Origin of the sequence: Nitrospirillum guaranorum (assembly GCF_034653275.1) — a bacterium.
GTDB lineage: Bacteria > Pseudomonadota > Alphaproteobacteria > Azospirillales > Azospirillaceae > Nitrospirillum.
The window spans coordinates 1,540,980-1,598,650 of sequence record NZ_JAYEES010000003.1; the positions used below are offsets into that span (position 1 = coordinate 1,540,980).

41 protein-coding genes and 1 pseudogene (2 of these 42 cut by a window edge) are annotated in these 57,671 nt (G+C 67.9%); 26 read left to right on the top strand and 16 right to left on the bottom strand.

Annotated features, from left to right (window positions below):
• Window positions 1-867: the final stretch of an efflux RND transporter permease subunit gene (locus UAJ10_RS16070; protein ID WP_322916238.1), read on the top strand. It extends 2,271 nt beyond the left edge of the window; the window shows 867 of its 3,138 coding nt (coding positions 2,272-3,138); the start codon falls outside the window, past its left edge; the stop codon is at window positions 865-867.
• Window positions 868-882: 15 nt separating this feature from the next.
• Here UAJ10_RS16070 and UAJ10_RS16075 read toward each other — a convergent pair whose 3' ends face one another.
• A complete protein-coding gene (locus UAJ10_RS16075; protein WP_322916239.1) occupies window positions 883-1,221 on the bottom strand; it encodes a DUF1491 family protein in 339 nt (112 codons plus the stop codon).
• 139 nt (window positions 1,222-1,360) lie between these two features.
• Between UAJ10_RS16075 and surE the strand changes: the two genes are divergently transcribed.
• Together surE and UAJ10_RS16085 are read left to right on the top strand one after the other, a co-directional pair.
• Window positions 1,361-2,128 carry a 5'/3'-nucleotidase SurE gene (gene surE / locus UAJ10_RS16080; protein ID WP_322916240.1) on the top strand — a complete coding sequence of 256 codons (768 nt, stop codon included), beginning with the start codon at window positions 1,361-1,363 and terminating at the stop codon, window positions 2,126-2,128.
• A gap of 139 nt (window positions 2,129-2,267) precedes the next feature.
• The gene (locus UAJ10_RS16085) at window positions 2,268-2,462 is read left to right on the top strand and encodes a hypothetical protein (RefSeq protein WP_088871714.1); all 195 of its coding nucleotides are present in this window, start codon (window positions 2,268-2,270) and stop codon (window positions 2,460-2,462) included.
• Window positions 2,463-2,592: 130 nt separating this feature from the next.
• Here UAJ10_RS16085 and UAJ10_RS16095 read toward each other — a convergent pair.
• From UAJ10_RS16095 to UAJ10_RS16105, 3 genes and pseudogenes are all read right to left on the bottom strand, one after another.
• Window positions 2,593-4,256, bottom strand: a pseudogene (locus UAJ10_RS16095) (diguanylate cyclase).
• Complete coding sequence (locus tag UAJ10_RS16100; RefSeq protein WP_322916242.1) at window positions 4,232-4,624, bottom strand: response regulator; 393 nt, start codon at window positions 4,622-4,624, stop codon at window positions 4,232-4,234. Before UAJ10_RS16100 ends, UAJ10_RS16095 begins: the two are co-directional and overlap by 25 nt.
• 187 nt (window positions 4,625-4,811) lie before the next feature.
• Complete coding sequence (locus tag UAJ10_RS16105) at window positions 4,812-6,947, bottom strand: ATP-binding protein (protein ID WP_322916243.1); 2,136 nt, start codon at window positions 6,945-6,947, stop codon at window positions 4,812-4,814.
• 544 nt (window positions 6,948-7,491) lie between these two features.
• Here UAJ10_RS16105 and fusA point away from each other — a divergent pair.
• The gene (gene fusA, locus UAJ10_RS16110) at window positions 7,492-9,633 is read left to right on the top strand and encodes an elongation factor G (protein WP_322916244.1); all 2,142 of its coding nucleotides are present in this window, start codon (window positions 7,492-7,494) and stop codon (window positions 9,631-9,633) included.
• Between the two features lie 135 nt (window positions 9,634-9,768).
• Here fusA and UAJ10_RS16115 read toward each other — a convergent pair whose 3' ends face one another.
• A complete protein-coding gene (locus tag UAJ10_RS16115; protein WP_322916245.1) occupies window positions 9,769-19,731 on the bottom strand; it encodes a hypothetical protein in 9,963 nt (3,320 codons plus the stop codon).
• Window positions 19,732-20,294: 563 nt separating this feature from the next.
• Here UAJ10_RS16115 and UAJ10_RS16120 point away from each other — a divergent pair.
• The 4 genes from UAJ10_RS16120 to UAJ10_RS16135 all read left to right on the top strand — a co-directional run bounded on the left by UAJ10_RS16120 (window position 20,295) and on the right by UAJ10_RS16135 (window position 24,523).
• Complete coding sequence (locus UAJ10_RS16120; protein WP_322916246.1) at window positions 20,295-22,292, top strand: cache domain-containing protein; 1,998 nt, start codon at window positions 20,295-20,297, stop codon at window positions 22,290-22,292.
• Window positions 22,293-22,451: 159 nt separating this feature from the next.
• The gene (gene argC, locus UAJ10_RS16125) at window positions 22,452-23,495 is read left to right on the top strand and encodes an N-acetyl-gamma-glutamyl-phosphate reductase (protein WP_322916247.1); all 1,044 of its coding nucleotides are present in this window, start codon (window positions 22,452-22,454) and stop codon (window positions 23,493-23,495) included.
• Between the two features lie 91 nt (window positions 23,496-23,586).
• On the top strand, window positions 23,587-24,138 hold the full coding sequence (locus UAJ10_RS16130; protein WP_322916248.1) for a gamma carbonic anhydrase family protein: 552 nt from the start codon (window positions 23,587-23,589) through the stop codon (window positions 24,136-24,138).
• Window positions 24,139-24,298: 160 nt separating this feature from the next.
• Window positions 24,299-24,523: a hypothetical protein gene (locus UAJ10_RS16135; protein WP_322916249.1), complete on the top strand. Its 225-nt coding sequence runs from the start codon at window positions 24,299-24,301 to the stop codon at window positions 24,521-24,523.
• A gap of 65 nt (window positions 24,524-24,588) precedes the next feature.
• Here UAJ10_RS16135 and UAJ10_RS16140 read toward each other — a convergent pair whose 3' ends face one another.
• Complete coding sequence (locus UAJ10_RS16140; RefSeq protein ID WP_322916250.1) at window positions 24,589-25,512, bottom strand: LysR family transcriptional regulator; 924 nt, start codon at window positions 25,510-25,512, stop codon at window positions 24,589-24,591.
• 267 nt (window positions 25,513-25,779) lie between these two features.
• Here UAJ10_RS16140 and UAJ10_RS16145 point away from each other — a divergent pair, with 267 nt between their 5' ends.
• The gene (locus UAJ10_RS16145) at window positions 25,780-26,598 is read left to right on the top strand and encodes an alpha/beta fold hydrolase (protein ID WP_322916251.1); all 819 of its coding nucleotides are present in this window, start codon (window positions 25,780-25,782) and stop codon (window positions 26,596-26,598) included.
• Between the two features lie 262 nt (window positions 26,599-26,860).
• Here UAJ10_RS16145 and UAJ10_RS16150 read toward each other — a convergent pair whose 3' ends face one another.
• The 4 genes from UAJ10_RS16150 to UAJ10_RS16165 all read right to left on the bottom strand — a co-directional run bounded on the left by UAJ10_RS16150 (window position 26,861) and on the right by UAJ10_RS16165 (window position 31,428).
• Window positions 26,861-27,631 (bottom strand): Hpt domain-containing protein, encoded by a 771-nt coding sequence (locus UAJ10_RS16150; protein WP_322916252.1) that lies wholly within the window; start codon window positions 27,629-27,631, stop codon window positions 26,861-26,863.
• A gap of 153 nt (window positions 27,632-27,784) precedes the next feature.
• Entirely contained in the window at window positions 27,785-29,002 is a 1,218-nt protein-coding gene (gene hemA / locus UAJ10_RS16155) for a 5-aminolevulinate synthase (protein WP_145609167.1), read from the bottom strand.
• Window positions 29,003-29,371: 369 nt separating this feature from the next.
• A complete protein-coding gene (gene pdxR, locus UAJ10_RS16160) occupies window positions 29,372-30,907 on the bottom strand; it encodes a MocR-like pyridoxine biosynthesis transcription factor PdxR (RefSeq protein ID WP_322916253.1) in 1,536 nt (511 codons plus the stop codon).
• Window positions 30,908-31,161: 254 nt separating this feature from the next.
• Window positions 31,162-31,428, bottom strand: coding sequence for a hypothetical protein (locus UAJ10_RS16165; RefSeq protein ID WP_322916254.1), 267 nt, complete (start codon window positions 31,426-31,428; stop codon window positions 31,162-31,164).
• 325 nt (window positions 31,429-31,753) lie between these two features.
• Between UAJ10_RS16165 and UAJ10_RS16170 the strand changes: the two genes are divergently transcribed.
• The 4 genes from UAJ10_RS16170 to UAJ10_RS16185 all read left to right on the top strand — a co-directional run bounded on the left by UAJ10_RS16170 (window position 31,754) and on the right by UAJ10_RS16185 (window position 35,805).
• Complete coding sequence (locus tag UAJ10_RS16170; RefSeq protein ID WP_145609170.1) at window positions 31,754-32,470, top strand: response regulator; 717 nt, start codon at window positions 31,754-31,756, stop codon at window positions 32,468-32,470.
• The gene (locus UAJ10_RS16175) at window positions 32,467-33,786 is read left to right on the top strand and encodes an ATP-binding protein (RefSeq protein WP_322916255.1); all 1,320 of its coding nucleotides are present in this window, start codon (window positions 32,467-32,469) and stop codon (window positions 33,784-33,786) included. The genes UAJ10_RS16170 and UAJ10_RS16175 overlap by 4 nt, the downstream gene beginning before the upstream one ends.
• A 235-nt stretch (window positions 33,787-34,021) precedes the next feature.
• The gene (locus tag UAJ10_RS16180) at window positions 34,022-35,200 is read left to right on the top strand and encodes a M20 aminoacylase family protein (protein WP_322916256.1); all 1,179 of its coding nucleotides are present in this window, start codon (window positions 34,022-34,024) and stop codon (window positions 35,198-35,200) included.
• A 110-nt stretch (window positions 35,201-35,310) separates the two neighbouring features.
• Entirely contained in the window at window positions 35,311-35,805 is a 495-nt protein-coding gene (locus UAJ10_RS16185) for a hypothetical protein (RefSeq protein ID WP_322916257.1), read from the top strand.
• A 120-nt stretch (window positions 35,806-35,925) separates the two neighbouring features.
• On the opposite strand, the gene UAJ10_RS16190 is transcribed toward UAJ10_RS16185, so the two are convergent.
• Both UAJ10_RS16190 and UAJ10_RS16195 read right to left on the bottom strand, forming a co-directional pair.
• Window positions 35,926-37,902: a polysaccharide biosynthesis protein gene (locus tag UAJ10_RS16190; RefSeq protein ID WP_416235372.1), complete on the bottom strand. Its 1,977-nt coding sequence runs from the start codon at window positions 37,900-37,902 to the stop codon at window positions 35,926-35,928.
• Window positions 37,903-38,281: 379 nt separating this feature from the next.
• The gene (locus tag UAJ10_RS16195; RefSeq protein WP_322916259.1) at window positions 38,282-38,629 is read right to left on the bottom strand and encodes a hypothetical protein; all 348 of its coding nucleotides are present in this window, start codon (window positions 38,627-38,629) and stop codon (window positions 38,282-38,284) included.
• Window positions 38,630-39,028: 399 nt separating this feature from the next.
• Here UAJ10_RS16195 and UAJ10_RS16200 point away from each other — a divergent pair, with 399 nt between their 5' ends.
• Window positions 39,029-39,832 carry a BglII/BstYI family type II restriction endonuclease gene (locus UAJ10_RS16200; protein WP_004274424.1) on the top strand — a complete coding sequence of 268 codons (804 nt, stop codon included), beginning with the start codon at window positions 39,029-39,031 and terminating at the stop codon, window positions 39,830-39,832.
• 118 nt (window positions 39,833-39,950) lie between these two features.
• Here UAJ10_RS16200 and UAJ10_RS16205 read toward each other — a convergent pair whose 3' ends face one another.
• Window positions 39,951-41,246 (bottom strand): NAD(P)/FAD-dependent oxidoreductase, encoded by a 1,296-nt coding sequence (locus UAJ10_RS16205; RefSeq protein ID WP_322916260.1) that lies wholly within the window; start codon window positions 41,244-41,246, stop codon window positions 39,951-39,953.
• A gap of 1 nt (window position 41,247) precedes the next feature.
• Window positions 41,248-41,976, bottom strand: a complete 729-nt coding sequence (locus tag UAJ10_RS16210; RefSeq protein WP_322916261.1) for a phosphatase PAP2 family protein — start codon at window positions 41,974-41,976, stop codon at window positions 41,248-41,250.
• A gap of 229 nt (window positions 41,977-42,205) precedes the next feature.
• Here UAJ10_RS16210 and UAJ10_RS16215 point away from each other — a divergent pair, with 229 nt between their 5' ends.
• A complete protein-coding gene (locus UAJ10_RS16215; RefSeq protein WP_322916262.1) occupies window positions 42,206-43,546 on the top strand; it encodes a glutamine synthetase family protein in 1,341 nt (446 codons plus the stop codon).
• A 98-nt stretch (window positions 43,547-43,644) separates the two neighbouring features.
• Here UAJ10_RS16215 and UAJ10_RS16220 read toward each other — a convergent pair whose 3' ends face one another.
• Both UAJ10_RS16220 and UAJ10_RS16225 read right to left on the bottom strand, forming a co-directional pair.
• On the bottom strand, window positions 43,645-45,330 hold the full coding sequence (locus UAJ10_RS16220; RefSeq protein WP_322916263.1) for a methyl-accepting chemotaxis protein: 1,686 nt from the start codon (window positions 45,328-45,330) through the stop codon (window positions 43,645-43,647).
• Window positions 45,331-45,469: 139 nt separating this feature from the next.
• Window positions 45,470-45,955: a GNAT family N-acetyltransferase gene (locus tag UAJ10_RS16225; protein ID WP_322916264.1), complete on the bottom strand. Its 486-nt coding sequence runs from the start codon at window positions 45,953-45,955 to the stop codon at window positions 45,470-45,472.
• A gap of 271 nt (window positions 45,956-46,226) precedes the next feature.
• On the opposite strand from UAJ10_RS16225, the gene UAJ10_RS16230 reads away from it, so the two are divergent.
• The 11 genes from UAJ10_RS16230 to UAJ10_RS16280 all read left to right on the top strand — a co-directional run.
• Entirely contained in the window at window positions 46,227-46,508 is a 282-nt protein-coding gene (locus UAJ10_RS16230) for a hypothetical protein (RefSeq protein ID WP_322916265.1), read from the top strand.
• 14 nt (window positions 46,509-46,522) lie between these two features.
• A complete protein-coding gene (locus tag UAJ10_RS16235) occupies window positions 46,523-47,710 on the top strand; it encodes a glutathionylspermidine synthase family protein (RefSeq protein WP_322916266.1) in 1,188 nt (395 codons plus the stop codon).
• Between the two features lie 155 nt (window positions 47,711-47,865).
• A complete protein-coding gene (locus tag UAJ10_RS16240) occupies window positions 47,866-49,689 on the top strand; it encodes a monovalent cation:proton antiporter-2 (CPA2) family protein (RefSeq protein WP_322916267.1) in 1,824 nt (607 codons plus the stop codon).
• Between the two features lie 218 nt (window positions 49,690-49,907).
• A complete protein-coding gene (locus UAJ10_RS16245) occupies window positions 49,908-50,990 on the top strand; it encodes a polyamine ABC transporter substrate-binding protein (RefSeq protein ID WP_322916268.1) in 1,083 nt (360 codons plus the stop codon).
• 286 nt (window positions 50,991-51,276) lie between these two features.
• On the top strand, window positions 51,277-52,470 hold the full coding sequence (locus tag UAJ10_RS16250; protein ID WP_416235373.1) for an ABC transporter ATP-binding protein: 1,194 nt from the start codon (window positions 51,277-51,279) through the stop codon (window positions 52,468-52,470).
• A 100-nt stretch (window positions 52,471-52,570) separates the two neighbouring features.
• Window positions 52,571-53,482: an ABC transporter permease subunit gene (locus UAJ10_RS16255; protein ID WP_322917339.1), complete on the top strand. Its 912-nt coding sequence runs from the start codon at window positions 52,571-52,573 to the stop codon at window positions 53,480-53,482.
• Complete coding sequence (locus UAJ10_RS16260; RefSeq protein WP_322916269.1) at window positions 53,479-54,309, top strand: ABC transporter permease subunit; 831 nt, start codon at window positions 53,479-53,481, stop codon at window positions 54,307-54,309. The genes UAJ10_RS16255 and UAJ10_RS16260 overlap by 4 nt, the downstream gene beginning before the upstream one ends.
• 126 nt (window positions 54,310-54,435) lie before the next feature.
• Window positions 54,436-55,464, top strand: a complete 1,029-nt coding sequence (locus UAJ10_RS16265) for an agmatine deiminase family protein (RefSeq protein WP_322916270.1) — start codon at window positions 54,436-54,438, stop codon at window positions 55,462-55,464.
• A 115-nt stretch (window positions 55,465-55,579) separates the two neighbouring features.
• On the top strand, window positions 55,580-56,440 hold the full coding sequence (gene motA / locus UAJ10_RS16270) for a flagellar motor stator protein MotA (RefSeq protein WP_322916271.1): 861 nt from the start codon (window positions 55,580-55,582) through the stop codon (window positions 56,438-56,440).
• Between the two features lie 31 nt (window positions 56,441-56,471).
• Window positions 56,472-56,783 carry a PadR family transcriptional regulator gene (locus UAJ10_RS16275; RefSeq protein WP_322916272.1) on the top strand — a complete coding sequence of 104 codons (312 nt, stop codon included), beginning with the start codon at window positions 56,472-56,474 and terminating at the stop codon, window positions 56,781-56,783.
• On the top strand, window positions 56,780-57,671 hold the 5' portion of the coding sequence (locus UAJ10_RS16280; RefSeq protein WP_322916273.1) for a MotA/TolQ/ExbB proton channel family protein. 38 nt of this gene lie beyond the right edge of the window; only the first 892 of its 930 coding nucleotides appear in the window; it begins with the start codon at window positions 56,780-56,782; its stop codon lies off the right edge, out of view. Before UAJ10_RS16275 ends, UAJ10_RS16280 begins: the two co-directional genes overlap by 4 nt.

Below are 57,671 nucleotides of genomic sequence, written 5' to 3' on the forward strand. Positions count from 1 at the left end.
GCGCAGAAGTCGGCGGACGTGCTGAACCGCATCTACATCCGCTCCGACAGCGGCAAGCTGATCCCCCTGGGCGCCGTGGCCCGCATCGACCGCACGTCAGGGCCCATCAGCGTGAACCACCAGGGGCAGCTGCCCGCCGTCACCCTGTCGTTCAACCTGACGCCGGGCGTCTCGCTGGGCGACGCCGTCACCGCCATCGAGGGCGTGCAGCGCGACATCGGCATGCCGGACAGCATTTCCGGCAGCTTCCAGGGCACCGCCCAGGTGTTCCAGCAGGCGCTGGCCAACCAGGGCCTGCTGCTGCTGACGGCGGTGCTGGTCATCTACGTCGTGCTGGGGGTGCTGTATGAAAGCTTCATCCACCCGCTGACCATCCTGTCCGGCCTGCCCTCGGCGGCGGTGGGGGCGGTGGGCTCGCTCATGCTGTTCGGCTTCGACCTCAGCGTCATCGCCATCATCGGCGTGCTGATGCTGATCGGCATCGTGAAGAAGAACGCCATCATGATGATCGACTTCGCGCTGGAGGCCCGGCGCGATGGCGCGACGCCGCGCGACGCCATCTACCGCGCCTGCCTGCTGCGCTTCCGCCCCATCATGATGACCACCATGGCGGCCCTGATGGGCACGCTGCCCATCGCCCTGGCGTCGGGCGCCAGCGCCGAGCTGCGCCAGCCGCTGGGCGTGGCCGTGGTGGGCGGCCTGGTGGTGTCGCAGTTGCTGACGCTCTATATCACCCCGGTGCTGTACCTCTACATGGAGGACTTCAGCCGCTGGATCGACCGGCAGCTGCACCGCCAGAAGACCCGCCGCGCCGCCCGCCGCCTGGTGCCCGCCAACACCGACGGCCGCGCCAACGCGGCGGAGTAGGGGTGGCGGAGTCGGTCAGATCACCTTCCCTTCGAAAGGATGGCTGCCGTCGCGGCTTTCCACCTCGATCACCCAGAGGTCGGGATCGCGCCGCGTGGCGCGCTCGATGAAGGCGTCGGCCTCGGATTCCGGCACCTGGGCGCCATTCAGGCCGGGAAACCAGCCCAGCTTGCCGTCCATGTCGCGGCTCTGGGTGTAGACCTTGGCGCCCTGGAAGGGGATGACGACCTTCAACAGGATCAGGCCGCTTTCCGTCTCGCCCTTGCGCAGGACGTAGACGGGGATGCTGTCGGCGGCGCAGCGGCGTAGGTGCAGCTGGACCCAGAGGGCGGTGGACAGCCGGTCGTCGGACATGGTCCCGGGGTTCCTGAAGAATTGGACGGGAAAAGCGGTCAAAGCGGAGCATGCGCGACATTGCGGCTTGCCATCCGCGCCGCCGCCCGGAAAGGTGCGCCCGTATCTATAGGGTTCCACCGCTGCCGAGGCCAGAGTCATGACGCCACCCGTTCCGCCCGCCCGCCGCCTGGGCCGCGTGCTGCTCACCAATGACGACGGCATCAACGCCCCCGGCCTGGCCTTGCTGGCCGAGCTGGTGGCCGATGTGGCGGAGGAGGTGTGGGTGGTGGCCCCGGAAAAGGACCAGAGCGGCATGTCGCGCGCCGTCACCCTGACCACGCCCCTGCGGGTGGAGGAGCGGGGGGAGCGCCGCTACGCCCTGACCGGCACGCCCAGCGACTGCGCTATCTTCGGCCTGCGCCACCTGTTGAAGGACACGCCGCCGGACATCGTGCTGTCCGGCATCAACCGGGGCGCAAATGTGGGGGATGAGGTGCCCTATTCCGGCACCGTGGCGGCGGCGCTGACCGCCCGCCTGCTGGGCGTCCCCGCCATCGCCTTCAGCCAAGCTTTCACTAGGGGTGGTCATGTGCGGTGGGAGACGGCGCGGGCCGTCTTCGCCCGGTCGCTGGACCATGCGCTGGACCTGCGCGTCGCCACCAACGCCGTGCTGAACGTGAACTTCCCCGACGTGGACGCGGCCGACGTGGGTGACGTGGTACTGACGCGGCAGAGCCGGGGCACCCTGGACCGCATCGACGTGGAGCCGCGCGCGGACATGCGCGGCGGCACCTACTACTGGATGGCCTTCCGCCGCCACATGCCCATCCTGGGCCCGGACACGGACGCCGGCGCGCTGAAGCACGGCCTGGTGTCGGTCACGCCCCTGGGCTTCGACATGACCGCCCCGGAAGGCATCGCCTGACCAATCCGCCCCAGACGGCATAGCCTGACAGAGACCACCTGGCCCACGCTTTGCTTCCGTATAAAGGGAAGGGGGCCGGCGGCCGGCCCCCAGGATTCCCGGATCGGACGGGAAGCCAGGCCAGCCAAGGGGGTTCGCCATGTCGGGCGTGTCGTTGTTCCAGGGAAAGATTTACCGGGTGGGCAGAAGCGTGCTGGTGCTGGGCTTGGCGCTGGGCGCCCTCAGCGGTTGCGTGGTGGTCGATGCCGCCGGCACCGCCGTGGGTACGGCCGCCGACGTGGCCGGTACCGCGGTCAGCACCACGGCCAAGGTCGTCACCGCGCCTGTGCGCTGACCCGTTGGCATTCATGCCAATGGTAGCCCGCGACTGCGGGCGCCGGAGCGTTTCGGGGAAACGGTGGACTGAAACGCGAGGAAGGCAAGCGGCCGGATGGCCGCGCCCGCCGCTTGAGGGGCCTATAAAACTATCCCCGTTCAATCCTGTTGCGGCCGGCGTTCTTCGCGCGATACAGCGCGGCATCGGCCATCAGGTTCAGGGCCTTTGCGTCCAGCCCGGGTTTCAGCCCCACGACGCCGCCGGAGAAGGTCACCTGGAACTGGGTGTCGCCGTGCACGTAGGGGATTTCGCTGAACTGCTGGCGCAGCATGTCCAGCCGGTCCGCCGCGTCCTCCGCCCGGGTTTGGGGCATCAGCACGGCGAACTCCTCCCCCCATAGCGCCCGATCATGTCGCTGCGCCGCAGCCGCTGCTGCAACAGGCGTGACAGGCCCTTGATGACCCGGTCGCCGGCCCCGTGGCCATAGCGGTCGTTGACCTTCTTGAAGTGGTCGATGTCCAGCATGGCGAAGGACAGGTCGGTGCCGTCGCGCTGGGCGCGGGCCACCTCGGTCGCCAATAAATCCTGGATCATCGGATGGTTGTAGGCGCCGGTCAGGCCGTCGCGCACCATCAGGGCCTTCAGCTGCCGGGCGCGGCGGGCGCGGGCGCGCACGGTTTCAGCCAGGTCGCCCAGGTCGATGGGCTTGGTCAGATAGGCGTCGACGCCCGTGCGCACGGCGGAGCGGTGCGTCTCCGCGTCCAGGTCCGCCGTCAGGAAGACGATGGGCAGGGCCAGCAGGCCGTCGTACTGGCGCAACACCGCGGCCAGTTCGAAGCCCGTGCACTGGGGCATGATCAGGTCGGTGACCATCAGGTCGGCGTTGTGGTCGTACAGGGCCTCGACCGCCTGCAGGGGATCGGTCACCAGTCGCGTCTGCATGCCGGCGGATTGCAGCGCCATTTCATAATAGGCGCCCAGGGTGGCGTCGTCGTCCACGATCAGGATGCGCAGCGGCTGGTCGGGATCACGCTCCGTCAGGCGGTCCAGGTGGTCCACCAGGGCGTTGGCGTCGGGCGGCTTCACCACATAAGCGTCACAGCCGGCCCGCGCCGCGGCCAGGCGGGCGGCGAAACCGGTGGCGGACGACAGCGCCACCATGGGGATTTTGCGCCCCTTGGCGTCCGTCATCTGGGGGGTGCCCGCCACCATGCCGAGCGGGTTCACGTCCAGGATGATGGCTTCCGGTGCCGCCCTGGACACGGCGGCGGCCAGGGCCGGGGTGTCGGGGAAGACGCTCAGTTCGTAGCCGTAGGCGGCCAGGATGTCGGCCAGGTCGTCCGCCCCCGCGCCGTCGGCCTGCATCAGGTAGATGGACCGATAGGGCCCCTCGCTGGCCTGGGTGGGCGCCAAGGGCAGGATGTCCAACTGGGGGGCCGGCTGGGCGGCACCGAACACGGCCTGTTCCAGCCCGTCGACGGCGGCCCGCAGGACAGAAGGGGCGATGGCCCCGGTCTGGTTGACCACGCCCTCCAGCGCGCGGGCGGCGACGCTCAGGTCCGGCAGGCCGAAGGTGGCGCCGGAGCCGACGAGGGAGTGGGCGTGGCGCGCCAGGTCGGCGCGGGCGGCGCTGGCGTCGTCGCCGTCCAGGCCTTCCAGCGCCTCGGCCGCCTGCCGGATTTGCGCCAGGCGATCCGGCAGGCCGGCCATAAAGTCCTGGCGGATTTTCTGCACCCGCGCCAGCAGCTCCGCCGGCAGGGTCGGCATGATGGGCGGGGTGTCCTGGATCATGTCGGGCCGGCGCCACCCCATAGGTCGCGCACGGTGTCGGGCAGGCTCATGGGGTCGAAAGGCTTCGCGATCACGCCCACCGCGCCCAGTTCCTTGAAGCGCTGGACCTCGGATGGCTGCACCTTGGCGGTCATGAAGGCGACGGGCACGCCGGCCAGGGCTGGGCGCTGGCGGATGGCGGCCAGGGTGGCGGGGCCGTCCATGCCGGGCATCATGGCGTCCAGCAGGATCAGCTGTGGCGTCCAGCCGTCCAGGATTTCCAGGGCGCGGGCGCCGGACTCCGCCATATGCACGTCAAAGCCGCCGACATGACGCAAGCTGAGTTCGACGATGGCGCGGATGTCCGGCTCGTCATCGACATAGAGGATGCGGTTCAGTGACTCGGCCATGCTGCCTCGCGGTGGTCTCATGCGACGGACTTGAGTGCCATGGTTTTGGGGTGCCATGGTCTTGGGAGGGACATGCCGGCGTCCCATTGGCGCTACAATACGCATCAGGGTAGCCGCCGGGGACGGCGGGCGCAAATGGAGTTCGGGCGACAGTCGGCCACGGGCTGCCGGGCTGCCAGGGTGCCGCTCAGGGGGGCGGGGGGGTGTCGGCGCCAGATCGGGCGTCGGGCTGGGCGTCCAGGCGCCCGGATGGCAGGGTCAGCACGAACTCCGTGTCGCCCGGGTGGCTGGTCAAGGTCATGTCTCCGCCGTGGCGCTCCACGATGGCCTTGACGATGGACAGGCCCAGGCCGTTGCCGCCCTTCTGCCGGCTGTCCGACGAGTCCGCCTGGGCGAATTTCTGAAACAGGCGGGGCTTGAACCAGTCGGGCACGCCGGGGCCGTTGTCATGCACCGACAGTCGGACACGGCCGTCCGCCATCTCGCCCAGCACGGTGACGACGCCGCCCGGGTTGGAATATTTGATGCCGTTGGAAACCAGGTTGGCCAGCACCTGCCGCAGGCGCCGCGGGTCGCCCACCACGGGCAGGGGACCGGCGGCAGTGTGGCGCAGGGTGACGGTGTGGTCCTCGGCCATGGGGCGCAGCGTGTCCACCGTCTCCGCCGCCAGTTCCGCCAGGTCCAGCGTGTCCGCCTTCAGGTCCAGGGTGCCGGACTCAATACGCTCGATATCCAGCAGGTCGTTGACGATGGCGATCAGCCGCTCGCTGTTGCGGTCGGCGATGCGCAGCAGGTTCTGCGCCTGGACCGACAGGGCGTCGGGCATGCCCAGCGCCAGGCGGATGGACCCGTGGATGGACGTGAGTGGCGTGCGCAATTCATGGCTGACGGTGGAGATGAAGGCGTCCTTCATGCGCTCCACCTCCTTGCGGTGCGTGATGTCGCGCAGCACCAGGGTGTAAAGCGGGTGGTCGTCCAGTTGGGTGGTGGTGACGGTCAGTTCCGCCGGGAAGCGGCGGTCGCCGCCGCGCACCTCCACCTCGCGGGGGCTGATCCCTTCCAGCGCCAGGGGCAGCCACAGGGGGCCGGCGGCCCGCTCCAGCACGGCGCTGGCGGCGGCGCTGGCCCCCTCCAGGCTGGGCAGCGTCAGGAAGTCGTCCACCGGCAGGCCCAGCAATTGCCGCACGTCGCGGCCCAGCATGGCGGCGCCGGCGCGGTTGGTCGACAGGATGACGCCCGCCTCGTTGATGGTCAGGACGCCGTCCTCCAGACTGTTCAGGATGCTGTCCAGCCGCTCGCGGCTTTCCTGCACGGTGGCCAGCATGCGGCGCTCCAGCGCCTGGCGTTCCGCCCGCTGACGCTCGCGCGCCTGCTTCTGTTCCTTCAGCGATTGCAGGGCGCGCGCCATGGTGCCCAGTTCGTCGCCGCGGCCAGCGCCGGTGATGGCGATGGTGATGTCGCCCCGGGCGATGCCACGCAGCGCGGTGGTCAGGGCCACGATGGGCAGCACCAGGCTGCGCGACAGCAGCACCCAAATGCCGATAGCGGTGGCGACGATCAGCAGGCCGCCGACCACGACGCCCTGCAAGCCTTCCGACTGCGCGTTCCGCTGGCGCACCAGATCCTGGTCAAGCATCTCGCGTTCGGCCGTCGCGATGGCGTCCAGCGTGGCGCGCACGGCGTCCATGGCGCGCTTGCCGCCTAGGGCGCGGGCCTGGTCGCGGGCCAGCGCCCGGGTGGAGGGATCGGCCGCCATGGTCAGGGTGGGGTTGGCGTAGCCGTCCTGCCAATCGCGCACCTCGGCGCGCAGGGTGTCCACCCGTCGCTGCTGCTCGGTGTCGCCCTGGGTCAGCGCTTCCAGCCGGGCCAGGCGGCTTTCCTGCGACTGCATGGCTTGGCGCGTCGGCTCCAGGAAGGTGGGATCGCCCGCCACGATATAGCCGCGCAGGCCCGTTTCCTGGTCCAGCATGGCGGTGCGCACCGCCTCCACCGCCTGGATGACGGCCAGGGTCTGCTGGCTGTCGCGGGTGGTGCTGACGATGACGTCGATCCTGCGCATGCCCCACAGGCAGACCGCCGCCGCCAGGACGAACAACAGGGTGAAGGCCAGGAACAGGCGGCGGGGAATGGACAGGCCCTGCAGGGGGCGCGCCTGGGCGTCGTCGGGCGGGATGGGAATGTCGGCGCCGGCGGCGTGGGCGTCGGTGATGGTCGCGTCCGGGGACGGCCGGGCGCTTTCCTGCGGACTTGTTCTTTCGGTGCCACCATGGGCGGTGCCACCGTGGGCGGCGCTGTCGGCCGGGGCGTTGAGGTCCAGGATCATCCGCTTTCGTCTTGCCGTCCGGGGCACCCCGGCTCCTGGGGTGCGGCTGACACGCAGGCTTGCCCCCCAATCGTTAAGAATTCCACTATGGGGGCACCCATTGCGGGTAGGCGGGGCGGTGGCCCCGGAGGGTGGGGGCCGCCTCATGCCGAACGACGATTCCACGCCGTTCGCGCACGATCACCAAGGGTGCATTTGGTGGGAGTTTCGCGAACTAGGGGGGTACTTTAGCCCTAGGCCATGCCGGACCGGACCGGATCCGGCCCCGATTCCGGCTTGCCACCCGGTGAATCGGCCCGGCGGCGGGGGAAGGGCCCCGGCCATGCGCGTGAATCTCCCCTGCTCAGGGGTGACATGCCGCATGAGCCCTTGGAAAAGGTGGCGGAACGCGCTAGATATCCGCCCGCCCGGGAGGTAATGCGGCGTGCCGTCGACCCCCCGGCCCTTTTTCATGCGGGTCCTTTCAGGGCCCGCGCTCGTTTTTGAACATCCCCCGCGCCGGCTTCATTCTTTTGCACCGGACGTTGGACGACGGAGCCCTCTAATGCCCCGCAGCACACCGCTGGACGACATTCGCAACATCGGCATCATCGCCCACGTCGATGCCGGCAAGACGACGACCACTGAGCGCATCCTGTACTACACGGGTCGCAAGCACACGATCGTCGACATTCATGACACCAAGGACCTGAAGTCGTCGACCACGACCGACTATCTGGAACAGGAACAGAAGCGCGGCATCACCATTCAGTCCGCTGCCGTGTCCTGCTTCTGGAAGGACAAGAAGATCAACCTGATCGACACCCCAGGCCACGTGGACTTCACCATCGAGGTGAACCGCTCCCTGCGCGTGCTCGACGGTGCCGTGGTGGTGTTCGACGGCGTGGCCGGTGTGGAGCCCCAGACCGAGACCAACTGGCGCCTGGCGGACAACTACAACGTTCCGCGTATGTGCTACGTCAACAAGATGGACCGTTCCGGCGCCAGCTTCAGCCGCTGCGTGGACATGATCCGCAAGCGCTTGGGCGCCACCCCGGCCGTCATCCAGCTGCCGCTGGGCTCGGAAGACAACTTCCAGGGCATGATCGACCTCGTCGAGATGAAGGCTTACGTCTGGTTCTCCGAGGAAAAGGACAGCCAGTGGGAAATCTGGGACGTCACCGACGACCTGGCCGACAAGCTGAAGATCACCAACGCCTACGACCGTGAGCTGCTGAGCAAGGTCGCGGACTTCCGCGCCGAGCTGATCGACACCTGCCTGATGCAGGACGACGCGGCCATGGAGCAGTACCTGGAGTCCGGTGAAGAGCCGGCCGCCGCCGTGCTGAAGGAATGCCTGCGCATCGGCACCCTGAAGGGCGACTTCACCCCGGTCCTGTGCGGTTCCTCGTACAAGAACAAGGGCGTGCAGCAGCTGCTGGACGCGGTCGTCGCGTTCCTGCCGTCCCCGACGGACGTCGAGGCCATCAAGACCGTGGACCCGGACGGCAACCCGAACGGCGAGCGCAAGTCGTCGGACGACGAGCCCTTCGCCGGCCTGGCCTTCAAGGTCATCAACGACAAGTACGGTTCGCTGACCTTCGTGCGCGTCTACTCGGGCGTCGTCGCCAAGGGCACCTCCCTGCTGAACACCACCCGCGGCAAGCGTGAGCGCATCGGCCGTATCGTGGAAATGTTCGCCAAGGAAGCGAACGACCTGGAAGAAGCCCGCGCGGGCGACATCGTGGCCTTCGTCTCGCTGGCCGAGACGGATACCGGTGACACCCTGTGCGACGCCACCGCCCCGGTGGTGCTGGAGCGCATGCGCTTCCCCGACCCCGTGATCAGCGTGTCGGTGGAGCCGAAGAACCGTGCCGACCAGGACAAGTTCGGCGCCGCCATCGGCAAGATGGTCCGCGCGGATCCGTCGCTGCGTCTGGAAACGGACCGCGACACCGGCCAGACCCTGCTGCGCGGCATGGGCGAGCTGCACTTGGAAGTGACGCTCGACCGTATGCGCACCGAGTTCGGCGTGGAAGGTGTGATGGGTCGCCCGCAGGTGGCCTACCGCGAGACGATCACCAAGACCGTCGAGTACACCTACACCCACAAGAAGCAGACCGGTGGTTCGGGCCAGTTCGCCGAAGTGAAGATCCGCTTCGAGCCGAAGGAACGCGGCGCCGGCTTCACCTTCGTGGACAAGGTCGTCGGCGGCACCGTGCCGCGCGAATACATCCCGTCGGTGGGCAAGGGCCTGGAAGTCCAGAAGGAAGACGGCGTCCTCGCCAGCTACCCGACCGTGGACTTCGAAGCCACCCTGCTGGACGGTAAGTACCACGAAGTGGACTCGAACGCCCTGACGTTCGAAATCGCCGCCAAGGCCTGCTTCCGCGAAGGCATCCGGACCGCCGGTCCGATCCTGCTGGAGCCGGTGATGAAGGTCGAGGTGGTGGTTCCGGACGACTACCTGGGTGACGTGATCGGCGACATCAACCGTCGTCGCGGCACGGTGCTGGGCCAGCTGGAGCGTGGCCACAACATCGCCGTCGAATCCCACGTGCCGCTGTCCGAAATGTTTGGTTACATCGGTCAGCTGCGTGGCATGACCTCGGGTCGTGGCTCCTACACCATGGAGTTCTCGCACTACGACCCGGTGCCGAAGAACGTGGCCGACGAAATCATCGCGAAGAGCGGCAAGGCCGCCTGAGCCTGATTTCAAAGGCAAAGAGTGCAAGAGCGGCCGCCCCACCTCGGGGCGGCCGTTTCTTTTTGCGCGTCATTCTGGAAAGAGCATGTATCGGGCCGCTACCGGAACGATGCCCGTGCCGCCTAGGCTGAAGGCTTAGTTGGGGGTACTCAGGATGCTGTTCATCCAGGCGTTCACCTGGTCGCTGGAGAAGGCGGCGACCTGGGCGCCGGTGACGGCCAGGGCCAACCTCTGGCCCATGGTGGACAGCTGATCGGTGGTCAGCGCATGGGCCTGCGCGGTGGTCAGCGCCGCGACCTGGCTGGTGCTGAACTCCCGCACGTCATCGGTGGTCAGCGCGTGCACCTGACTGGTGGTCAGGGCTTGAAGCTGGGCGGTCGACAGCCGCTGCACCTGGTCGCTGGTCAGGGCCGACAGGTTGTCGGTGGTCAGCCCCGCCAGCTGGCTGGTGGCCAGCGCCGCCACCTGGGTGGTGGACAGCCGCTGCACCTGGTCCGTGGTCAGCCGATCCAGCTGCGCCGTGCTCAGCGCCCGGATCTGGGCCGTGGTCAGGGCGCGCAGGTCGGCGGAGGGCAGGGCGTTCAACTGGTCGCTGTTCAGCACCTGCACCTGGTCCGTGGTCAGCTTGGACACCTGGGTGCTGGTCAACGCCGCCACGCTGTCGCTGTTCAGCGCCAGCAGCTGGTCCGTCGTCAGGGCGGTGACCTGCGCGGTGGTCAGCACCCTCACGTCGGCCGTGGCCAGGGCGTTCAGCTGGGCCGTCGTCAGGGTCTGGACCTGCGTGGTGCTCAGGCCCGTCACCTGGGCCGTGGTCAGCGCCCCCAGCTGGTCGGTGGTCAGCGCGTTCAACTGGTCGCTGGTCAGTCCCGCCAGCTGACCGGTGGTGAAGGCCGCCAGGTTGGCCGTGCCGAGATTGGCCAGTTGGTCGGTGGTCAGCGCCCCGATCTGGGCGGAGGTCAGGCTGCGGATGTCCGCCGTGGGCAGGGCCACCAGCTGGTCGCTGGTCAGCACATGGATCTGCCCGGTGCCCAGCTGCGAAACCTGCGCGCTGGTCAGCGCCGCCACATGCAGGGTGTCCAGCGCCACCACCTGGTCCGTCGACAGGCTGTTCAGCTGCGCCGTCGATAGGGCCCGCACGTCGGCGGTGGTCAGCGCGTTCAGCTGAGCGGTGGTCAACGCTCCCACGTGGTCCGTGGTCAGCTGCGCCACCTGGGCGGTGGTCAGGGCCGCCACGCTGTCGCTGTTCAGCGCCGACAGCTGGGCCGTGCTCAGCACCGCGACCTGGGCCGTGGTCAGCGACCGCACGTCCAGCGTGTTGAGCGCGTTCAATTGATCGGTGGTCAGCACCCGCACCTGGTCGGTGGTCAGGCGGATCACCTGGGCGGTGGTCAGGGCCGCCACGGTGTCTGTGCTGAGGGTCGACACCTGGTCGGTGGTCAGCGCCGCCACCTGCTGGCTGTTCAGCGCCCGAACCTCGGTCGTGGTCAGCGCGTTCAGTTGGTCGCTGCCCAGCGCCCGCAGCTGGTCCGTGCTCAGGCCGGCCACCTGCTGTGTGGTCAGGCCCGGCAGCTGGTCGGTGGTCAGCACCTGGATTTCATCGGTGGTCAGCACCCCCAGCTGGGCGGTGCTGAGCGCCGCCAGGTTGGTGGTGCCCAGCGTCGATAGCTGTGCCGTGGTCAGGGCCGCCACCTGGGTCGTGGTCAGGGTGCGGATATCGATGGTGCCGAGGGCGTTCAGCTGGTCGCTGGTCAGGGCCCGCACCTGGTCGGTGCCGAGCTTGGACACCTGGGCGCTGGTCAGGGCGCCGACGTTGTCGGTGCTGAGGGCGGTCAGCTGTGCCGTGGTCAGGGCGGCGACCTGGGCCGTGCTCAGGGCGCGGATGTCGGCGGTGTTGAGCGCGTTCAACTGGTCGGTCGTCAGTGCCGCGACCTGGTCGGTGCCGAGCTTGGCCACCTGGGCGCTGGTCAGCGCGGCTGTGCTGCCGGTGTTCAGGCTGGACAGTTGGCTGGTGCTGAGCGCCTGCACCTGCGCGGTGGTCAGCGCCTGGATGTCGGCGGTGTTGAGCGCGTTCAGTTGGTCGGTGTTCAGCACCCGCACCTGATCGGTGCTCAGTTTCGCCGCTTGCTGGGTGGTCAGCGCCGCCACGGTGTCGCTGCCCAGGCTGGACAGCTGGCTGGTGCTGAGCGCCTGCACCTGCGCGGTGGTCAGCGCGCGCACGTTGGCGCTGCTGAGCGTGTTCAGCTGGTCGCTGGTCAGCGCCTGTACCTGCGTGGTGGTCAGCTTCGCGATCTGCAGCGTGCTGAGGGCCCCTGTTTGGTCCGTGGTCAGCGCCGCCACCTGGGCGCTGGCAAGCCCGCCCAGTTGGGTGGTGGTGAGCGCGGTGAAGTTGCCGGTGGTGAGTGCGGTCAGCTGGTTGGTGGTCAGCGTCGCCAACTGTGCTGAGGTGAATTCCCGCATGTCGGCGGTCGTCAGGGTGTTCAGCTGGTCGCTGGTCAGGGCCCGCAGTTGGCTGCTGGACAGCCGGGTGATCTGCGCGCTGCTGAGCGCCGACAGGTTGTCGGAGCCCAGGGCCGACAGCTGGGCGGTGGAGAGGGCCGCGACCTGGTCGGTGGTCAGCGCCCGCACGTCCAGGGTGGTCAGCGCGTTCAACTGGTCGCTGTTCAGGATTTGGATCTGGTCGGACGATAGCTTGGAAACCTGGGCGCTGCTGAGGGCCGCGACCGCAGCCGTGCCCAGGTGGGACAGCTGGTCGGTGGTCAGCGCCGCCAGCTGTCCCGTGGTCAGCGCCCGTACGTCGGCGCTACTCAGGCTATTCAGCTGGTCGCTGGTCAGCGCCTTGGTTTGCGCGGTGCTGAGCTTCGCCACCTGCAGCGTGCTGAGGACGCTGGTCTGGTCGGTGGTCAGCGCCGTTATCTGCGCGGTCGTCAGGCCCGCAAGCTGTGGGGTGGTCAGGGCCGCGAAGTTGCTGGTGCTGAGGTTGGACAGCTGGTTCGTGGTCAGCGCCGACAACTGGGCCGAGGTGAACTCGCCGATGTCGGCCGTGGTCAGGCCGTTCAGCTGGTCGCTGGTCAGCGCGCCCACCTGGTCGGTGCTGAGCTTATTGATCTGGGCGCTGGTCAGGGCCGACAGGGTGGCGGCCGTCAGGCTCGACAGCTGGTTGGTGCTGAGGACCGCCACCTGGGCGGAGGTGAGGGCGCGCACATCGGTGGAATCCAGGGCGTTCAGCTGGTCGCTGGTCAGCGCCCGCACCTGATCGGTGCCGAGCCTGCTGATCTGGGCGCTGGACAGCGCGGCCACGTTATTGCTGCCGAGGGTCGATACCTGGGTCGTCGTCAGGGCCGCCAGCTGCGCGGTGCCCAGCGCGCGGATGTCGGCGGTCGACAGCGCGCCCAACTGGTCGCTGTTCAACGCCTGCACCTGGCTGGTGCTGAGCTTGGACACCTGCAGGGTGTTAAGTGCCGCCACCTGGTCGGTGGTCAGCGCGGCCGCCTGGTCGGAGGTCAGCCCGCCCAACTGCAGGGTCGACAGGGCGGCGAAGTTGGTGGTGGTCAGCCCCGCCAGCTGGTCCGTGGTCAGCGCCGACAACTGCGTCGACGTGAACTCCCGCATGTCGGCGGTCGACAGGGTGTTCAACTGATCGCTGCCGATGGCGCGCAGCTGGGCGCTGGTCAGGCCCACGATCTGGTTGCTGGCCAGGGCGCCCAGATTGTCGGAGGTCAGGTTGGACAGCTGGTCGGTGGTGAAGGCCGACAACTGGGCGGAGGTGAATTCGCGGATGTCGGCGGTGGTCAGCGCGTCCAGCTGGTCGGTGGTCAGGGCCCGGACCTGGGCGCTGGACAGCTTGTTCACCTGGGCGCTGCCCAGCGCCGACAGGTTGGTGGAACTGAGGGTGGACAGCTGATCCGTCGTCAGCACCGCCACTTGGGCGGTGGACAGGGCGCGCACGTCGGCGGTGGACAGGGCGTTCAGCTGATCACTGTTCAGGGCCTGGACCTGGTCGGTGGAAAGCTTGCCCACCTGCAGGGTGCTGAGGGCGGCCACCGTGCCGCTGCCCAGCGTCGACACCTGGCTGGTGGTCAGCGCCAGCAGCTGCGCCGTGGTCAGCGCCCGGACATCGGTCGGCGTCAACGCGTTCAGCTGGTCGCTGTTCAGCGCCTGGATCTGGTCCGTGGAAAGCTTGGACACCTGCAACGTGGTCAGGCTGGCGACCTGGTCGGTGGTCAGTGCCGCCAACTGGGATGAGGTCAGGCCGCCCAATTCCGTGGTCGTCAGCGCGGATACCGCCGCCGTGCTGAGGCCGGCGATCTGCGTCGTCGTCAGGGCCTGCACCTGGGTGGAGGTGAACTCCCGCATGTCGGCGGAGGTCAGCGCGCCCAGCTGGTCGGTGGTCAGCGCGCGGATCTGGGCGCTGGTCAGGCCCACCACCTGGTTGCTGGCCAGGGCGGACAGGTTGTCGGAGCTGAGGTTGGACAGCTGGTCGGTGGTCAGGGCCGACAGCTGGGTGGAGGTGAACTCCCGTACGTCGGCGGTGGTCAGGGCGTTCAGCTGATCAGAGCCCAGCGCCTGGATTTGGCTGCTGGACAGCTTGTTGACCTGGGCGCTGCCGAGCGCCGACAGGGTGTCCGAACCCAGGGTGGACAGCTGTGCCGTCGTCAAGGCCGCCACCTGGGCGGAGGTCAGAGCCCGTACGTCGGCGGTCGACAGGGCGTTCAACTGGTCGCTGGTCAGCGCCTGCACCTGGTCGGTGGACAGGCGCGTCACCTGCAGGGTGCTGAGCGCCGCGACGGTGCCGGTGCCCAGGGTGATGATCTGGTCGGTCGTCAGTGCCGCCAGCTGACCGGAGGTGAAGGCGCGCACGTCGGCGCTGTTGAGCGCGCCCAGCTGGTCGCTGCTCAGCGCCCGCACCTGGGCGGTGGCCAGGTTCGCCACCTGCACCGTGGACAGCACCGCCACCTGGTCGCTGGTCACGGCCCCCAATTGCGCGGTGGTGAGGCCGGCCAACTGGGTGGTGCTGAGCGCCGCCACCACGCTGGTGGAAAGGCCCGCCAGCTGATCGGTGGTCAGCGTGCCCACCTGGGACGAGGTGAACTCGCGGATGTCGGCGGTCGACAGCGCGTTCAACTGATCGGTGGTCAGCGCCTGGACCTGGGTGCTGGTGAAGCCCGCCACCTGGTTGCTGGTCAGGGCGGACAGATTGGTGGAGCTGAGGTTGGACACCTGGTCGCTGGTCAGCGACCCCAGCTGGGCCGAGGTGAATTCCCGCAGGTCGGCCGTGGTCAGGGTGTTCAGCTGGTCGCTGGTCAGCGATTGCACCTGGGTGCTGGACAGCTTGCCCACCTGCGTGCTGCTGAGCGCCGACAGGTTGGTGGAACTCAAGGTCGACAGCTGGTCGGTGGTCAGCACCGCGATCTGCGTCGATGTCAGAGCGCGGATGTCGGCGGTGGACAGGGCGTTCAACTGGTCGCTGGTCAGGGCGCGGACCTGCGCCGTGGTCAGCTGCGCCACTTGGGCGGTCGTCAGCACGGCGGCGGCGGCGGTGCCCAGCGCGGCGAACTGGGCGGACGACAGCACCGCCAGCTGTGCGGTGTTCAGCGCGCGCACGTCGGCGGTGGAGAAGGCGCCCAACTGGTCGGTGGTCAGCGCCCGCACCTGGCTGGTGCTGAGGCCCGCCACCTGCTGGGTCGTCAGGCCCGCCACCTGGTCGGTGGTCAGCGTCACCAGCTGGTCAGTGCCGAGCCCCGCCAGTTGCTGGGTGGTCAGCGCCGACAGGTTGGCGGTGGCCAGGGCCGAGACCTGGTCCGTCGTCAGTTGCGCCACCTGGGTGGAGGAGAATTCGCGGATGTCGGCGGTGGACAGGGTGTTCAGCTGGTCGCTGGTCAGCGCCCTGATCTGGCTGCTGGACAAGCCGGTGGCCTGGGCGCTGCCCAGGGCCGACAGGTTGGTGGAGTTCAGCGCGGCGATCTGATCGGTGCCGAGCGCCCGCAGCTGCGCGCTGTTGAGCGTCCGCACGTCGGCGGTGGACAGGGCGTTCAGCTGGTCGCTGGTCAGCGCGCCCACCTGGGTGGTCGACAGCCTGGCCACCTGGGCGGTGGTCAGGGCGGCGGTGTTGTCGGTGCTGAGCGTCGACAGCTGGCCGGTGCTGAGGGCCACCACCTGGGCGGTGGTCAGGGCGCGGATGTCGGCCGTGTTCAGCGCGTTCAACTGGTCGCTGGTCAGCGCGTTCAGTATGCCGGCCGACAGGCTGGCCACCTGCGCGGTGCTGAGGGCGGCCATCGTGTCGCTGCTGAAGGACAACAGCTGGTCGCTGGTCAGCGCGCCCACCTGCGCCGTGGTCAGGATGCGCACATCGGCGCTGTTCAGCGCGTTCAGCTGGTCGCTGCTGAGCGCCCGGAACTGGGCCGTGCTGAGCTTGGACACCTGCAGGGTGGTGAGCGCGCCCACCTGGTCGGTGGTCAGCGACCCCACCTGGGCCGTGCCCAGGCCGGCCAGCTGCGTGGTCGACAGCGCCGCCACGGTGGCGGTGTTCAGGGTGGAGATCTGGTCGGTGGTCAGGGTCGCCAGCTGGGCCGAGCTGAATTCCCGGATGTCGGCGCTGCCCAGCGCGTTCAACTGGTCGCTGGTGAGCGAGCGCAGCTGGTCGCTGCCCAAGCCCGCCACCTGGCTGGTGCTGAGCGCCGCCAGATTATCCGACGCCAGGGCGGACACCTGGTCGGTCGTCAGCTGCCCGATCTGGGCCGAGCTGAATTCCCGGATGTCGGCGGTGGACAGGGCGTTCAACTGGTCGCTGGTCAATGACCGCAGCTGCGCGCTGGACAGGCCGATGACCTGGGTGCTGCTGAGCGCCGACAGGTTGGCGGTGCTGAGGGTCGACAGCTGGTCCGTCGTCAGGGCCGCCAGCTGCTGGGAACCCAGCGCCCGCACGTCGGCGGTCGACAACGCGCCCAGCTGGTCGCTGCCGAGCGCCCGCAGCTGGGTGCTGGTCAGGCGCGTGACCTGGGCCGTCGACAGGGCGCCCAGGGCGTCGGTGCCCAGGTTGGTGAGCTGAAGGGTGCTGAGCACCCCGACCTGGGCGGTGGACAGGGCGCGGATGTCGGCGGTGGACAGGGCGTTCAGCTGGTCGCTGCCCAGCGCCTGGACCTGGGCCGTGGTCAGGCCCGCCACCTGGCTGGTGGCCAGACCCGCCACCTGGTCGGTGGTCAGCGCCGTCACCTGGGCCGTGGTCAGGCCCAGCATTTGCGTGCTGGACAGGGCGGACAGGCTGGCCGTGGTCAGGCCCGACAGCTGGTCGGTGGTCAGCTGCCCGATCTGCGTGGAGGTGAATTCCCGCAGATCGGCGCTGTTCAGCGCGTTCAGCTGGTCGCTGCCCAGCGATTGCACCTGGGCGGCCGACAGGCGGTTGATCTGCGTGCTGCTGAGGGCGGATAGGGTGGCCGTACCGAGGGTGGACAGCTGGTCGGTGGTCAGCACCCCGATCTGGGCCGTGGTCAGGGCCCGGATGTCGGCGGTTGACAGGGCGTTCAGCTGGTCGCTGCCCAGCGCCCGGACCTGGCCGCTGGACAGGGCGGCCACCTGCGCGGTGCTGAGCGCCGCCAGGCTGTCGGTGTTCAGACCCGCCACCTGGTCGGTGGTCAGGGCCGCGGTCAGGGCGGTGCCCAGGACGCGCACGTCGCCGGTGCTGAGCGCGTTGATCTGGTCGCTGCTGAGCGCCTTCAACTGCAGGCTGGACAGGCCCGTCACCTGGTTGGTGGCCAGGGTCGCCACCTGGCTGGTGGTGAGCGCGCCGACCTGGTCGGCCGCCAGGCTGGCGATTTGGGCGGAGGTCAGGGCCGCCAGGTTGGCGGTGCTGAGGCCCGCCACCTGGTCGGTGGTCAGCGCCTTCACCTGGGTGGAGGTCAGCGCCCGGGCATCCGCCGTGTCGAAGGCGTTGATCTGGTCGCTGGACAGCGCCTTCAGCTGCGCGGTCGTTAGCCGCGAAACCTGGGCGCTGGTCAGCGCCGCCACGTTCAGGGTGGTGAGGTTGGACAGCTGGCTCGTGCTCAGCGCCGCCAGCTGCGCGGTGGTCAGCGCCGCTATGTCGGCGGTGGTGAATGCGTTCAGCTGGTCGCTGGTCAGGCCCCGCACCTGGGCGGTGCCGAAGCCTGCCACCTGCAGGGTGGTCAGGCCGGCCATCTGGTCGGTGGTCAGCGCCGACAGCTGGTCGGAGGTGAAACCGTTCAGCTGGGTTGTGGTGAAGCCCGAAATGGCGCTACCGCTCAACGCCGACAGCTGGTCCGTGGTCAGCGCCCGCAGCTGGCCGGAGGTCAGGGCGCGGACATCGGCGGAGGGCAGGGCGCCTAGCTGGTCCGTGGTCAGCACCTTGATCTGGGCCGAAGTCAGCTGCGCCACCTGGAGGGAGGTGAGCGCCGCCACGTTGGCCGTGGACAGATTGCCCACCTGGTCGGTCGTCAGGCCGGCGATCTGCGCCGTGGTCAGGGCGCGGATGTCGGCGGTGCCCAGGGCGTTCAACTGGTCGCTGCTGAGTCCCTTTACCTGGGCGGCTGCCAACTGCGTCACCTGGATGGTGGACAGAGCGGCCAGACTGTCCGTTTCCAGGTTGGCCAGCTGCACCGTGGTCAAGGCCGTCAACTGGCCGGAGGTCAGGGCCCGGATGTCCGCCGTGGACAGGGAATTCAGCTGGTCGGTGCTGAGCGCCCGGATCTGGGCCGAGCTCAGGCGCGAGATTTGGGACGAGTCCAGGGCGGCCAGGCCGTCCGCGCCCAGCGCGCGAATCTGCCCCGTGCTGAGGGCCGCCAGCTGAGCCGAGGAGAAGACCTGCACCTGGCTGGAACTGAGGGCGCCAACCTGCGCTGTCGTCAGCTGCGTCACCTGGGTGGCGCTCAGCGCCGCAACGCTGGCAGTGGCCAGGGCGCCAATCTGGTCGGTGGTCAGGGCGCCCACCTGCTGGGCGCTGAACAGGCGCACGTCGGCCGTGGCCAGGGCGTTCAGCTGATCGGTGCTGAGCGCCCGGACTTGCGCCGCCGACATCAACAAGGTCTGGTTGGTGATCAGGGCCGCCACGCCGGCGGTGCTGAGGCCGGTGATCTGGGCGGTGGACAACTGCTGGATCTGCGTCGCGGACAGTTCCCGCACGTCGGCGGTGGTCAGGCCGTTCAACTGGTCCGTGGTCAGGGCCTGGACCTGGGCCTGGCTCAGCCGGCCGACCTGGGCGCTGTTCAGCGCCGACAGGTTGGCGACGCTCAGGCCCGCCACCTGTTCCGTCGTCAGGTTGGCGATCTGCGCCGTGGTCAGGGCGCGGAAATCATCGGTGCTGAGCGCGTTCAGCTGGACGTTGTCCAGCACCCGCATCTGGGTCGCGGTCAGGCTGGCCAACTGCTGGGTGGTCAGGCCGGCCATCTGGCTGGTGGTGAAGACGTTGATCTGGGCCGCGGTCAGGCCCAGGATCTGGGCGCTGCTGAGGGCCGAGAGGTTGCGGGTGCTGAGCGCCACCACCTGGTCGGTGCTGAGTGCCGCCAACTGCGGGCCGGAGAACTCCCGCATGTCGGCGGTGGTCAGGGCGTTCAGCTGATCGGTGGTCAGCGCCCGGACCTGGGCGGTGGTCAGCAACGCCACCTGGCTGCTGCTTAACGCCGACAGGTTGGCCGTGCTGAGGCCTGAAATCTGGTCGGCCGTCAACCCGGACACCTGCGCCGTGCTGATGGCCTGGATCTGGCTGGTGGACAGGGCGTTCAGCTGGCCGGTGGTCAGGTAGCCTACCTGCGCCCGGCTGAAGTCGCGGATGGCGGCGGTGGACAGGCCCGCCAGCTGGCTGACGGTGATGGCCTCCACCTGGCTGGAGGTCAGGGCCTGCACCTGGTTGGACTTCAGCGCCTCAAGATCAGCGGGGCTGAAGGCGGCGATGTCCTCATCGCTGAACGCCTGAAGCTGCTGGGCGCTGAACACCATCTGGCTGGCCGTGAAGGCCGTGACCTGGGTGGAGGAAAGAACAGCGATCTGGGCGGTAGTAAGGGCGGCGACGTCCTGAGTGGTCAGGGCCTGAATAGCCGCTGTCGAATAAGCCGCGATCTGCGATGGCGGAACAGTACCGATAGACGAAACCATCACCCTCTCCGATCACATCTCTTTGAGATGCTTCACACTCGGCACCACCACGCCCCTTTTAGGCGCACCCACAGCCACGTGGGTCTTGAACCCCCCGCCGCGCCCCTTATGGAAACAGCGGAAGTACTGTCTATCCCGGGGCGGCCGCCCCGTTCTGGAGCCGCCGGCACCCAGGGGTGCGCGAGTATTGATCCGACGCCGACTTACCCAACCTGGATATACGAAGCCACTTTAATTTGGATAAAAGTTAACCTCAAGGCTAGTTTCGTAGACAACCCGGAAGAACAGGATGGGCCGCCACTTGGCTGTGCTGGCCAACCTGCCGCGCGGGCGGGCAATTCACGACAGGTTAATATGTCACGGCTTTTGAGACGCCGATGTAATACCCGGCCGTTGATTGCCGGTTGATTTCCGGGGGGTTGCGGCCCGCTCGGGCGGAACGCTTCCGAACGGTGGCTCAGCGAAAGCGTAACCGGCCGAAGGTTGAAGAACGGCGGCCCGTGGGATATTCCATCAAGAATAAGCATCGCATGGATGTACATCTATTGAGGGGGGTCTGATAGATGCGCTGGTTCAATGACCGGACGATCAATCAGCGGCTTTGGGTGCTGGTGGGGGTCGCCGTGCTGGCGGCGCTGGTCTACATCGGTCTCGGCGTGGCCCAGCAGCGCGCCCAGCTGTATGAGGATCGCCGCGACATGGCGCGGGACGCGGTGGGGGCCGCGCAGACCATCGTTGAAGCCTACATCCAGAAGGAAAAGCAGGGGGCCATGCCCAAGGCGGACGCCCAGGCGGCGGCGCTTGCGGCCCTGAAGGCGGTGCGGTTCGCGGGCGAATACGTCTTCGTGAACGACACCAAGGGGGTGCTGGTCATGCACCCGACCCAGCCGAATTTGGACGGCAAGGACATGACCGACTTCAAGGACCCCACCGGCACCTACATGTTCCGCGACTTCGTGGCGATGGCGACGGGGCCGCAGGGCCAGGGCTTCGTGCCCTACAAATGGCCCCGTCCCGGCCAGACGGAACCGGTGGACAAGCTGTCCTATGTCACGCTGGTGCCGGCCTGGGGCTGGGTCCTGGGCTCCGGCGTATACCTCGATGATGTGCAGGCGCAAGGCCGTGCGCTGGTGGTGGGCGGCGTGGTCGAGGCGGTCATCGCGCTGCTGCTGGTGGGCTCGTTGTCCTTCATCATCGCCCGCAGCCTGTCGCGCAGCCTGGGTGAGCTGACCGGCGACATGCGCCGGCTGGCCCGGGGCGATCTGACCTTCACCATCACCGGGACGGAGGCGCCCAACGAGCTGGGCGAGATGGCCCGCGCGCTGCAGGTGTTCCGCGACAACGCCCTGGCCAACCTCCGTCTGGAAGAAGAGCGGACGGCGGCGCGGGAGGCGCAGCAGCGCCGGCATGAGGCGCTGGAAGTCTTGGTCCGCGACTTCAAGGCCATGGTGGCGGGCAAGCTGCGCTCGGTCGCCGCCGCCGCGACGGAGCTGGAGGCGACCTCCGGCGGCCTGCGCGAACAGGCTGAGATCACCAGCGGCCTGGCGGTGACCGTGGCGACGGGCGCCACCGCCGCCAACCAGAACGCCCAGACGGTGGCCGCCGCCACCGAGGAGCTGACGGTGTCCAGCTCGGAAATCGGCCGCCAGGTGGAGTTCACCGCCGCCACCACCGCCCGCGCGGTGGAGGAGGCGCGCAAAGCCAGCACCGTGATGGCGGAGCTGTCGGACGTCGCGGCCGGCGTGCAGACGGTGGTGCAACTGATCAACGACATCGCCGGCCAGACCAACCTGCTGGCCCTGAACGCGACCATCGAGGCGGCCCGGGCGGGGGAGGCCGGCAAGGGTTTCGCCGTCGTGGCGCATGAGGTCAAGTCGCTGGCGGGCCAGACGGCCAAGGCGACGGAGGACATCGCCAACCGCGCCAGCGCGGTGCAGACGGCCGCGGCCGACGCCGTGTCCATCATCACCTACATCACCGATGTCATCGAGCAGATGGGCGGCAACTCCGCCACCATCGCCTCGGCCGTCACCGAGCAGGGGGCGGCCACCACCGAGATCAGCCGCAACGTGCAGGAGGCGGCGGCCCGCACGGCGGAGGTGGCGGGCAATATGAACACGGTGGAGGAAAGCGCTCAGTTCACGCTCAGCGCCTCCAGCCAGCTGCACGCCGCGGCGGGTGAACTGTCCAGCCAGGCCGAGCAGCTGCAGATGGAGGTGGAGGAGTTCCTGGGCGCCATGGAGCGGGCGGGCGACCGCCGGCAGTTCGAGCGTGTCCCGGCGGACCTGCCCATCACCGTGCAATGCATGGCCACGGGCAAGCCGGGTCCGATCTACCCGGGCCGCACCATCGACTTGTCCGCCGCCGGCCTGGCGGCCCGCATCGGCCAGATGGCCAACAAGCCGGGCGACGACCTGCTGGTGGGGGGCCTGGGCGACCACGCCATTCCCGGCCGTGTCGCCAGCATCGAGGACGGGGTGGTCCGCGTTCAGTTCCGCATGAACGAGGAAAGCATGACCATGATGCAGCAGGCCCTGAAGAAGGCCGGCGTGACGTTTTGACGACGCTTTGACGGCAGGGGGCGGACAATAACGCATGGCTGAGGGGACGAGGTGTCCTTGGCCATGCGTCCCCCTTGGTTGCAGTATCGGGCGCGATTGACTATGTGGCCTTGAAGCCCGTCACTGCCCCCTTTACCCGTCCTCAGGAGAACGCATCCCATGTCCACCGCCCTGCGCGTCGCCATCCTCGGTGCCTCCGGCTATACCGGCGCCGAACTGGTCCGCCTGCTGGTCCGTCATCCCGACGTCCGCCTGGTGGCCCTGACGGCGGAGCGACAGGCCGGCAAGCCCCTGGGCGAGGTCTTCCCGCACCTGGGTGGGTATGAATTGCCGGACCTGGTGAAGATCGACCAGGTGGATTGGGATGGCGTCGATTTCGTCTTCTGCGCCCTGCCGCACGGCACCACGCAGGACGTCATCGCCAGCCTCCCGCCGCGCCTGAAGGTGGTGGACCTGTCCGCCGACTTCCGCCTGCACGATGTCGAGACCTACGCCACCTGGTACGGCCATGCCCACAAGGCGCCGGACCTGCAGGCGGAGGCGGTCTACGGCCTGGTAGAGGCCAACCGCGCGGCCGTGAAGGCCGCTCGCCTGGTGGCCAACCCCGGCTGCTACCCGACGGCGTCGCAGTTGCCGTTGCTGCCGTTGCTGCGCCAAGGCCTGATCCTGGCGGAGGACATCATCATCGATGCCAAGTCGGGCGTGTCCGGCGCCGGCCGGGACGCCAAGCAGGCCAACCTGTATGGCGAGGTGGCGGAAGGTGTCCACGCCTACGGCGTCGCCGGGCACCGCCACGCGCCGGAGATCGAGCAGGGCGTCAGCGAGGCCGCCGGCAAGCCGGTGGTGCTGAACTTCACGCCCCACCTGATGCCCATGAGCCGCGGCATCCATTCCAGCATCTATGTGAAGCTGGCGCCGGGCAAGACGGCCGATGACCTGCGCGCCGCCCTGGTGGACGCCTACAAGGGCGAGACCTTCGTGCGCGTGCTGCCCGCCGGCGTGGCGCCGCAGACCCGCCATGTGAAGGGCAGCAACCACTGCCTGATCGGTGTCTTCCCCGACCGCGTGCCCGGCCGCGCCATCCTGCTGTCGGTCATCGACAATCTGGTGAAGGGCGCCTCGGGCCAGGCCATCCAGAACATGAATCTGATGATGGGCTATCCCGAGGATCGCGGCCTGGAACAGGCGCCCCTATTCCCCTAACAGGTTCCCGTTACCGGGAAACCGCCTTATGTATGAAGGGCCCGGGTGTCAAGCGCCCGGGCCCTTTTCTATTCCGCGTGCGGAGACGACCATGACCAATGTCAGCGAGGCCCTCACGACCGTGCGGCCCACGGTGCTGCCCTACAAGGGCGTGCTGCCCCGCATCCACGCCAGCGCCTTCCTGGCCAATGCGATCGTCATCGGCGATGTTGAGATCGGGGAGGAGTCCAGCCTCTGGTACAACGTTGTCGTGCGCGGCGACGTGAACCAGATCCGCATCGGCCGGCGCACCAACATCCAGGACGGCACCACCGTCCACTGCACGCACGAGCGTTTCACCACGGTCATCGGCGACAATGTGACGATCGGGCACATGGCGCTGCTGCACGGCTGCGTCATCGAGGATGGCGCCTTCATCGGCATGAAGGCCTGCGTCATGGATGGCGCGGTGGTGGAAAGCGGCGCCATGGTGGCCGCCGGCGCCCTGGTGACCCCGGGCAAGCGGGTCAAGGCGGGGGAGCTGTGGGGCGGTAGCCCGGCGCGGCTGTTGCGTCCCCTGACGGAGCAGGATAAGGCCACGCTGCCCTTGACCGCGCCGCACTACGTCCGTCTCTCCCGGCAGTACCTCGACGAGATAGGGTGAGCCGGGACGGGTTGCCGGATCGGCTGATTTGAGTCATGGTCAGGCGGGTCGCGCGTTGCATAATGGGAGGCGCGTTGATCTTTCGCGTGGGGACGCGGCATCGATAAGCCGTTTGGGCGTCCCCCGCGCATCACCTACGTGACCTGGTGGAGGGCTCTCCATGACCAAGCCGTCACTGCGAAACCATCGTTCCAAACGCCGTTTCCGTGCCGCCGCCGCCCGGCAGGGGCGCCTGCTGGCCAAGCTGCGGCATCCACCCCGACTGTCGGCCCTGGAGGCGAGCGAACAGGCATTCCGCGCCGCCGGCGCGCTGGCCCTGGCGGAGGCCGTGTTCGGCGACCGTGGCAGGGCGCTGGCCTGGCTGCGCGCCGCCGACGCTCCATGAACGGCGCCTGACAAGCCAGCCCTGTTGGGAGGCCGCCCCGCCGGATGGCCGACCGGGGCGTCAACTCATGGCGCCTCGGCATAGCGGATGATGCTCTGGTTCTGGACGCTGTCGATCAGCTCATCCGTACGGGCCAGAAGCTGCCGTAGCAGGCGCGAGGGATTGGCCTGGTTGTATCCCAGGGTCAGGTCGACGGACGGGGGCACACCATCCAGCGCCCTGGCCACGACGTTCGGCGTCAGAATGTTTTGCGCATACAGCGGCACCAGCGTGACGCCACCCGTGGACGCGACCAGCGACATCGCCGACGGAATGTTCTCGCCCTCGTACTTCGGCTTGAGCGTGATCCCGACCGTCGCGGCGTAGTCATGGATCACCGACTGCAGGACCGGCGAGGTCCTGGCCGAGCTGACATAGGTTTCGCCGGCAAGCTCCTGCGGCTGAATCTTCTTGCGGGATGCCAGGCGATGGCCCGCCGGCAGCACGGCGATCACAGGCTCCTTCGCCAGCAATTTGAAGGATAGGCCCACGCTGTGGACCTCGGGGCGGAGGAAGGCGACGTCCAGCCTGCCGCGCATCAGGGCGAGGGCGAGGTCCGGGGACGAGAGGCTGCTCAGGGTGATTTCAACGTCGGGCGCTTCCTCGCGGATGATGCGCAGCAGGTGGGGAAGCCACGTGACCTCTAGCCCCACCATGAACCCGATGGTGAGCACGGGCCTTTCCGGCTGCGCCATCCGGCGGGCGGCGTCGGTCGCCGCCTCGACCTGCAGAAGCGCCAGCCGCGCATGATCAAGGAAAACGCGCCCTGCGGGGGTCAGTGTCACGCCGCGCGCCTGCCGCTCCAGCAGCGTCACGCCGACTTCCGCTTCCAGGTCGCGAATTTGCCGGCTCAGCGACGGCTGCGAGGTGTTCAGCCGCCGCTGGGCGGCGGTCAGCAGGCCGCCTTCCTCCGCAACGGCCACGAAATACCGGAGATGCCGCAGTTCCATCGAATCTCTCGCTATGCTTTTGAGGCATAGCTTGAACGTACAAGGTCTTTGTCGCCGGCAGAAGGGCCATTTACGCTCGCCCCAAAATCAGAACCAGCACCGTGATTGAGAGGGGGAGGGAAAGAGGGCGGCGACGTCCAAACGCGCCATCGTGTTCCGTCCCGGCATCTGGGCCGGTGGTCCGTTTTATTACGGCGTTCGCGATTGGCTCTAGGTGATTGCTCGAATCTTCAAGGGAACGTTTAACAACGCACAGGGAGAAACTCGATGCCTACCATTACCACCACTGATGGCGTAAGCATCTTTTACAAGGATTGGGGCTCAGGCCAGCCGATCGTTTTCAGCCACGGCTGGCCGCTGACGGCGGACGACTGGGACGCCCAGATGACCTTCTTCCTTCGCCAGGGCTACCGGGTGATCGCCCACGACCGGCGCGGCCACGGCCGGTCCGATCAGCCGAGCGCCGGCAACGACATGGACCACTGGGTTGCCGACCTCGCGGCCCTGACCGAGCACCTCGACCTGCGCGACGCGATCCATATCGGGCATTCCACAGGGGGCGGTGAGGTGGCGCGCTATGTCGCCCGCCACCCGGAGCGCGTCGCGAAGGCGGTCCTGGTCGCTTCCCTGACGCCGAACATGTATCGAAGCGAGGACAACCCGTCCGGTCAGCCGCCGGAATGGTTCGAAGCGATCCGCGCGGGCGTGCTGGGTAACCGGTCGCAATTCTACCGCTTCGTCCCCGAGAACCCGTTCTACGGTTACAACCTCGACGGCGCGGAGCCTTCGGAGGCGGTCATCGCCAACTGGTGGCGCCAGGGCATGGCGGGCGGCGCCCTGGCCCACTACGCGACTGTTGAAAGCTGGCTGGAAGATTATACCGAGGACCTCAAGAAGATCACCGTGCCGGTGCTGGTGATGCATGGCGAGGCCGATCAAGTCGTCCCCTTCGCAAGCTCAGTGCCGCGTGCGGTCAATCTGCTCAAGAACGGGTCGCTGAAGACCTACCCGGGCTATCCCCACGGCATGCTGACCACCCACGCGGATGTCCTCAACCCCGATCTGCTCTCGTTCATCAGGTCGTGATGGCATCAGGTCTTGACGGCATCGGCCGCGCTTCCAAAGGGCTGAGGGCGCTTGCCGACTGCCCGGGCGGATGAAATATGACCGGCTACAGAGCAGATCGCGTAAAGGCGGACTCGCCTTGGAGCGTGAATCTGCTCGCGGACAAACTCAGCTATAGCCGGCTGTGGTTCCGATTTGACGCAGCCGGCTATAGCCGGTGTGGAGAGGCCATTGGCGACAAGGCCTCTTCCACCGCGCGGCCCGACTTGGGGAAGGACTTGCCTCAGCCCAGGTTGAAATGGGTGATGGCGGCGGCGATGTCGTCGCCGAAGCTGGGGCCCAGCCGCACGGTCGCCACCTCGCCGGGCACGCCCTTCAGGCTGGCGGCGTCCAGGCTGGTCAGCAGGGCCATGGGCACGTCCTCGGTCAGCGAGATGGCCTTCAGCGCGCGGATCAGGTCCACCCCGCCCAGGCCATCCATGACGGCGGAGGCGATGATCATGTCCGGCGGCACGCGCACGGCCACGGCCAGCGCCTCGATGGGATCGGCCAGGGTGTTGACCTTGAAGCCGCAGGCCGCCAGTTCCGCCGCCACACGGCGGGCCACGATCTTGTTGGGGCTCACCAGCATGATGTCGACGTCGTGGACTTCCACGTCGGCGATGTCGAATTCGTAGCGCGAGGGCAGGGCACGGATGACGGCGTTGGTGGCCGCCAGGTCCGGCGTGTCGTCGCGGTCCGCGGCCTCGGCGATGCGGTCGGCGAACGTGTGCAGGTCGACGATCTGGCTTTCCGTCAGGTCCTTCAGGCCCGTCAGGTAGGCCTCCAGACGCTGGGCGATCAGGCTGACCAGCGGGAAGCCGAAGGACGTGCCGGAACCGCGCAGGCTGTGGGCGTCGCGCCGGATGGCCAGCAGGCCGTCGGCGGTGGGAATACGCCCCAGTGATACAGCCTTCAGCGTCTCATACAGCGCGCCCAGGCGATCATGAACGTCGTCGCGGAACTCGACCTTGAGCTGTTCAACAAGATCGTCGAAATCGGTCTGCTCAACCATGGCGCCCCTCAAACATATCCCGTGGATTTAGCCCACGGGCGCGCCGGAGCGCAAGACGCGGACCGTCGCGGCGCTCCAGTGCATTGGTATCGGTTGATGATGCTTCAATGAAAAAGGCCGCCCGGGTGGGCGGCCTTTCATCAGGTGGGCGGTTCAGGCCGCTTTGCGCAGTTCCAGTCGGCTCCACACGTCCAGCAAGGCATCCACCAGACGGGCCATGTGATGGTCGTCGTGGAAGGGCGTGGGCGTGATGCGCAGCCGCTCCGTGCCCCGGGGCACGGTGGGATAGTTGATGGGCTGGACATAGATGTCGTGCTTGGTCAGCAGATCGTCGCTGGCCTGCTTGCACAGGCGCGGATCACCCACTAGCACCGGCACGATGTGGCTGACCGACGGCATGACCGGCAGCCCGGCTTCCGTCAGCAGGCGCTTCAGCGTGGCCGCCCGTTCCTGATGCAGCACGCGCAGCTCGTCATGCTCCTTCAGGTAGCGGACGGAGGCGGCGGCGCCGGCGGCGATGACGGGGGCGATGGAGGTGGTGAAGATGAAGCTGGAGGCGAAGCTGCGCACGCAGTCGACCAGGGCGGCCGAACCGGTGATGTAGCCGCCCATCAGGCCGAAGGCCTTGCCCAGCGTGCCCTCGATGACGGTCAGCCGGTCCAGCACGCCGTCACGCTCGGCCACGCCGGCGCCACGGGCGCCATACATGCCCACGGCGTGGACCTCATCCAGGTAGGTCATGGCGCCGTGCTTGTCCGCCACGTCGCAGATCTCGGCGATGGGGGCGATGTCGCCGTCCATGGAATAGACGCTCTCGAACGCCACCAGCTTGGGGCGGTCGGCCGGGTAGCGGCTCAGCAGCTGGTCCAGATGCTCGGGATCGTTGTGGCGGAAGATGTGCTTCTCAGCACCGCTGTGGCGGATGCCCTCGATCATCGAGGCGTGGTTCAGCGCGTCGGAGAAGACGACGCAGTTGGGCAGCAGCTTGGGCAGCGTCGACAGCGACGCCTCGTTGGAGATGTAGCCCGAGGTGAACAGCAGGGCCGCTTCCTTGCGGTGCAGGTCCGCCAGCTCACGCTCCAGCAGCACGTGGTAATGGTTGGTGCCGGAGATGTTGCGGGTGCCGCCGGCGCCGGCGCCGGACTTGGCCAGCGCCTCGCGCATGGCCGCGAGCACCACCGGGTTCTGGCCCTGGCCCAGATAGTCGTTGCTGCACCACACGGTGACGTCGCGCGGTGGCTCATCCGGGGAAGGGTAGTAGGAGGCGATCGGAAACTCACCCACGCGGCGTTCCAGATCGGCGAACACGCGATAGCGGCCCTCGCGGCGAAGGCCATCGATCTGGGAGCGGAAAAAGGCTTCGTAATCCATCTGTCCGATGGCTCCTTCGTGGAGCGGTCCTCTAGAGCTAGAAGACCGGCGGCAAGCTACCGGTCGACACGACAACCATTACCGACCATGCGCTCGCTGTCCTCATAGTGGGCAGCGAAATCGCCGCTGGCAAGTGCCGGCAGACCGCGACCGAGCAGATGAACCATGCCAGTGGACCGGGGCCATCAGCTTTGATGTTGATCAATTCGGCGGGCAAATGGACCTTAACCCCGAAATCCCAGGGTGAAAAGCCCGGATGCGCTGGACAAATTGCCCAAGCGATCCGTCTTTGGTCGGACACCGCCCCCGTGAGCGGGCGCAACGATATTTTCCATGGACCGGGATGATGGGGACCGGGATGATGGGCAATCAATAGGCGCAGGCCGTGCCGCTGGCATGCGCCTCCAGCGTCTCGGCCAGGCGCTGCGCCGCCTTCAGGATCAGGGGCGGGGGGAAGGCAGCGTAGCCCAGCACCAGGCCTTGGGTACCGCCCCGGCCGGCGTGGAAGCTGCTGAGCGGCGTCACGTCGATGGACCGGGCACGCGCCGCCTGGCGCAGGGCCATGTCGGGTGCCAGGTTGGCGGACATGCCCGGCGCCGTCTTCAGTGTCAGGCCGTCGGCCAGCTTGGCCGCCATCTGCAGCCCGGCCGCCGCCGGCGTCAGGGTCAACGCGCCGGCCCACAGGCGGCGGGCGGCATCGATCAGCGTCTCCCGCCGTTCCTGATAGGTCAGGCGGGCCCGGCGCAGGTGGGAGGCGAGGTGTCCCTCGTCGATGAACTCCGCCAAGGCGCTCTGCTCCACCACGGGGGCGTGCAGCTCGAACAGGGCGCGCATCTCCAGCGCCCGGTCCAGCAGATGGTCCGGGACCACCAGGTAGGCGATGCGCAGGCCGGGATAAAGGATGCGCTCGAACCCGCCGACATGCAGGACACGGCCGTTCCGCTGGGTTGTCCGGTCCGCTTGGCGCTCCCAGGCGCGGTCCAGGCTCATGAGCGTGGCGGGCGGGCGCGTCTCGAAGGTGAAGCCGCCGTCGCCGTCATCCTCGATGACATGGGCGTCGGCGCGCGCGGCCCAGTCCAGCAGGGCTTGGCGGCGTTCCAGGCTCATGACCGTGCCCAGCGGCATCTGGCAGTTGGCGGTGACCACGGCCAGCCGGGCGTCGGGCGACAGGGCCACGCCCTTGGCGGGATCCAGCCCGTCGGCATCGGCCGGAACGGGCACCGGCGTCATGCCCAGGCGGCGCACCAGCGCCTGCGTCAAGGGGCAGCCGGGATCCTCCGTCCACACCCGGTCGCCCGGGCTGGCGGCCAGGCCCACGGCCAGGTCCAGGGCGGCGGCGCGGCCGGGCAGGATCAGAATCTGGTCGGGATGGCAGCGCAGGCCGCGGCTGGCCTCCAGGAAGCTGGCCAGTGCCACGCGCAGCGGCCGCCAGCCGGGGGCGCTGTCCCGCTCCAGCGCGCGGGCCGACAGGCTGCGCCAGGACCGGCTGAGCACCCGCCGCCAAGCCTCGATGTCCAACTGGTCGCCGGCGGCGATGCCGGGGCGGAAAGGCAGGGTGGGCGACGGCAGGGCCGTTTCCGCCGGCGCCGGGCATTGGGGGCGCGGCGACGGGGCCCGAACCTCGGCCGGGGCGTAATCGGGGGGCAGGTTCTCCACCACGAAGGTGCCGGAGCCCACGCGGGATTCCAGGTAGCCTTCGGCCGTCAGGCGCTCGATGGCAGCGACGGCGGTGTTGCGCGACAATCCCATGTCGCGGGCCAGGGTGCGGGTGGAGGGCAGGCGCTCGCCGGGTGCCACCACGCCGGTGGCGATGGCATGGCGCAGGCGTTCGAACAGGCGCTGTTGCAGGGAGCCGCCTTCACCGCCGTCCGTCAGCGTGAGCAGGGGCCCGCGTCGGCTTTTCATGGGGGGCGTCTCCGAGAGGGCGGCGGGGGAAACTGTTGGCCAGGGGAAACTGTTGGTCGGAGGAAACCGGCGGACGGCGCTACGCGCTCGCCGTCCGCCGGGTGCGATCGGGGATGGCCACACGACCATCAGGCCATCCCGTTTCGAACCGGCGGCGGGGAAGGGGCGCCACCACCACCGGTCTCGCATCGGTGCGGAGGGGCCGCCGGGCGACCCCGTGCCCCCGCCTTGGGGGCTCCGCGAAAGGGGATGGGTTAGCGGTCCAGGACCTTGCCGCTGGCGGCGTCGACGCGGAAGGACTTCAAGGGGATGCCCTCGGCGGTGACGACGGGGACATTGTAGTACTCATCCTTGCGGGTGGCGCTGCCGACACGCAGGTTGGCCTTGTCGTGGGCCTGCAGATAAGCTTGGACGGCCTTGCGGGCGTCAGAGCTGCTGACCATGGCGTCGTCGGCGAAGGCCGGGGCGGCGGCGCCCACCAGCAGGGCGGTGGCGGTCATCAGGGCGGCGAAGCGGTTCATGGTGGTTCTCCTCAGGGGTGGGTTGGCTTGAGCGGGCCGCCGGGGTGGGGTTTGGCGAAGTTCGGCTTCCCCGGGGCCTCAGGCTTTCCTGTTTTCGTTGACGGTCCCATCTGACCATGGCCCTGTTTCGCCGAGATTTCCGCCGGGCCGGTCGAATGAAACAGTGCGTAACCGGCCTTGTGGGCATTTACAGTGTCGTTACAACATCCCCGTCGGACGCGGCGGGGATTGCCGGTACAGTTGTCCATGCCCGGATGCGCTTTGGGGGAAACGCCTTTACTGGCATGACCCCCGGATGGATGCGGGCCCGCATATGGGACGTGAGATGTCTGAGAACATTCATCTACTGGTGGTCGACGACGACCGGGAAATCCGCGATCTGCTGACCCGCTACCTGACGCGCCACGGCTACCGCGTCACCGCCGCCCGCGACGGGCAGGAGATGCGCAAGTTCCTGGCCGACCGGAACATCGACCTGATCGTCCTGGACCTGATGCTGCCCGGTGAAGATGGATTGGCCCTCTGCCGCGCCATCCGCGCGGAGTCCGGCCCGCCGGTGGTCATGCTGTCCGCCATGGGCGAGGACGCCGACCGCATCCTGGGCCTGGAGATCGGGGCCGACGACTACCTGCCCAAGCCTTTCAACCCGCGCGAACTGGTGGCGCGCATCAAGGCGGTGCTGCGCCGGTCGCAGGCGGCCAACGTGGGCGGCAGCCCGGCGGCGGGCGCCTTCAGCTTCGCCGGCTACATGCTGGACCCCGCCCAGCGCCGCCTGAGCGCCGCCTCGGGGGAGGAGATCGCGTTGACAGCCGGGGAGTATGAACTGCTGTTGGCCTTGGTGCAGCGGCCACGCCGCGTGCTGTCGCGCGACGACCTGCTGGAAATCACCCGCGGCCGCGCCGCCGGGCCCTTCGACCGGTCCATCGACGTGCAGATCAGCCGCCTGCGCCGCAAGATCGAGACGGATCCCGCCGACCCCGCCATCATCAAGACGGTGCGATCCGGCGGCTACATCTTCTCCGCCGAGGTCGGCACGCCATGAGGGCCGTCACCGACCGCATGTCGTATTCCATCTTCGCCGTGCTGGTCGGCGGCATTCTCCTGAGCCAGGCCATCGCGCTGGGGCTTTACCGCACCGACCGGGCCGAGGCCGTGGCGGCGGCGCAGAGCGGGCAGCTGGCCGGCTGCCTGGCCAGCATCGCCGGCGTGGTGGACCACCAGCCGGCCGACATTCGCGACAAGATGCTGGCGGGCCTGCGAGACGGCAACTTCAAGGTCAACGTCGCCGGCACCACCCAGGACGTGTCGCTGGACGTGTATGAGAAGCCCAAGGTGAACCCGCCGGGCCCCCATCACACGGACATGATCGCCCTGCCGCCCTTCGGCACCATCACCACCCCGCCGCCGGAGCCGAAGTACGTCATGGCCAGCCACCAACTGGCTGACGGCAGCTGGCTGAACGTGCATATCCCCATGGCCGGGGCCGACGCCCTGTCGGAACCGGGTTTCCTGGCCTCGCTGGCCGGCAGCGCCGCCGTGGCCATCCTGCTGTCCGCCTGGGTGCTGGGCTTCACCACCCGGCCGCTGCGCCGCTTCGCCGCTGCCGCCGACCGGTTGGGTGTGGACATGAACGCCCCCTCGCTGGATGAGAGCGGCCCGCGCGAGGTGCGGCTGGCCGCCGCCGCCTTCAACAAGATGCAGCGCCGCCTGCGCGCCTTCGTCGAGGATCGCACGCGCATGCTGGCCGCCGTGTCGCACGACCTTCGCACGCCGCTGACCCGTATGCGCCTGCGCGCCGAGTTTGTGGACGACGACGGTGTGCGCGAGAAGATGCTGGAGGATCTGGGCGAGATGGAGTCGATGATCGGCGCCACGCTGGCCTTCGCCCGGGACGAGGCGGCGCAGGAAACGCTGGAGCCCCTGGATCTCAACCTCCTGCTGTCCCGCGCGGCCGAGGATTACCGTGACGCCGGCAAGCCCGTGGGCTTCAGTCCGGCGCCCGGCCCGGTGCGCGTGGTCGGGCGGCGCACGGCGCTGAAACGCGCCTTCACCAATGTGGTGGAAAACGCCCTGAAATACGGCGTCAGCGCCGACGTGGCCGTGGCCGTGCAGGGCGAGACGGTGGCCGTTTCCGTCACCGACCAGGGGCCGGGTATTCCGGAGGCGGAGTGGGACAACGTCTTCCGTCCCTTCTACAGGCTGGAGGCCTCACGCTCCCGCGACACCGGCGGCACCGGCTTGGGCCTGTCGGTCGCCAACGACGTGGTGCGGGCCCATGGCGGTGAAATCCGGCTGGAAAACCGGGCGGAGGGTGGCCTCAGGGTCATCATGCACCTGCCGCTGGAGGCGGCGCGATAAAACCGCACGGGGACCGGTGCGGGGGAGTGTCTTCCGCGCCGGCTGCGGACGCCGCCGGGGCTGCCCACGCGGTCGGCGGCGCGTCGCAGACAGGTGAAGCCCCTGGCGGTTCCCCCCTGGCCGTGGCTATGATGCCGTGGTCGAACCCGTGCGGCGGCGCCATCCCGGCAGGGAAATGTCGTCGCCGCCATCCTCCGCAGTGCGCCTCGTCTCCGCGTGCCCTTGAGATTTCGTTATGGCCATTCAGAACCGCATCGCCGATTTCCACGCCGACATGACGGCCTGGCGGCATCACATCCACGAGAACCCCGAGGTGGCGTTCGAAGAGACGCAGACCTCCGCCTTCGTGGCCGAGAAGCTGAACGAATTCGGGATCGACGTGCACCGCGGCCTGGCCGGCACGGGCGTGGTGGGCGTGCTGCAGGGTCAAGGCCGGGACACCGGCAAGACCATCGGCCTGCGCGCCGACATGGACGCCCTGCCCATGCAGGAGGAGAACACCTTCGCCCACGCCTCCAAGGTGGCGGGCAAGATGCACGCCTGCGGCCATGACGGGCACACGACCATGCTGCTGGGTGCCGCCCGCTATCTCGCCGAGACGCGCAACTTCTCCGGCACCGTGAACTTCATCTTCCAGCCGGCGGAGGAAGGGGCCGGCGGGGGCAAGCGCATGGTGGAGGAGGGGCTGTTCGACCGGTTCCCTTGCGACATGGTTTTCGGCATGCACAATTGGCCGGAACTGCCGCCGGGCAAGATGGGCGTGCGCCCCGGGCCGGTCATGGCCGGCGCCGACCGGTTCGAGATCACCATCCAGGGGCGCGGCGGCCACGCCGCCCAGCCGCACCTGGGGGTGGACCCGGTGGTGGTCGCGGCCCAGCTGGTGGTGGCGGCGCAGACCTTGGTCAGCCGTGGCCTCTCGCCCGTGGAATGCGGCGTGGTCAGCATCACCCGCATCCATGCCGGCACGGCCTTCAACATCATTCCCAACGAGGTGAAGCTGGCCGGCACCGTCCGCGCGCTGACGCCCGAGATTCGCCAGCAGCTGGAGGATGGCTTGCGCAATTTGGTGCAGACCCTGCCGCCGGTGTTCGGCGCCACGGGTGAGCTGGTCTACCATCTGGGTTATCCGCCCACCATCAACCATGCCGAACCTTCGGCCATCGCCGCCGCCGTTGCCGCCAAGGTCGCGGGGGCGGAAAACGTGCTGGGCGACATGGGTCCCAGCATGGGGGCGGAAGACTTCGCCTACATGCTGAACGCCCGTCCCGGCTCCTATGTCTGGCTCGGCCAGGGCGGCAGCGCGCTGGGCTGTTCCCTGCACAACCCGCGCTATGACTTCAACGACGACGTTCTGCCGATGGGCGCCAGCTACTGGGCGACCCTGGTGGAAACCGTTTTGCCCCGGGTGGCATGATCCGGCCCTGGCCCATCCGCCGGCAGGCGGCCCGGATCGCGGCTTCCGCCCGCTGTGACAGTCGGGCGGGGGACGGTCGTCGTCGCTGCCCCGCAGGGCCGGCGCGCCGCATGGCCGCGCTGGGGCTGGCCCTGGGCATGGGCGCCGCCTTGACAGGCTGCTCCGGCGGCATGGCCTGGCTGGGGGGCGAGCCGCCGCCCGATGACAACGCCCTACCGCCCGCCGTCTCCCCCAGCCTTGTCGGGCGCGGCGAATGGCACGGCGGGCTGAGTCGGGCGCAAAGCACGACCTACTTGGTGGCCCGCAACGCCGCCGAATGGCAGTCGCTGTGGGACTTGGTGGGGATGCGCAGCCCGGGTGCCCTGCCGGAACGGCTGATGGCGCTGGGTGTTTTCCTCGGGTCCCGCAACTCCTCCGGAGCGGGGGTGGAGGTGGTCAATACCCGCGTTGAACACCGCGAAGGCATGCGCGACCGCCTCGTGGTCGAGTACCACGAATTCGACCAGTCCTCGCGCAACACCGCCACGGGCAGCCTGACCAGCCCTTACGCCATCGTCCTGGTGGACTGGTCGGACGCGCCTGTGCGTTTCGCGCGGGTGCCTTGAGGCCCCTGAAGTGCCCCAATGCACTGGCCCCACGCACCTCGCCAGTGATCGTTGCCCAGCCAAAACGAAAGGCCCGGAACTTGGCGGTTCCGGGCCTTTGTCTGGTGTGGTGTCGCCGTCTCACGCCTGATGCGGCAGCACGGTTTCCGAGGGCAGGGGAACCGGCTCCAGCTGGCTGTAGTCGGGGACGATGTGGTGCAGCAGGGCCTGCAGGCGGACGGCGTCGGCGGTGGCGCAGGCCGCGTCCAGTTCATCCAGCGAGCGGCGCAGGATGGCCAAGTCCACCGCGCGCGGCGACGCCACCAGCACGCCTTCGGCCGAGGTCTGTTCCGGCGGCTCGGCAGCGGCGAACATCTCTTCGTACAGCTTCTCGCCCGGGCGCAGGCCGGTGAAGGTGATTTTGATGTCCTTGTCCGGGCGCAGGCCGGCCAGGCGGATCATCTGGCGGGCCAGGTCGACGATCTTCACCGGCTGGCCCATGTCCAGCACAAAGATGCGGCCACGGTCGTCCCGGCCGGCGTTCATGCCATAGGCCGAGGCCTGCAGCACCAGCTCCACCGCCTCGCGCACGGTCATGAAGTAGCGGCACACTTCGGGGTGGGTCACGGTCAGCGGGCCGCCGGCGCGCAGCTGGCGGCTGAACAGCGGCACCACCGAGCCGGTGGAGCCCAGCACGTTGCCGAACCGCACCGTCATGAAGCGGGTTTGCCAGCCCTTGCCGACGCCGCTGGACGCCACGATGTCCAAGGCCTGGCAGTAGCATTCGGCGATGCGCTTGGTGGCGCCCATGACGTTGGTGGACCGCACCGCCTTGTCCGTCGAGATCAGCACCATGGCGGCCGCGCCGGCGGCGATGGCGGCGTCGGCGACGTTGCGCGTGCCCATGACGTTGGTCAGCACACCCTCGACCGGGTTCAGCTCCACCATGGGAACATGCTTCAGGGCGGCGGCGTGGAACACCAGTTCCGGCTTCTCCTCATGGAAAACTTCCATCAGGCGGTTACGGTCGCGGACGTTGGCCAGCACGGCGCGGCAGTCCAGGTCCGGGCAGTTCTCCCGCATCTCCATCTCGATGGAGTAGAGGTTGAACTCGCCATGGTCCAGCAGGATCAGGCGGCGCGGCTTCAGCTGCGCGATCTGGCGGGTCAGTTCCGAACCGATGGTGCCGCCCGCACCCGTGACCAGCACGGTACGGCCGGCGACCAGCCCATCGATGGCGCCCTTGTCCAGGGCCACCTGGGGACGGCCCAGCAGGTCTTCGATGACGATGGGGCGCACGGTCATGGGCCCCTCGTTCACGGCGTCGCGGAAGTCTGTGAGGTCGGGCAGGCGGGCCAGCACCAGGTTCAGCGCCTCGCACTTTTCCACCAGCGCGCCCAGCTTGGTGCCCGACAGGCGGGCGCGGGGGCGGGTCAGGATCAGGCGGCGCGGGCACTGGCCACCGGCGGCCAGGTCGCCGACCACGGACGAAAGCTCGGCCAAGCGGCCCAGCACCTTCACGCCGTGGATCTCGCGGCCGATGCGGCCGCCCTTGTCGTCCAGGATGCCGACGACCCGATAGGCGGCGTCGCGATCCGTGGCCATGGCGCGGATGAAAATCTCAGCTTCGTCGCCGGCGCCGACCAGCAGCACGGGGATGCGGTCGCGGGCGTTGCTTTCCAGGATGCCGGCCAGGCGGCGGTCCTTGGCCAGGCGGTACAGCAGGCGTGGGCCGCCCAGCAGCACCACCAGGACAAACCAGTTGATCAGCGGGACGGAGCGGGGCAGGGCGTCCAACCGCGTCACCAGGAACATCAGCAGAAGGAAGACCAGGATGGTGGTGGTGACGGCGCGGGCGATGGCCATCAGGTCGCGCAACGAAGCATAGCGCCAGACGCCCGAGTTCATGCCAAATAGGCGATAGGCAGCGGCGGCGATGATGGTGAAGAGCGCGACGCCGGGAACCAGGGCTTGGGTATAATGGGTGATCCCATCCCCAACCCTCAGGTACAGCGAAACAATAAACGAAACCCCGGCAACCAAAATGTCATGAAAGTATGCAAGGAAGCGCCGATCAAAAATAAGCGGCAGCCTTAAGGTTTCTTTTAATTTACGCATGGCTCCAGCCTGCGGTTGATTGTTTATAGGCGATTAACAGGACGTGACGGAGGGACTGAAATCGCATATCCGAGGATGTATTTCTAAACGTCTGACGTGATCCTGACACCATCAGATACTCTGCTGCAAGTGCGAAAAAGGATTGGCAGGGCATATGCCTACTCCATTAGGCAGGCGGTTTTTCAACGTCCTGAATTGGCCGGGCGGGGGCAAGAGGACGTCCAGGTCGCCAATCCTTCTTAGCGGTACTCCTGAAGGGTTCCGGACGATAGTGGTCAGAAGCATGAAACCATTGGGAATCTAGAGACACGCGCGGCCGGGAAAATAGGTCTTTCCGACTAGAAGGGAAGCGATAAGGGGATAAGTCTGGCGTGCGCCCTCATGAGCGCAACCACGCGAAAATCCCTTTGCTTTTGGGCTTCATCGAGGCGGCCGCTTTCCCGGTCGGCCGCTTGGCGCCCGCCATGGCGGGGGAGGGGGCGCCGGGGGTCTTTATGCCGGCGTAGTCGCGCTTGAACCGCTCCAGATCCTCGCGCAGGCCGAAACGGAAAGACACGTGCAAGACCTGGGACCGGCGGTTCAGGCCGGGATCCAGTTTTTCTTCCATGCCCAGAAACTCGATGGCCCAGCGACCCCGAATATTGGCCCGGATCCAATCTTCGGCCTTGTCCATGTCACCGGCGGAGCTTAGTTGCAGTGTTGTTGTGAAATCTTGCTGCGCGTTCACGCTCGCCTCTCAGGTCATTTCCTGGTTGAACGGATCAGGCATGATCATCCCGGCGTCCCCCTTCGATCTCGCGGGGCCAGGGGCGGGGGTGCCGGACGCCCAGGGGGTGTTCCCGAGTCGCCCGCGCGACCCTGCTTCGCGGCGCAGACCTTAGACGACGCCTGTTGCGGGCGACTACGCATCTCCCGGACAGCAGGGGGCCGGAAGCCGTATGGCCGATGGAGATAGATGCCCTACCGACGTATCCCGGGCGACGATCGCCGGCGGCTTGGCCGGCGACCTCCTCCGGTGGCGACTATTGAACACCTCGGAGATGCCGGTGCCGGATCCGGTATCGACAGGGCCGCAGGATCGGGTAGGGTCCCCGCCTCGGTTTTCGCCAGCGGACGTTACCTGCAGATGTTCCCTACCTTGCTTCAGCGCGGCTTCCAGGTGGAGTTCCTGTCCCATGCCCGGGCCATCCTGGGCGTGGACTTTCCCGACGCCATGGCCGAGCTGGACGCCGTGATCGGCGCGCTGTCCATCCCCGTCACGGAAATCGTCGGCTCCGGCGGCGGGGAGGCCAAGATCACCCAGCGCCTGCGCCGCTCCCTGGCTGAGCATGGGTGGGAGAAGGCGCACTTCACCATCGAGAAGCGGGTGAACGGCAAGCGCCGCGAGTCCATCAGCCACGAGGTGGACCATGTGCGCGACGTGCCCGGCGTTGGCGTCATCGCGCTGGAAATCGAGTGGAACAACAAGGACCCGTTCTTCGACCGCGACCTTGAGAACTTCAAGCGCCTGCATGCCGAGGGCGTCATTTCCGTCGGCGTCATCGTCACCCGGGGCCGCAGCCTGCAGGATGAGATGGTGCCCATGGTGCGCCGCTTCGCCCAGGGCCGGGGCCTGACCTGCGACGCCGACGTGCTGGCTCTGGGCCTGCGCCCCACCACCCGGCAGCAGGATGACGTGGCCCGCCGCATGGCCGGCGGCGCGCCGTCCTTCGCCGAGGCCTGGGCGGCCTCCTTCTGCCAGGACAAATACGGTGCCGCCACCACCCACTGGCGCAAGCTGGAGGACCGCGTGCACCGGGGCGTGGGCAACCCGTGCCCGCTGCTGCTGATCGGCATTCCGGCCGATGTCGTCACCTTCGACATCCCCCTGTCGGACATGCCCAGGGCGCCGGTGCCGGAACCGGTAGAGGCGGAGCTGCCCTTTTTCTGATTCCTCCAGCGCAGGCGGGCGTCCGGCCCTTGGCTCATCCTCGTTTTCCAGTCCGCCTTCGGCTCCCGGAATCTTCGGCGCCCGCGGTCGCGGGGCTAGACGCTGCGCGCCGGCTTTCTCACAGCAGGTCGCGCAGGCGGTACCACAGGCTGGCCAGCACCAGCAGGGGCACGCGCCAGGGCCTTCCCACGAAGGGGGGCTGGGGCAGGCGGGCGAAAACGTCATAGCGCTCGGCCTGGCCAATGATGGCCTCGGCCAGCAATTGGCCGCAGATGCCGGTAAGGGCCACGCCGTGGCCGCTGTAGCCATGGGCATAATAGGTGGTGGGCGACAGGCGGCCCAACTGGGGCAGGCGGCTGACCGTCATGCCCACGCTGCCGTGCCAGAAGTGATCGATGCCCACACCCGCCAACTGGGGGAAGCAGTGATGAAGGCGGCGCGTCAGCCTGGCCTTGGCGTCCGGCGCCGCCCGGTTGGCGAAGTTCACGCCGCCGCCGAACAGCAGACGGTGGTCGGCGCTGCGGCGGAAATAGTGCAGGCCCACGTTGGTGTCCGACACCGCGTGGTCGCCCGGCAGCAGGGCCGCCGCCCGTTCCGCCCCCAGGGGCCGCGTCGCCAGTATGTAGGTGACGATGGGGACCAGCGTGCGCGTCAACGGTGGCGCCAGCTCGCCCAGGTAGGCGTTACCGGCCAGCACCAGGAAGCGCGAGCGCACGCGGCCGTGGGGTGTCGTCACCACCGGGGCGGCACCCGTGGTGATGGCCAGCGCGGGCGTGTTCTCGTACAGGCGCGCGCCGGCCTCGCGCGCGGCGCGGCCCAGGCCTTGGGCGTAGGCCAGCGGGTGCAGGTGGCCGCTGCCCCTATCCTCCAGCCCGCTGTCATAGCGCGGGCTGGCCAGCAGGGCGCGCAACGCCTCGCCCTCCACCAGGCGCAGCCGGTCGTAGCCCAGGGCCTCGGCGTCGCGCAGCTGGGCCAGCAAATCCGCACGGTGGCGGGGCTTGGCGGCGGCGTTGATGTAGCCCCAGCGCAGGGCGCAGTCGATGCCGTGCCGTTCCACCCGCCGGACCAGCAGGGCCTTGGCCTCTTCCGCCAAGGCCCACAGGCGCCGCGCGTCGTCGGCGCCGCTAAGCCGCGCGATGGCGCTGACGGATTTGTTGTAGCCGCTGATCAGCTGGCCGCCGTTGCGGCCGGAGGCGCCCCAGCCCACCCGTTCCGCCTCGACCACCACCACGTCATAGCCGCGTTCCGCCAATGTCAGCGCGGCGGACAGGCCCGTATAGCCCGCGCCGACGACGCAGACGTCGCAGTCCGTGTCGCCGGCCAGCGCCGGGACGGCGGGGCCGGGCGGGGAGGAGTGGACGTACCAGCTATCTGGCCAGCTGCCTTGCCAATTATCGGGCGGGGGAGTTGCCATGTCAGCCGGGTAGCCAGCGGCACCACAGCGCCAGCGTGGCCCGGCGGCCGTAAAGGGTGGCATGCACCAGGGCGCTGGTCAGCACCGCCAGCAGGCCGGCGTACATCACGTCGCTGAAGAAATGGCCGCCCATGCCGATGCGCAGCAGCCCCACGCCGGCGCCGACGCCCAGCCCGCCATAGAGCCACAGGCGCTGCCGCCGCCGCGCGGTATAGGCGAAGCTGTGCAGGAAGAAAGCCAGCACCGCGTCCCCCGACACGAAGGAGCAGTTGCGCCCGCAATTCGCCTTGGGCGCCGGCAGCACGGGCGGGGTGTAGGGGGCGGTTCCGCCAAACTCCACCACCTGGACGGGGCGGGCCCGGTGCCAATGATCCTTCAGCACGGCATTGCCGAGGAGGCCGGGCCCGATGGCCAGCGACAGCAGCAGGAAGCCCCAGGCGCGCACATCGGCGCCCAAGAGGGTGGCACCCCGTGGGTGCCGGCGGCGCCAGGCGGTCCAGGCGGTGCCCAGCACCAGCGCGCCGGCCATCACCCGGGCGCCCACCTGCACCGCCTCATGCAGGACGTTGGCCACCGGGTCCGTCCGCCAGGCGAAGCCGCCCTGCGGCGTCCAGAACCAGCCGGCCGCGGCCAGGTCCAGGGTGGGCGAAACCGTCGCGTAGGCCAGCAGCGCCGCGAGGCCGGTCAACGCCAGGAAACTCAGGGCCCGGGGGATGGTTGGGGACGGCATGGGGGCGGGACGATCCGGAAGAATGAGGGGACGCACCCGTCCGCACATACCATCCGATGGGGGCGCTGTCACCTCGGCATAGGCCGCAAGCGCTAGGGTTCCCGCCAGCTTTGGCCGCTGCCATGCCGCATTCCCGCCCCGATATGATGGGACGGTCCCTGTCGATTTTGCCTGGTTCGGATCGCCCGAGAGCGGCGTTCCCATTCCCGATATCGAGGTGCACGACCCCATGGCCGTCCTGGAAGAATTCATCCGCAGCAACCGCATCACCGAGGTGGAATGCCTGGTGCCCGACCTCTCAGGCATCGCCCGGGGCAAGATCGTCCCGGCGGAAAAGTTCCTGCGCATCCTGCGGGATCGCGGCCTGCGCCTGCCCGAAAGCGTCTTCATCCAGACCGTGACGGGCGACACCCCGCCCAACAGTGTCACCAACCCGGAAAACTCCGACGTCTACATGCTGCCCGACCCGGGCAGCGTGCGTTTCGTCCCCTGGTATGAGGCGCCCACCGCCACCGTCATCTGCGACTGCGTCTACGCCGACGGCACCGCCGTGGACATCAGCCCGCGCTGGGTGCTGAAGCGCGTGCTGGAGCTTTACGCCGAGCGCGGCTGGAAGCCCCTGGTGGCGCCCGAGCTGGAATTCTTCCTGGTGGCGGTGAACAAGGACCCGGACTATCCCCTGGTCCCGCCGGTCGGCCGCTCCGGCCGGCAGGAGAGCGGGCGCCAGGCCTTCGGCATCGACGCCGTCAACGAGTTCGATCCCATTTTCGAGGCGGTCTACGATTACTGCGAGCAGCAGGACATCGACGTCGACACCATGAGCCATGAGGCCGGTGCCGCCCAGATCGAGATCAACTTCAACCATGGCGACGCGCTGAGCCTGGCCGACCAGGTCTTCCTGTTCAAGCGCACGGTGCGCGAGGCGGCCATCCGCCACGGCATCTATGCCACCTTCATGGCCAAGCCCATGCAGAACGAGCCCGGCAGCGCCATGCACATCCACCAATCGCTGGTGGACGCGAAAACGGGGCGCAACCTGTTCGGCCATCCCGACGGCGGCGACACCCCCCTGTTCATGAGCCATATCGCCGGCCTGCAGAAGTACCTGCCCAGCGCCATGCCCCTGCTGGCGCCCAACGTGAACAGCTATCGCCGACTGGTGCAGGGGTCGGACGCGCCCATCAACGTCCATTGGGGGCGGGACAACCGCACCACCGGCTTCCGCGTGCCCCTGAGCCAGCCGGAGGCCCGGCGGGTGGAAAACCGCGTGGCTGGCGCCGACGCCAACCCCTACCTGGCCATCGCCGCCAGCCTGGCCTGCGGCTACCTGGGCATGGTGCAGGAACTGGAGCCGACGGAACCGGTGAAGGGCACCGCCCATCGCCTGGCCTTCACCCTGCCGCGCCACCAAGGCGACGCCCTGGCCAAGCTGAACGCCAGCCGTCCCTTGCGGGAGATATTCGGCGAGCGTTTCGTCGCCTGCGTCACGGCGGTGAAGCAGGCCGAGGACGCCGCCTACCAGCAGGTGATCTCCAGCTGGGAGCGGGAGAATTTGTTGCTTAATGTTTGATGCCCTGCGGGCGCCGGCATCCGCCGGCTTGCCATCCTCGATTTCCGGTCCGCTGACGCTCCCCAGAAATATCCAGCGGCCCCCGCTGGTCTCGCTTCCTAGCGGATATTGGCCAGGAAACCGTGGACCTGGCCGCGCAGGCGCTCCGCCTCCAGCGACAATTCACCGGCCGCCGCGCGCACGGTTTCGGCGACGGCGCCGGTTTCGGTCACCGCCTGGCGGGCTGCGGCCACGTTGCCGGAGACCTGCTGCGTGCCGGTGGCCGCCTGCTGGACGTTGCCGGCGATCTCCGCCGTCGCGGCCCCCTGTTCCTCCACGGCCGCCGCCACGGCGGCGGTGATTTCGTTCATGCGGTTCACGGTTTGGCCGATACCGGCGATGGCGTCCACGGCGGCATCCGTCATGCCCTGGATTTCCGCCACCTTGGCCTGGATCTCCTCTGTCGCCTTGGCGGTCTGGGTCGCCAGGTTCTTCACCTCCGACGCCACGACGGCGAAGCCCTTACCGGCCTCACCCGCCCGCGCCGCCTCGATGGTGGCGTTCAGCGCCAGCAGGTTGGTTTGCCCGGCGATGCCGGTGATCAGCGCCACGATGTCGCCCACCCGCGCGGCCGAGGCCGCCAGGTCGCCCATGGCGGTGCTGGTGCGGCCCACTTCCGCCACGGCACCGGCGGCGATCTCCGAGGACTGGGTGATCTGACGGGCGATCTCATGGATGGAGGCGCTCAGCTCATCCGTCGCGGCGGCCACGGTGGCGACGTTGGCGCTGGTCTGCTCGGCGGCCGCGGCGGCCGAGGTGGTCTGGCTTTCCGCCTGGGCGGCGGCCGTAGTGGCCGCGTCGGCGCTGGCCGCCATCTCGGTCGTGGCGGCGGCGATGCCGTCCACCACCTTCTTCACGCTGCCTTCGAACTCATCCGCCAGGCGGGCCAGGGCGGCCTGACGCTCCCGCTCCGCTTCCTCCTTCATCCCTTCCTGGCGCTCGCGCAGGTGCACGGCCTCGGCCGAGCGGTCGCGCAGCACGTTGACCGCCTGGGCCAGGGTGCCGATCTCATCTGTGCGGCCGATGCCCGGCACGGTGACGCTGAGATCGCCATCGGCCAGGCGGTTGGTGGTGGTGGTCAGGCGCAGCAGGGGGCCGGTGATGCCCCGGCTGAGCCACAGGGCCAGGCCGAAGGTCGCCAGCGCCAACAGCCCCACGGTGCCGGCGGTGCGATAGGCACTGGCCCGGGCGGCCGCGTCCACGTCATCGATGTAGATGCCGGAGGACACGACCCAGCCCCAGCCGCTGGTCAGCTTGTTGTAGGTGGCCTTGGGCGCCGGCGCGGCGCCCGTCTTGGGCGGCCAGACGTAGTAGCTGAAGCCGCCGCCCTCCTTGGCGCGCTGCAACTGGTCCTGGGCGTAGTGGACGCCGTTGGCGTCGACGCTGTCCATGTTGCGCTTGCCCTCCAGCGCGCGGCTTTGCCCGCTGGCCAGCGTCAGGCCCGTGTCATCGTGGATGATCAGGTAGTGGTCGCCGTCGTAGCGGAAGGCGCGCGCCAGGTCCAAGGCCAGTTCCTTGGCCTTGTCCTCCGGCATTTCGCCCGCCTTCGCCTTGGCTTCCAGCGTCTGGATTTGCGATATCGCCGCCTCCACCGCCACGCGGGCGCGGGCCTGCCGCTCCTCCATCAGGGTCCGGCTGGAGGTGATGACGGTGACGGCGCCCAGCGCCGCCAGCGCGATCACGGCCAGCAGAGGGATGATCAGGATGCGGCCGCTGATGCCGCGCAGCGATTTCAGGAATGACATCGGTTACCACCAACCAGAAAGGGGCCCAGAAAGGGGGTGCGGCTTAACGCCGCCGCTCTAACAGCTGGCTATACCCGGACCTTAGGCAAGGCACCGTTGCTATATTGACATCGTTGCCATCACGCCGAAGGCGAATGGTTTAAAGAATCCGTCGCATATAGATGGCATCAAGGCCGTATGATGACACGTCGACGTGTTCATCCTCAACCACACTGAAACCGCGCCGCCGCCAAAAAGCCTCGGAATTATTGACGGACAGCAGCCGTATTTCGCGGAAACCCACATGCCGCGCGTGCGCCGCCAGCAGATCCACCACCGCCTCGGCGTTGCCCCGGCCGCGCGCGGCGGTGTCGATGGCGATGTCGTGGATATAATAGATGTCGGCATCCGCCGGCAGGCCACCCAGCAGGTGGTTCAGCTTGGGCACGCGGGCCCGGGCGTAGGGATGGCTGACGGCATAGCCTGAGAGCCGGCCATCGGATGCTTCCAGCGTCAGGCAGCCTGCGGGGTAGGTGGCCAGCTTGTCGGCCATGACCTCCAGCGCCTCGAAAAAATCGACGTGGATGGCGCAGGCCAGGGTGAAGGCGGGGGCCAAGTCGGCCACCGTCATGGGACGCCACGGCATGGAATGGGCACCGGGTGGGATGGCGATGGGATGCCATGTGCGTCACCAGCGCCGCGGCGTCAAGGGGCTAAGCGGAGCGTCACTCGGCATGCGGGCCTAAACCGATGTCTCGCACAATTATGCATGGCCTGACATGTCGCAGTGCCGTTGGTGCGGGGGTAGGCGCCGGCGCACCCTTCGTCCCGCGGGGCTGCCCCGTGGAACAGGGGCTTTGAGAGTGGAGCCGGCTGATTGGGTGCACCCCCGGTGCCAACCCTTTGGGAACAAATCCATGAAACGCAGTCACCACATCACGTTGGCGGCCCTGGCCGCCGCGACGACGCTGTCGTTGAGCGGGTGTGATTCAAAGCACGATCAGGATTGCAAGGCGAACCAGAACCAGCAGGCGGACTGCCGATCCGGCGGCGGTGGCGGCCATGGCGGCGGAAGCTATGTCTACGGCACCAAGTCCGGTGGCGTTGAAACCGGCGGTTTTGGCGAAAGTGCCGCCGCGCATGGCGGCGGCGGTGGCGAGGGCGGTGGCGGCCACGGTGGTGGTGGAGGAGGCGAGTAAGAGAGGCCGCGATCATGGAACGCATCCGCTTCACGCCCCGGGCCGATTGGATCGCCCGCATCGAATCCCAGGGCCTGACCTATCACTCCCTGGGCCTGCCGCCCGGCGCCGAGGCCGATGGGCTGTGGTGGGATGAATCCGCCGCCTACGCCTTCACCGCCGATGAAATCGACAGGCTGGAGGCCGCGACCAACACGTTGCACCAGCTGTGCCTGCAAGCGGTGGCGGCCGTGGTGGCGACGCCGCGCCTGATGGACCGCTTCGGCCTCAGCCCGGCCTACCGCGCCTATGTCATCGACAGCTGGTGGCGCGGCGACCCCGCCCTGTATGGCCGCTTCGACCTGGCTTACAACCCGGACCGGGAGGAATTGGCCGAGCCCAAGATGCTGGAATACAACGCCGACACGCCCACCACCCTGATTGAATCGGCGGTGGTGCAGTGGTTCTGGCTGCGCGATGTCCTGCCCGACGCCGACCAGTTCAATTCCATCCACGAGCGGCTGATCGCGCGTTGGCGGGAAATCGGCCGTAACCTTCCGTCCGATGCCCCCGTTCACCTGTCGTCCTACGCCGACTATGAGGAGGAGTTGCGGACGGTGGAGTACCTGGTGGACACGGCCCGCCAGGCCGGCCTGAACGCCGTCCATCTGCCCATCACCCAGGTGGGCTGGGACAAGGACAAGACACGCTTCGTCGATGAACGGCGCCGGCCGCTGGCGCTGTGGTTCAAGCTCTACCCCTGGGAATGGCTGGCGGCGGAGCGCTTCGGCGCCCACCTGCCGATCGCGGGCATGACGGGGGCCGCTCTGACGGTGGTGGAACCGCCGTGGAAGATGCTGCTGTCGCACAAGGCCATCCTCACCGTGCTGTGGGACCTGTTCCCCGGCCATCCCAACCTGTTGCCCGCCGGCCTCACCGCCGAGGCCGTGGGGCCGGACTGGATCGCCAAGCCCACGCAGGCGCGCGAGGGCGCCAACATCCGCCTGGTGCGCGGCGGGCGACAGGTGGCGCAAACCGCCGGCGGGTATGGCCAGGGGCCCGTGGTCTATCAGCGGGCGGTGGACCTCGCCCGTGACGATGGCCGGCATGTGGTGCTGGGCGCCTGGGTTGTGGGGGAAGGGGCCGCCGGCCTGTGCGTGCGCGAGGACGCGGGCCCCATCATCACCGGCGCCTCACGCTTCCTGCCGCATTATTTCCGCTAGGGCCGGCGCGTCGGTGGTGGGGCGGGGCGGTGGCCTCGCCCCTTTTTCCCACCCCTTTCCTTGCTGGTCGCGTCGCATCCTTGTTAGGGTCCACCCCATCGGGCCCCAAACCATTCAAGCGGCGGCCCTTTGGGGCAAGCTTGGGGGTATCCCGCGTGACCGACACCTCGTCCGGCGTCGACCTGATGCAGATCGTGGCCGTGCTGGGCGCCGGCGTGGTGGCGGCGCCGCTATTCAAGCGGCTGGGCTTCGGCTCCATCCTGGGGTATCTGGCCGCCGGCCTCGCCATCGGCCCCTTCGGCTTCGGCATCCTGGCCGATCCGGCGGCGGTGCTGCACTTCGCCGAGCTGGGCGTCGTCATGTTCCTGTTCCTGATCGGGCTGGAGATGCGGCCGGCCAAGCTGTGGACCCTGCGGCGCCAGATCTTCGGCCTGGGCGTGGCGCAGGCGGCGGTCTGCGGCGCGCTCATGACCATCGCCGGCGTGCTGGCGGGCTTTGCGCCCGCGGTGGCGTTCGTCGCCGCCATGGGCTTCGCTCAATCCTCCACCGCCGCCATCATCCAGACGCTGGAGGAGAAGGGGGAGATGTCGACCCCCTTCGGCCAGCGCGCCATGTCCATCCTGCTGCTGGAGGATTTGTCGGTGGTGCCGCTGCTGGCCGTCGTGGCGCTGCTGGCGCCGGAGGCCAGCCATGATCTGCGCGGCAGTTGGGTGGGCGTGGCGGTGGCCGCCGCCGCCGTGGCCCTGGTCATCGTGGCCGGGCGTTGGGTGCTGAACCCGCTGTTCGGCCTGCTGGCCGGGTCCCGGGTGCGCGAGGCGATGACGGCGGCGGCGCTGGCCGTGGTGCTGGGGGCGGCGCTGCTGATGGAAAGCAGCGGCCTGTCCATGGCCATGGGCGCCTTCCTGGCCGGCGTGCTGCTCTCCGGCTCCGGCTTCCGCCATCAGCTGGAGGCGGATATCGAGCCCTTCCGCGGTCTGCTGCTGGGCCTGTTCTTCATGGCCGTGGGCATGTCGCTGGACCTGTCGGTGGTGGCGGCGGAATGGCGCCTGGTGCTGCTGGTGCTGGCGGGCTGCGTCGCCACCAAGGCGGCGGGCATCTATGCCGTGGCCCGCGTCTCGGGCGCCGACTGCCGGGAATCCGTCCAGCGCACCACCCTGTTCGCCCAGGGCGGCGAGTTCGCCTTCGTGCTCTACGGCGCCGGCATGGGTGTCGGCGTGCTGGATGGGCAGGTCAACGCCGTCATGACCGCCACCGTCATCCTGTCCATGGTGCTGACGCCCATGACCGTGCGGCTGGTGTGGAGCCTGCTGCCCGAACCGGCGCCGGACACCGCCGGCCTGGCGCGCCCCGACGGGCTCAACGGTGCGGTGCTGATCATCGGTTTCGGCCGGTTCGGCCAGGTGGTCAGCCAGACGCTGCTGGCGCGCGGGCTGGACGTCACCATCATCGACACGGATGTGGAGATGATCCAGGCGGCCGCCGGCTTCGGATTCCAGATTTATTACGGCGACGGCACCAACCTGGACGTGCTGCACGCGTCCGGCGCCGGCCGGGCCCGGGCGGTGGCGGTGTGCGTGGACGACAAGGACGCCGCCAACAAGATCGTGGACCTGGTGAAGTCCGGCTTTCCCCATGCCGGCCTGCTGGTGCGCGCCTACGACCGCCGCCACACCCTGCACCTGATCGCGGCCGGGGTGGACCTGCAGGTGCGCGAAACCCTGGAATCGGCGCTGGCCTTCGGCCAGGGCGCGCTGGAGTTCCTGGGCCTGCCGGAGGAGGAGGCGCGCGAGACGGCGGCGGAGGTGCGGCGCCGTGACCAGGAGCGCCTGGCATTGGAGCAGGCCAGCGGCCAGCTGGAGGGCTTCAACCAGTTCAAGCCCAGGGAGCCCAAGCCCATGCCCCTGTTCCAGGCCGGCAAGGAGGCGCGGCCGCTCACGCCCGAAACGCGGGAGATCGCGGCGCGGGGCGCGCCGACCTGAGGCCGGGCGGGTGCGCAAAGGTGCTTGTGTTTTCCGGGGCTTGCCCCAAAGGGCCGGGTCGGCGCGCGGTATGTAGTACAAATGGGCGACAGGCCACCCCGGCTGCTTGACAGGGCCTGTCCCATGGGGTGCAAATGCCCCCGACCAGGGCCCTCGTGGGCCCGGCCGATTTCCCAGGGCCTCGCGGGCCCGGCCGATTTCCAAGAACGGGGAAGTGGATGAAAAAGAAGCTGGTGCCGCTGCTGGCGGGATTGGTGGTGGCGGTGGCCGGTGCCGCCTGGGCGCAGAGCAAGACGGTCCACGTCTATAACTGGACCGACTATATCGGTGAGACCACGCTGGCCGACTTCACCAAGGCCACCGGCATCCAGACCAAGTACGATGTCTACACCGACCTGGAAACCCTGGAGGCCAAGCTGCTGACGGGCAATTCCGGCTATGACGTCATCGTCCCGACCGCCCAGCCCACCCTGCGCAAGTTCATCCAGGCGCAGGCGGTGCAGAAGCTGGACAAGTCCAAGATCCCCAACCTGAAGAACCTGGACCCGGTGCTGATGTCCCGCCTGGCGGAGGTGGACCCGGGCAACGAGTATGCCGCCATCTACCAGTGGGGCACCGTCGGCATCGGCTACAACCCGGACAAGGTGAAGGCGGCGCTGGGCACCGCCACCATCGACAGCTGGAAGCAGGTGTTCGATCCGGAGAACGCCAAGAAGCTGGCCAGCTGCGGCATCGTCGTGCTGGACAGCCCGGCTGACATCCTGCCCTCGGTCCTGAACTACCTGGGCCTGCCGCCCAGCAGCGAGAAGTCGGACGACGTGAAGAAGGCGGGTGAGCTGATGTCCAGCATCCGCCCCTACATCAAGACCTTCGTCCCGTCCGTCATCGACCCGCTGGCCAGCGGTGACGCCTGTGTCGCCATCGGCTATTCCGGTGACGTGCTGCAGGCGCAGGCCCGGTCCGGTGGCAAGGTCAAGATCGACTACGCCATTCCCAAGGAAGGCGCCCAGCTGTGGTTCGACACCCTGGCCATTCCGGCGGGGGCGCCGAACGTGGCCGAGGCCTACGCCTACATCAACTACATGCTGGACCCCAAGGTGATGGCCGGCATCAGCAACGCCGTCTCCTACGCCAACGCCGTGCCGGCCTCGCTGCCCCTGCTGAAGCCGGAGATCAAGGACAATCCGCGCATCTACCCGCCCAAGGACGTGATGGACAAGCTGTTCACCATCAAGCAGTTGGCCCAGCGGGCGGAGCAGGAGCGCAACCGCACCTGGACCCGTATCAAGACCGGCCGCTAGGCCGCCATATCGGGGTGTAGGGAACAGGGGCGCCGCCTGCCGGAGGCGCCCCATTTTCTTGGGGTCTGGCTTGTTTCTCATTTTTGGCATTTTTGCGCAAAATCGCACCCGCGAAAAAACGCGCGGCCCAGGGCCGCAGACCCGATAGTTCCTATGGACAGCGGGGGCGCGCCCTGGCATTCAGCAAGTTCGGAACGCTATTCCGGGCAGGCGGTTCCCCCAATCAGGAAGCGCCCATCGGACGTCCGCCATCGGGCCAACTTTCAGCATCGTGATCCGCCGCCTCATGTCCGACGCCCCCGACCTCCGTCCCCGGCCGGCCGCCACCGGTCCCATCGGCAAATCACCGGCCGTGAAGTTCGAGCCCTGGCATGATCCGGCCGCCAAGCCGTACATCCGGATCGAGAAGGTGACGAAGCGCTTCGGCGACTTCACCGCCGTGGACAATGTCAGCCTGTCGATCTACCGGGGGGAATTCTTCTCGTTGCTGGGCGGCTCGGGGTCGGGCAAGACGACGCTGCTGCGCATGCTGGCGGGGTTCGAGCAGCCGACCGAGGGCCGCATCTTCATCGACGGCGTCGACATGGCGGGCATCCCGCCCTACGACCGCCCGGTCAACATGATGTTCCAGTCCTACGCCCTGTTCCCCCACATGACGGTGGAGAACAACGTGGCCTTCGGCCTGCGCCAGGACGGCGTGCCCAAGGATGAGATCCGCACCCGCGTGGCGGAGATGCTGGAGCTGGTGAAGCTCACCCCCTTCGCCAAGCGCAAGCCCCACCAGCTGTCCGGCGGCCAGCGGCAGCGCGTGGCGCTGGCCCGCTCGCTGGTCAAGAAGCCCAAGCTGCTGCTGCTGGACGAACCGCTGGGCGCCCTGGATAAGCGCCTGCGCGAGCAGACCCAGTTCGAGCTGGTGAACATCCAGGAGAAGCTGGGCGTCACCTTCGTGGTCGTGACCCACGACCAGGAAGAGGCCATGACCATGTCCACCCGCATCGCGGTCATGGACCATGGCGCCATCGCCCAGGTGGGCACGCCCACCGAGATCTACGAATACCCCAACAGCCGCTTCACGGCGGAGTTCATCGGGTCGGTGAACATGTTCGAGGGCAACATCGTGGAATCGGAGCCCGACCATTCCCTCATCCGGTCGGCGGAGGCCGGTTGCGACCTCTATGTCACCCATACCGCCCATTTGGCGGCGGGCAGCCATTGCTGGGTGGCCATCCGGCCGGAGAAGGTCAGCATCACCAAGGAGAAGCCGGCGGAGGCCGGGAGCGGCCGCAACATCACGCGCGGCGTGGTGCGCGAGATCGCCTATCTGGGCGACATCTCGATCTATCAGATCGATTTGCCGTCCGGTAAGCGCGTGCGGGCGACGGCGCCCAACGTGACCCGCCGCACCGAGCTGCCCATCACCTGGGATGATGAGGTCTGGCTGAGCTGGCGCCCGTTCGCCGGCGTCGTCCTGACGGACTGAGGGGAGGGGACCCGCCTTGGCCATACCTCCGCCGTCCGCCGCCGCGCCGCAGCCCTCACCCGCCCTGCCCCCCGTGGCGCCGCGCACCCTGAAGGACCGGGTGCTGCGCGTCACCCGTCGCCTGGGCCTTACCGGCCGGGGGGGCGTCATCCTGGGCCCCTACGCCTGGCTGGTGCTGTTCTTCTTCATCCCCTTCCTGATAGTGCTCAAGATCAGTGTGGCGGAGCCGGCGGTGGGCATCCCGCCCTTCACCAAGCTGATCGAGTGGGTGGACGGCGGGTTGGACGTGCACATCCGCTTCAGCGGTTTCCAGGCGCTGTTCGACGACGACCTCTATCTGCTGGCCTATCTGAATTCGCTGAAGATCGCCTTCGTCTCCACGCTGTGCTGCCTCTTCATCGGCTATCCCATGGCCTACGCCATCGCCACGGCGCCGGAAAAGCGGCGCGGGCCGCTGCTGATGCTGATCATCCTGCCGTTCTGGACCAGCTTCCTCATCCGCGTCTACGCCTGGATGAGCATCCTGAAAGACGAGGGGCTGCTGAACAACCTGCTGCTCAGCCTCGGCATCATCCATGAGCCGCTGAAGATCCTGTACACCGACCTCGCGGTCTACATCGGCATCACCTATTCCTACCTGCCGTTCATGATCCTGCCGCTGTACGCGACGCTGGAGAAGATGGACCACACGCTGCTGGAGGCGGCGGCCGACCTGGGCGCCCGGCCCTGGAAGGCCTTCCTGACCATCACCTTGCCGCTGTCGCTGCCGGGCATCGTCGCGGGCTCGCTGCTGGTGTTCATCCCGGCGGTGGGTGAGTTCGTCATCCCCTCGCTGCTGGGCGGCTCCGACACGCTGATGATCGGGCGTGAGCTGTGGAACCTGTTCTTCAACAGCCGTGACTGGCCGTCGGCCTCGGCCGTGGCCATCGCCCTGCTGGCCTTCCTGGTGGGCCCCATCATGATCTTCCAGCACTTCCAGGGCCGCGACCAGGACAAGGGGGCCGCGCGATGAAGAAGTCCCGCCTGCCGATGGTGCTGCTGGGCCTGGGCCTGGCCTTCCTGTACCTGCCCATCCTTCTGCTGGTGGTCTATTCCTTCAACGACAACCGCTCACTGACCGTCTGGACCGGCGCGTCGCTGCGCTGGTACCACGAGCTGATCCAGGACGGACAGATGCTGGAGGCGGCGTGGCTGTCGCTGCGCATCGCCTTCGCCACCGCCTGCGGCGCGGTGGTGCTGGGCACGGTGGCCGGCCTGATGCTGGCCCGCTTCGGCGCCTTCCGCGGCCGGGCCCTGTTCGCCGGCATGATCTCCGCCCCCCTGGTCATGCCCGAGGTCATCATGGGCCTGGCGCTGCTGCTGCTGTTCGTCAGCGCGGAGCAGCTGATCGGCTGGCCGGCGGGGCGCGGCGTGCTGACCATCGTCCTGGCCCACATCACCTTCACCATGTCCTTCGTGGCCGTGGTCATCCAGTCGCGCCTGGTCAGCATGGACGTGTCGCTGGAAGAGGCGGCGATGGATCTGGGGGCGCGGCCGGCCAAGGTGTTCTTCGTCATCACCCTGCCCATCATCGCCCCGGCCATCGTCTCGGGCTGGCTGCTGGCCTTCACCCTGTCGCTGGACGACCTGGTCATCACCAGTTTCGTCTCCGGTCCGGGCTCCACCACCCTGCCGATGATCGTGTTCTCGTCCATCCGCCTGGGGCTGAAGCCGGAGATCAACGCGCTGGCCACCATCGTGGTGGCGGTGGTCGCCACCGGCATCGGCCTGGCGGGATTCCTGGAGGCCCGCCGCGCCCGCATCCGAGAGCGCGAGGAAAGCCAGGCCGGCAAGGCCTGACGTCCCCTCGGCGCTTCGCAAGCGGGTTCATCCAAAGCGCTGATTGCCAGGCCGTAACCCTGGCCGGATACTGTTCTTTCTCGGATAAATGCCGCCTGACCCGGGCGGTGGCGGAGATGTGCGCCCATGACCTACACCCCCGGTTCCCCCGCTGCGGCGGGCTTCGTCATGCCCGGTGAGTGGCATCCGCACGACCGCTGCTGGATGGCGTGGCCCAACAGGGAGGAGACCTTCCCCAACGGGCTGGACGCCGCCCGCCAGGCCTATGCGGCCGTGGCCAAGGCCATCGCGCAGTTCGAGCCGGTGACCATCGTGGCGCCGCCGGGGGAGGTGGCCGACGCCTCCATCCTCTGCTCGGGCGCGCCGGTCAGCGTCATCCCGGTACCCCTGTCCGACAGCTGGATTCGCGACAACGGCCCCAGTTTCGTCATCGACGGCAAGGGTGGCATCGGCGGGGTGGATTGGGATTTCAACGCCTGGGGCCGCAACTACGGGGATTTCGAGGCCGACACCCAGGTGGCGGCGGAAATCCTGAAGGGCCAGGACATTCCCCGCTTCAAGGCGCCCCTGATCATGGAGGGCGGGTCCTTCCATGTGGATGGCGAGGGCACGCTGATCACCACCGAGGAATGCCTGCTGAACCCCAACCGCAACCCCGGCCTGACGCGGGGGGAGATCGAGGGGCATTTGCGCGACTTCCTGGGTGTGCGCCGGATCATCTGGCTGGGCCAGGGGTATGAGCAGGATGAGACCGATGGGCACATTGATGAGATCGCCTGCTTCATCCGCCCCGGCCTGGTGCTGGCCATGACCACCGACGATCCCGACGATCCCAACTTCGACACCTTCCAGGACAATATCGAGCGGCTTTCCATGGCGACGGATGCCCAGGGCCGGGAACTGGACATCGTCACCCTGCGCACGCCGGCGCGACAGGAGCAGGCGGGCGTGCGCCTGACCCTGTCCTACACCAACTTCTACCTGGCCAACGGCGGCGTGGTCCTGCCCGCCTTCGAAGACCCCATGGACGCGGAGGCCGCCAAGCTGTTCAGCCGTCTCTACCCCGACCGCCAGATCGTGCAAGTCCCGGCGCTGGACATCGTCCGCGGCGGCGGCGGCATCCACTGCATCACCCAGCAGCAGCCTAGGCGTTGATGATATAGCGCACTGAGTTTACGCGATTTTCCCCTGAAGTCGGCGTTGACTCACAAACTCTACATATGTTGTTAATAAATTAACCGTAGCGGGTGGGGCGAGTCAGGGAGGGGGCATGTTCGCCATGATTGGCCTTGCGGCCGTATTCTTGTGCGTGTTCGGGGCCTACGCCGTCGGTGGCGGCAAGATAGCCGTCATCCTGGACGCCTTGCCTGGCGAAGTGGTGACCATCGGTGGCGCCGCCGTTTGCGCTTTTCTGACGGCGAACAGCACGGACGTCATCCGCCATTCTACCGCGGCCGTGAAACGCGTTTTCAAAGGCGCCCGCTACAGCAAGCGCGAGTATATGGACCTCTTGGCTTTACTGTACCGCATCCTCAGGTCCATCAAGACGAAAGGAGTGCTGTCCATTGAACAGCACATCGAAAAGCCATTCGAGAGCAGTCTGTTTAATGCCCATCCCCTGGTGTTGCGCGACGTGGCGACGGTGGAGTTCATCACCGATTACATGCGCATGTTTTCCACCGGCGTAGATAGCCCGTTGGAACTGGATGCCCTGATGGAGCGGGAGATCGAGAAGGCACGCCACGAGGATCTGCACCCCGCGCACGCCTTTTCCATCATGGCGGATGGCATGCCAGCCCTTGGTATCGTCGCGGCGGTATTGGGTGTGATTAAGACTATGGGATCGATCACCGAGCCGCCAGAAGTTCTCGGTGGTCTGATCGGCCACGCCTTGGTGGGAACTTTCATGGGCATCTTTCTGGCCTATTGCATCGTCGCGCCAGTGGCCACACGCCTCCGTGGCATCGCGGAGGAAGAGAACCGCTTTCGGCATGTGGTGCGGGCCGCTATCACCGCCCATCTCGCAGGTTATGCTCCCCAGGTGTCCATTGAGGCGGCGCGCAAGGAAATCCCCACCGAACACATGCCCAAATTCTATGAATTGGAGGAGGCGCTGGCCGCCGTCGCCTGACGATAGTTGGCCGTGCTGAAGGATATCCGGTATGCCCAGACGCCCTAACATCTCGCGCCAAACCCGGCTGCTGTTTGCCGCCCTGCTGGAACGTCCTATGGATTGGCGTTACGGCTATGACTTGTCCAAGGTGACGGGGTTGAAATCGGGCACCCTCTATCCCTTGTTAATGCGTCTCAACGACCAAGGGCTTATGGCGGCCCGTTGGGAGGAGGCTTCTCGGCCCGGTGTGCCGCCTCGCCATGTCTACCGCTTGACGGCGGACGGGGTGGCACTGGCCCGCGAACTGGCACTCGCGGATGTGACGGATGCAAAAGCCAATGGCGAGAAGGTGCCGGCATGACAACGCGTGCTTTCTTGTGCCGGCGCATGGCCCGCGCGCTTACCCGCCATGCGGTTGACACCTTGCCGGTTCATCGCGCGGCATGGGGAGAAGCCATGCAAGCTGAGGTTGATGGCTTGGACGATGATGACGGCCTTTTGCGCTGGGCCCTGGGCTGCGTGATGGTGGGATATCGGGAGCGTCTGAGTGCCATCGTCTCCGTATCGGGCGCGATGATCGCGAGGATGGCGCTTCTGCCGGTGTTGCTGATGGGGTTCTATACGCTGTTCGGTGGGCAGGTGGGGACACTCCTGCGCGCTTTACCCGGTAGCGGGCTTATTGTACTCGCTGGCGCCTGGGCAGTCACAGCCATTGGTCGGCGGAGGGGAGAGAAGGGCGTCTTCGCGGCCGTTCGGGTTGCGATAGCTGGCCCTCGACAGGCCAAATTGAGTCCCCGCCAATTGGAGGATTTCCTAGACCAGCTCGCGACAGCGGTGCGTCAGGACGATGGATTTGATTTGGTGCGCTATCATCTGCGCTTGCCGTTGGGCCGGTCGATGTTTGGCGCCTACCCTATCTTAATGCGGGATCCGCATGCGTATGCGCTACTTCAGGCTGGCCTAACGGGAAAGCTTTTGGTGTCCGTGCTGGAAGATGTACACAAGGAGCGGTTACGGCCCAGCCAGATATTGCATAGCTATGGTGACGCCCTAACTTGGGTGGGGCTTGTGGCGACGCTAATGGGCTTCATTAAGGCGCTGGAGGCAATAAACCATCCAGAATCCTTTGGACATCTGTTGGCGGGAGCGCTGGTGGGTGCCGTATTTGGCTTGGTGTGCGCCAAGGGGATTATACGTCCACTAGCGGATATAACGGCCCGAGGTGTCGAGGACGATATGTCAATTTATC

What these genes read in the sequence shown, in the direction of transcription:
- UAJ10_RS16170 (WP_145609170.1), top strand. Translation starts at nt 31,754, where the DNA reads ATGTCTGAGAACATTCATCTACTGGTGGTCGACGACGACCGGGAAATC.
- UAJ10_RS16190 (WP_416235372.1), bottom strand. Translation starts at nt 37,902, where the DNA reads ATGCGTAAATTAAAAGAAACCTTAAGGCTGCCGCTTATTTTTGATCGG.
- UAJ10_RS16265 (WP_322916270.1), top strand. Translation starts at nt 54,436, where the DNA reads ATGACCTACACCCCCGGTTCCCCCGCTGCGGCGGGCTTCGTCATGCCC.
- UAJ10_RS16205 (WP_322916260.1), bottom strand. Translation starts at nt 41,246, where the DNA reads ATGGCAACTCCCCCGCCCGATAATTGGCAAGGCAGCTGGCCAGATAGC.
- motA (WP_322916271.1), top strand. Translation starts at nt 55,580, where the DNA reads ATGTTCGCCATGATTGGCCTTGCGGCCGTATTCTTGTGCGTGTTCGGG.
- fusA (WP_322916244.1), top strand. Translation starts at nt 7,492, where the DNA reads ATGCCCCGCAGCACACCGCTGGACGACATTCGCAACATCGGCATCATC.
- UAJ10_RS16250 (WP_416235373.1), top strand. Translation starts at nt 51,277, where the DNA reads ATGTCCGACGCCCCCGACCTCCGTCCCCGGCCGGCCGCCACCGGTCCC.
- hemA (WP_145609167.1), bottom strand. Translation starts at nt 29,002, where the DNA reads ATGGATTACGAAGCCTTTTTCCGCTCCCAGATCGATGGCCTTCGCCGC.
- UAJ10_RS16075 (WP_322916239.1), bottom strand. Translation starts at nt 1,221, where the DNA reads ATGTCCGACGACCGGCTGTCCACCGCCCTCTGGGTCCAGCTGCACCTA.
- UAJ10_RS16100 (WP_322916242.1), bottom strand. Translation starts at nt 4,624, where the DNA reads ATGGCCGAGTCACTGAACCGCATCCTCTATGTCGATGACGAGCCGGAC.
- argC (WP_322916247.1), top strand. Translation starts at nt 22,452, where the DNA reads ATGTCCACCGCCCTGCGCGTCGCCATCCTCGGTGCCTCCGGCTATACC.
- UAJ10_RS16085 (WP_088871714.1), top strand. Translation starts at nt 2,268, where the DNA reads ATGTCGGGCGTGTCGTTGTTCCAGGGAAAGATTTACCGGGTGGGCAGA.
- UAJ10_RS16105 (WP_322916243.1), bottom strand. Translation starts at nt 6,947, where the DNA reads ATGATCCTGGACCTCAACGCCCCGGCCGACAGCGCCGCCCACGGTGGC.
- UAJ10_RS16215 (WP_322916262.1), top strand. Translation starts at nt 42,206, where the DNA reads ATGGCCGTCCTGGAAGAATTCATCCGCAGCAACCGCATCACCGAGGTG.
- UAJ10_RS16175 (WP_322916255.1), top strand. Translation starts at nt 32,467, where the DNA reads ATGAGGGCCGTCACCGACCGCATGTCGTATTCCATCTTCGCCGTGCTG.
- UAJ10_RS16275 (WP_322916272.1), top strand. Translation starts at nt 56,472, where the DNA reads ATGCCCAGACGCCCTAACATCTCGCGCCAAACCCGGCTGCTGTTTGCC.
- UAJ10_RS16225 (WP_322916264.1), bottom strand. Translation starts at nt 45,955, where the DNA reads ATGCCGTGGCGTCCCATGACGGTGGCCGACTTGGCCCCCGCCTTCACC.
- UAJ10_RS16130 (WP_322916248.1), top strand. Translation starts at nt 23,587, where the DNA reads ATGACCAATGTCAGCGAGGCCCTCACGACCGTGCGGCCCACGGTGCTG.
- UAJ10_RS16150 (WP_322916252.1), bottom strand. Translation starts at nt 27,631, where the DNA reads ATGGTTGAGCAGACCGATTTCGACGATCTTGTTGAACAGCTCAAGGTC.
- UAJ10_RS16165 (WP_322916254.1), bottom strand. Translation starts at nt 31,428, where the DNA reads ATGAACCGCTTCGCCGCCCTGATGACCGCCACCGCCCTGCTGGTGGGC.
- UAJ10_RS16180 (WP_322916256.1), top strand. Translation starts at nt 34,022, where the DNA reads ATGGCCATTCAGAACCGCATCGCCGATTTCCACGCCGACATGACGGCC.
- UAJ10_RS16145 (WP_322916251.1), top strand. Translation starts at nt 25,780, where the DNA reads ATGCCTACCATTACCACCACTGATGGCGTAAGCATCTTTTACAAGGAT.
- UAJ10_RS16245 (WP_322916268.1), top strand. Translation starts at nt 49,908, where the DNA reads ATGAAAAAGAAGCTGGTGCCGCTGCTGGCGGGATTGGTGGTGGCGGTG.
- UAJ10_RS16230 (WP_322916265.1), top strand. Translation starts at nt 46,227, where the DNA reads ATGAAACGCAGTCACCACATCACGTTGGCGGCCCTGGCCGCCGCGACG.
- UAJ10_RS16260 (WP_322916269.1), top strand. Translation starts at nt 53,479, where the DNA reads ATGAAGAAGTCCCGCCTGCCGATGGTGCTGCTGGGCCTGGGCCTGGCC.
- UAJ10_RS16135 (WP_322916249.1), top strand. Translation starts at nt 24,299, where the DNA reads ATGACCAAGCCGTCACTGCGAAACCATCGTTCCAAACGCCGTTTCCGT.
- UAJ10_RS16140 (WP_322916250.1), bottom strand. Translation starts at nt 25,512, where the DNA reads ATGGAACTGCGGCATCTCCGGTATTTCGTGGCCGTTGCGGAGGAAGGC.
- UAJ10_RS16200 (WP_004274424.1), top strand. Translation starts at nt 39,029, where the DNA reads ATGTTCCCTACCTTGCTTCAGCGCGGCTTCCAGGTGGAGTTCCTGTCC.
- surE (WP_322916240.1), top strand. Translation starts at nt 1,361, where the DNA reads ATGACGCCACCCGTTCCGCCCGCCCGCCGCCTGGGCCGCGTGCTGCTC.
- UAJ10_RS16185 (WP_322916257.1), top strand. Translation starts at nt 35,311, where the DNA reads ATGGCCGCGCTGGGGCTGGCCCTGGGCATGGGCGCCGCCTTGACAGGC.
- UAJ10_RS16115 (WP_322916245.1), bottom strand. Translation starts at nt 19,731, where the DNA reads ATGGTTTCGTCTATCGGTACTGTTCCGCCATCGCAGATCGCGGCTTAT.
- UAJ10_RS16120 (WP_322916246.1), top strand. Translation starts at nt 20,295, where the DNA reads ATGCGCTGGTTCAATGACCGGACGATCAATCAGCGGCTTTGGGTGCTG.
- UAJ10_RS16210 (WP_322916261.1), bottom strand. Translation starts at nt 41,976, where the DNA reads ATGCCGTCCCCAACCATCCCCCGGGCCCTGAGTTTCCTGGCGTTGACC.
- UAJ10_RS16235 (WP_322916266.1), top strand. Translation starts at nt 46,523, where the DNA reads ATGGAACGCATCCGCTTCACGCCCCGGGCCGATTGGATCGCCCGCATC.
- UAJ10_RS16220 (WP_322916263.1), bottom strand. Translation starts at nt 45,330, where the DNA reads ATGTCATTCCTGAAATCGCTGCGCGGCATCAGCGGCCGCATCCTGATC.
- pdxR (WP_322916253.1), bottom strand. Translation starts at nt 30,907, where the DNA reads ATGAAAAGCCGACGCGGGCCCCTGCTCACGCTGACGGACGGCGGTGAA.